Source organism: Streptomyces shenzhenensis (assembly GCF_003688995.1).
In the GTDB taxonomy this organism is placed as follows: Bacteria; Actinomycetota; Actinomycetes; order Streptomycetales; family Streptomycetaceae; genus Streptomyces; species Streptomyces shenzhenensis_A.
Map to the genome: position 1 here is coordinate 56,044 of NZ_PENI01000029.1, position 55,099 is coordinate 111,142.

Here is a 55,099-nt window from a genome sequence, read left to right on the forward strand (position 1 = left end):
GCGGGCCGCTCGGCCCGTACCTGCACCCTCGCGGCCGGCGCTCGGTCGCCGAGCGGCTGGCCGGGCTCGGGGTGACCGTGCTCGACGGCCCCGGCACCGAGGTGACGGCGGTGTCGCGGGATGCCGTCCAGCTGGGTGGCGGCCGTACGGTGCCGAGCGCGGTGACCATCTGGACCGCCGGGTTCGGCGTGCCGGACCTGGCCGCGCGCAGCGGTCTGAGCACCGACGCCGACGGCCGGCTGCGCACGGACGAGACCCTGACGAGCGTGGACGACGCGCGCGTCGTCGCGGCCGGTGACGCGGCGGCGCCGTCGGACCTGCCGTTCCGGATGGGCTGCCAGTCCGCGGTTCAACTGGGCCCGCAGGCCGCCGAGACGGTGCTCAGCCGGATCGCGGGCAAGCAGCCCGCGCCCATCAGCGTGGGGTTCGCCGGCCAGTGCATCAGCCTGGGGCGTCGCGCCGGCATCTTCCAGTTCGCGCACAAGGACGACACCGCGATCAAGTTCTACGTCGGCGGCCGACCGGGCGCGAGGCTCAAGGAGTTCGTGTGCAGGAGCACCGTCTGGCAGCTGCGGTACGAGGCACGCAAACCCGGTGTGCGCACCTGGTGGGCGAAGGACGCCGAGCGCGCGCACCGGCTGCGGGCCGAGCGCGACAAGGCGCCGGCCACCCCTGCCTGACGGTCCGGCGGCCCTGCCCCGGCCCCAGCCCTGAACCACCTACTCACGAATGAGGACCATGAGCGAGCACGCCGCCGATCCGGCGACCGAGGCCTTCCTCGCCCACCGCAGTCTGCTCTTCACCGTCGCGTACGAGATGCTCGGGTCGGCGGCCGACGCGGAGGACGTCCTCCAGGAGACCTGGCTGCGCTGGGCCGAGGCCGACCGGGAGCAGGTGCGCGACCAGCGCGCCTACCTGGTCCGGATCACCACCCGGCAGTCCCTCAACCGGCTGCGCACCGTGAAGCGCCGCAGGGAGGCGTACGTCGGCCCCTGGCTGCCCGAGCCGCTGCTCACCGCGCCGGACGTGGCCGAGGACGTCGAGCTCGCCGAGAACCTGTCGATGGCGCTGATGCTCGTCCTCGAAACGCTGTCGCCGACCGAGCGCGCCGTCTTCGTGCTGCGCGAGGCCTTCGGCGTCGGCTACGACGAGATCGCCGCCGCCGTCGACAAGAGCCCCGCGGCCGTCCACCAGATCGCCCACCGCGCCCGCAAGCACGTCGACGCCCGGCGCCCGCGCAACGTGGTCTCCCCGAGCGCCGCCCGGGCGGCTTTGGACTCCTTCCGGCGGGCGCTCGAAACCGGGGATCTCCAGGGCTTCCTCGATGTGCTCGCGCCGGATGTCGTCCTGGTCAGCGACGGCGGAGGCATCAAGAGGGCCGCGCCGCGGCCGACCGTCGGCGCCGACAAGGTGGCCCGTTTCATCGTCGGCGGCGTCGGCAGGGCCGGCGTCACGGTCACCTGCGACCCGACCGTGGTCAACGGCAACCCGGGGCTCCTCGTGCGCGTGAACGGCGAACTCGACGGCGTCATCGCGATCCGGGTCGAGGACACCCGCATCACCGGCCTCTACTACGTCCGCAACCCGGAAAAACTGACCCATATCACCTCAGAAACCCCCCTCACCCTGCGCTGAACACCGGTGGCGCAACTGGCCGCCTGGGCATCGGGCGAGCCGGATCACCTCACCCGTCAGGCCGTCGCGGTGCCCGGTCGGCCTCGGTGATCTCGTCGTCGACCCAGACGAAGGGCCGGCCGTCCGCCCAGTCGACCAGGGGCCGGGTCTTCCAGTGCAGCAGCGCGGACGGCTCGTCCTCGTCGGGCCATTCGACCACCGGCAGCGGGGGCAGTCCGAGCCAGGGCGAGACGCAGGTGTTCGCGTCGTCCATCCAGGTGGTGGCCCAGACCAGCTCGCAGCCGAGGGCCGCGAGGCGGGGGCCGAGCCGGGGATCGATGCGGGCCAGCAGCGGATGCCCGGCGGCGGACCCCGGCGGCCCGGACCCCGGCAGCGTGGTGTCCGGCTCGTACTCGGGGTACGGGCCGGACGCCCCGAACGGGAGCAGCGTCCCGTCGATGTCGAGGAAGAGCAGCATCACCCCAGGATCGGGTATGCGGCCCGGCCCCGGCGAGGGGCACCGCGCGGCTCCCCCGGCCGCGCCAGGCTCTCAGGCCAGGGCGCGGGCCAGGTAGGGGTTTGCGGTGGCGCGGGTCGGGAGGCCCAGGGAGCCGGTCGCCGCCGCCAGTGTCATGGCGTACGAGTCCACGGCCCGGCGGACGTTGGGGGCGTCCAGGCTCGCGCCGGTCACCAGGCGGTCGAGGTCCACATAGGCCGACCGTACGATCTCGATCCACCGGTAGACCCGCCAGTCCCGCAGCCAGTCGACGGTGTGCCGCTCGGGCAGCCGCTCCTCCCAGCGGCGGAACATACGGTCGCGGATCTCCGGCCGGGTCGGGGTGAGATGCATGTGCCGGACCAGGTCGTAGAGCGGGTCGCCGACGACCGCCATCTCCCAGTCGATGAGGGTGAGCGCCAGCGCGTCCTCCCGGCGGACCAGGTTCCAGGGGTTCAGGTCGCCGTGCAGCAGGGCGGGCTCCCGGTGGCTCACCGTGTGCCGGGCCAGGATCTGCCGGAGCCGGTCGGCGTCGGGCAGCCCGAGCAGCCGGGCGAGCTGCTGCGACGCCTTCGGCAACTCCCCCACCAGGAGCACGAGTTGGTCGCACAGCCAGCTGTAGAACCGGCCCTCGCCCGCGGCCGGGTCGAGCGCCTTGTAGTTCACCTGTGTCAGCGCGCCGAGCTGGTCCACGAGCCGGTCCGCCTCGTGCGGCAGCAGTCCGTGCACCGGGTGGTTGGGGGGCTGGTCGGCCCTGCGCGGCCCCTCGTAGGTGTGGATGGCGAACCGCTCGCCCTGGTAACCGGTTCCCAGGGCGAGGAACTTCGGTGCGGACACCCCGACCCGGGACAGTTCGATGGCCCGCAGGACGGCGTGCTCGCTCAGGAAGCCGCGCTCGCGCCGGCAGACGTTGGCCACCTTGCGCCGCACCACGACGGGGAAGTCGATGCCCGGCACCCGCACCACCGAATTGAGGTGGCCGGTCCCCTTGAAGACACGGCTGGCCGACGCGGCGCCCTCCGCGAACAGGGCCGGACGCACGGCCGAACGGGGGAAGTCGGGGTGCTCCGGCGCCCGCAGGTCGGGGTTCCAGTCACTGACCTTGGCGGACAGGCCGAGGCCGCCGTTCCTGGCGGCCCGCCAGCGGAAGAGGATCCGCTCGATCTCCAGCTCGCCCGGCACGTTGCGGAGCCTGAGCGGTTCGGCCGCCGCCTCCAGGGCGCGGCGCACCGCGGTCGTCGCGTCGTCCAGGCTCTTCTGGTCGGACGTGCCCTGGAGCCGGTCGGCGGCCCGCATCACGTCCGGGTAGACGGACTGCGCCCGTTCGAAGGCGATGTAGTGGCGCAGGTCCTTGCCCAGGCCGTTGACGGCGGCCGGGCGGATCAGCCGCATGGCGTCCGCCCAGGCGTCGATCACCTCGCCCCACTGATGGGCCGGGTACTGCATGCGCACGAGGTGCGTGGCGAGATCGTGCAGGGGGTCGCCGTAGGTCGCCAGCTCCCAGTCGACGCAGATGAGCGGCGGGAGCCCGCTGTACGACATGATCAGGTTGTCGCGGTGCAGATCGGCGTGGAGCAGGCTGTACGGCCGCCGGGCCATGGCGGGAACCCGCTCGGCCAACCGAATCAGGGCGTCCTCCGGAATGCCCAGCGCGGTGAGCAGCCCACCGAATTCCCGCCAATTGGGCTGCCTGATCTGGCGGTCCGCCAGGTGCGCCAGCGTCTGCAGGAAGCCCTGGCTGTCCTTGTCGTTGCGCGGCCAGACCGCCGGCAGCGGGGGCAGCACCTCGCGCCGTACCTGGGCCATCTGGGCGAGCAGGCCGACCAGCGCCTTGATGAGCAGGGCGTCGACCGGTTTGCCGTTGTCGCACACGCTGGACAGGGGAATGCCCTCGACATAGCTGTGCAGGGCGTAGCCGTCGCCCTTGGCGAGGCACTCCGGTACGTGCGGCAGGATGCCCCGCAGCGCGCCCAGGATCTCCGCCTCGTCCTGCCAGGTCCTGATCACCACGGGCAGCGCGTCGGCGCGGCGGATCCGTACGGTCACGGAGGTGCCGGCCTCGCGCCCCAGCAGCAGCGACACGTCCTCGGCCAGCGGCAGGACGTAGTTCTGGTTGTGGTGCCCGCTGCTCGCCTGTCCCAGGTCCGCGGCCCGGTCCACGAAGACGCCGATGGCGTCGGATCTGGCGCTTTCCCCGAAGTGCCGATGGGGAAGAGGAGGTGCGCCCACTGGCCGCTCCGGGTGACTCGCAAGAAAGAGAAAGGTATGCCAAACAGTAATTGCGGGTGCTATCAGGCACGACCGGAGTCAGACGTGAGTACTCACAACGGGTGGTTGGGGTGCCACGCTTCTCGTTGAGGTCGTTCGGAACGGATCGGTTCGCCGCCCCTGAGGCGACGGAGCCGTCGTCCTACGGTGCGCGAATGGTAGCGCACCGGCCCGCCCCCGCCCGGCGGCGCCACCGCTATTCGGCGAGCTTGTCCCAGACCGAGTCGAACCACGACTGCATGCCGGCCACGAACACCGAACCCGGCGCGTTCGGGTCCGCGTCCGTCACATGGTGGGTCAGGGTGGCGCCGAGACCGAGGACGTCGAGGGCCGTGATCACCTCGCCGCTGTCCAGCTCCATCCGACGTTCGATCACGTCGTACATGCCGTGCAGCACCTCGGTGCCGTTGAGCAGATAGAGCTTGAAGGCCGGAACCAGCGGTACGTGGCAGATCTGCACGTCGACGGAGCGCACCAGCTCCTCCGTCGACAGGTCCTTCATCAGGCCGCGCAGCGAGTCCGTGTGGCGTCGGCTGATGGCCGCCAGGCGCGCCCTCGGGCGCTCGTCGGCCGGGTCGTCCTTGACCCGCGGATACGGCAGCCGCAGCCCTTCGGAGGGCAGCAGCATGCGCAGGGCGATGCGCTCCGGGTGGATGAAGCCGCCGTGGATGCGCTCCACCTGGAGGCGGATGTGCGCGTCCAGCGACTCGGAGGTCAACGTGAAGACATCCAGGGTGACTTCGGGCCGCTCGAACGCCTCGCTGATGAGGGGGCCGAGCGTCACACCCCGGCTGGAGCGGGTGGCCCTGGGCGTCGGGGAGTGTATGCGCTGGGTCTTGGCCACCCGCCAGCCGCTGCCCTGGCGGGATGCGATCCAGTTCTCGCTGGCCAGTTCCCGCAGCGCCCGCTGCACCGTGTCCCGGGAGACCTCGAACTCCTCGGCGAGGTCGCGTTCCGACGGCAGGAAGGAGCTCAGCGGATAGGTGCCGTCGGTGATCCGGGTCCGCAGTTCGTCGGAGACCCGTTGGAACTTCCGGCCTCCGCCGCCGTCACCCGCATGTTGCGCAGCCACGCCTCGACCGTACCGCTTTCGGGCCACTGGCAAACCAATTACCCCATCGGACAGGCGGATTGGCCGGGCGGTTAAGCGATCAGCCAACCAGGGCAGACCATCATCAGGCAACCAGTCCAATTGGACTGATCACGGATGGCACGCCGAAACTGGATAGGGGGTGGTGGGCATGCTGCAGCCTCAGATCACCGGGGCGCTCCTCGAACTGTTCCTCGGCATGGCGGCGCAGGCGAAGCTCGGGCTCATCGGCGTGGTACTGCTGATGACGGTGGGCGTGGGCATACGGGCGCAGCGGGTGGGACTGGCCGTCGGGACCGCCCTGGTGTTCACCCTGCTGATGACTCAGGCCTGAGCGCGGAGCAGGGTCAGGACCGTCGACAGCGAGTGCACGATCACGGTGGCGCCCGCCTCGCGGAGGATCTTCTCCTTGCGGTCGTTACGCGCGTAGCCCAGGAACGGAACCCCGGCGGCGTTCGCGGCGGCGAGGTCCGAGGGGGTGTCGCCGATCATCAGGGCAGCCGAGGGGGCCGCGCCCATCGCGTTCAGCGCGCGGTTGAGGCAGTGCGGGTCCGGCTTCAGGTGCTGGAGCTCCTGGGTGCGGCCGTAGATGTGGGGGACGAAACAGGAGGTGAGGCCGCGGCCCAGCAGGTATTCACGCACCACCCGCGGGGAGTTGTTGGTGGCGATGGCGAGCCGGGAGCCGACCGCCGTCCAGGTGCGGATCACCGGGTCGGCGTACGCGGTGGGCATCGCCGTGGCCGTGGCCCGCAGCTCCTCCTGGGTGAGACGTTCCTCCAGTTCCGCGACCAGGTCGCTGCCGGGGTGTCTGCGGTCCACGGCGCGCAGCACGACGTGCGGGTCCAGGGACTCCCGTTCCGGCTCCGTGAGCAGTCCGTGCAGGCCCCGCCCCTCCAGCCACTCCACCAGGTCGACCGCCACCCGCTCCGCCGCGTGTCCGGCGAACAGCCGGCAGATCGGTCCGTCGAAGTCCCAGAGCACGACGCGGGCGCGCGCGATCAGCTCCGTGAGATGGTCCGCCTCGGCCTGGGTGGCGTCCAGGATCCCGCCCCGGTTGTCGTCTTCGGTCTCAGCTGGCACCGATTCAGTCTGCTTCGTGTCAGAAGTCACTAGGAGAGTGTCAGGTCCGAAGTGATGGTTTCCCAGAGGGCGTCGAACCACTTCTGCGATTGCTCCACGAACGCGGCGTCCCGCTGCCCGGCCCGCCGCTCGAAGGAGAAGAGGAGCGACTGGGAGCCCAGGGTGTCGTACATCTCCAGCGTTCCGCTGTCCGTGGGCTCCTCGCGGCGCGCGACCATGTAGTAGCCGATCAGCGCCTCCGCCCCGTTGAGCAGGTACAGCTTCACCGGCGGGGTGAACGGCAGAGCCCGGAACGTGACATGCACGTCGACGTCGTGCGTGGAGCGCAGGGCGTGGAGGTTGTACGTCAGGACCTGGCCCTGGGCGTTGCGCATCGCCAGCCAGCGCTGGTGGACCGGGTCCTCCTCGCCACGCCCCTCGACCGGGACCGGGAAGGCGAGGTTGATGTCCCTGGACGGCAGCAGGATGCGTACGTCGAGCCGCTCCGGGCGGACGCGGCCCTCGTGGATCTGGCGCAGGGGCTCGCTCATCGCCAGCATCAGGGTCTCGGCGGTGAGGCAGACCGCGTCGATGCGCACGCGGGGCGCCGAGAACGCCTCCGCCAGCCGGGGGCCCAGTCCGACCATGGTCGGCTGGGGCTCGTCGCGCGCGGGCGCCGGCTCGGCGATGCGCGGCGGGCTGCCCTTGCTGACGTTGCTGAGCAGACCGTCCCCCTGGAGCACGCGCAGCGCCTGGCGCACGGCGCCGCGCTCGACACCGAACTCCTCGGCCAGTTCGGCCTGGGTGGGCAGGCGGTCGCCGGCCTTCAGGTCTCCGACGCGGATACGTTCCCGCAGGGTGTCGGCGATCTCCTGGGGCGTAAGCCTTCTGCTGCCGTTCATTGCCACGTTCTCCTGGGTCACGACCAAACGCTACAACTTCGATCCATCTGGCGGGAGTTGCCTAGAAGTTGTTTATGGATGGTAGCCAAGTGGGGACAATCCAAGCAGAGTTGGTTGCCAACTTAGCCAAGTTGGCGGAAGTTTTGCTTCCTGGCAGCCTGAAGGGGGAACCACCGTGCCTGCCCTCGCCCTCATCTCCGCCGTCTTCGTCGTCGGCTTCGAACAGCTCGTGCAGTGGAAGTACGGCGCCACCGGCATCGTCGGCCTGTTGCTGCTCACCATAGGCGTCAAGGCGAAGAGCCCGACGGTCAGCTCGGCCGGCGCGGTGCTGCTCGCCGTCCTGCTGACCGGTCGCGCCCTATGACGTCAGCTGCAACTCCGAACTGATCGTCTCCCACAGCGCGTTGAACCAGAGATGGGACTGCTCCACGAAGGTCGTGTCACGCAGTCCGGCACCCTGCTCGAAGCCGAACAGCATCGACCGGGTGCCGTCGGAGTCGTACATCTCCAGCTGCTCGTGCTCGATCTCCCGCTCGCGCCGGGACAGCGTGTAGTAAGCGAACAGCGCCTCCGCGCCGTTGAGCAGATAGAGCTTCACGGGCGGGGTGAACGGCAGCGCCCGGAACGTGACGTGTACGTCGATGCCGTGCGTGGCGCGCAGCGCCAGCAGGTTGTGCTGCAGCACCTGGCCCTGCGCATTGCGCTGGGCCAGCCAGCGACGGTGCAGCAGGCCCGCGGCCGAGGCCTCCACCGGGGCCGGGAAGGCGAGGTCGATGTCACGGCTGGGCAGCAGGACACGGACGTCGACCTTGGCCGGTTTCAGCCTGCCGGCGTGGATCTGGCGCAGGGGCTCGCCGATCGCGAGCGTGAGCGAGACGGAGGTCAGGCACAGGGCGTCTATCTCGACGTGCGGGGCCGCGAAGGCGGCGGCCACCCGGGACGCGAGAGCCACCATGGTGGGCTGCGGAGGGGCCCCGGGACCGGCCGGGACACGGGCGAGACCCAGGTCGGGGGCCACCGTGGCGGGCGCGCCCTTGGAGACGTTGGTGAGCAGGCGTTCCGACTGCAGGATGCGCAGCGCCTGCCGTACGGCACCGCGCTCCACGCCGAACTCGTCGGCCAGCCTGGCCTGCGTGGGCATGCGCTGGCCGGGGCGGAGCACGCCAGACCTGATCCTGGCGCGCAACTCGTCGGCCACCTCGTGGTGTGACTTCTGTGGCCGCTGTGACCTCTCCCGCCCAGTGGCGGCGGCGTGTTCCGGGTCCACAAAGAAACCCTACAACTTCCCGCCATCTTTCGGCAGTTCATGGGAAGGTGGTTATGAGCCGCTTCCAAGCGGAGATAAGTACAGTGAAGTTGGTAGCCAACTTAGGCAACCTGGTCATACTTCCCGGTGGTTGGCCGACCGGGCTCCCTTCCGGAGGGGAGCCGGGAGCCTGGTCGGTCCGGCTCGACCGTGTAGCGAACCGCCGCCGCCGGAGCACAGCCACAACTGAACACCGACAACTCAACATCGACAACTCAACATCGCGGCTCAGCAGCCGTACAGCACAGTCACAACTGAACAAGCTCGCTACGGATGATCACGGTCGGCCGGGAGGAAGGAGCATCAGAAGAGGTCCGGGCACCACGGTCGCCCGGGCGTGTGCAGCAGGGCGTCGGCCACGTGGGCGGCGCCCTCTCGTTCTTCCCGGATCCGGCCCAGCGCGAGCAGCCGCGCGGCCGACTCGTCACCGAGCCACAGGGTGGCCAACTCAGCTATGTCCAGCGTGAGTTCCGCGTCGTCGCCGGTCGGTGCGCAGCTCGCGCCGGCCGGCGACGCCGTCAGCCGGTACCGGCCGCCCGCGATGCCCTGCCGGTCGACGACCTCCAGCACCAGCGTGCCGGTGCTGTCGTACGTACGGGCCTCCAGCGCCCGTACGACGTCCAGGACGCGCACCCACAGCCAGTCCGCCTGCGTCGTGACCCGGGCCGCGCGCGGGTCCGGCAGCAGCAGCGGGAGCAGATCGTCCGGTGCGCGCCAGCCGCTCTTGACCTTGGTGATCCAGTCGATCGAGCACAGGTAGTGCCACAGGGCGCGCTCGGCCGCCGGGGTCGAGGCGATCAGCCAGTTCACATCGGCGGTGTTCTGCGGCTGCTTGCCCTGCCAGGTGTTGTCCGCCTGGTACGAGACCAGGCCCTCCAGGTCGCCGGAGGGGGAGCGGTAGCCGACGTAGTACGGCTCGGTCCAGTCGCCGAAGCGTACGGCGCCCGTGTTGGCCTGCCACCACAGGTCGTCGCGGCTCACCGCGCCGGGCCGGCCGCGGCGTACGCGCTCGTGCAGCTCCGGGCCCGCCTTGCGGACCTCGGCCGCGTCCAGCAGGTCGATCCGGCCGCCGTCCGCCGGGCCCGACCAGCGGGGGTCGAGGCCGGCGCGGGGCACATCGACGGTCCACTCCGTGGTCCAGGTGGCGGGGCCGAAGCCGTAGCGGCCGTAGATCGGGTACTCGGCGGCGATGAGCGTGGCGACGACGTCGCCGCGGTCCTTCGCCGCCGCGAGGTCCTGGCTCATCATGCGGGTCAGCAGGCCGCGGCGGCGGTGCGTGGGCGAGACCGTCACGTTGGAGATCGCGTCCGCGGGGACGGTGGCGCCGCCGACCACGGTGATCTCCTGGGCGAAGGAGCGGAACGTCGCGACACAGCGGTCGCCGTCGAAGCCGCCGAGCAGGCGGCCGGGGACGAACTGGGCGCGGCGGGCCGCCAATTGTTCGGGGGTCGGGGTGGGAGAGCGGAGGAAGCCGGTGTTCAGGGCGCGGAGCCAGTCGGGGAACTCGGCCTCGGTGACGGGGCGAACGTCGGTCATGGGGTCACGGTAGGTGCGGTGCGCTGCGCTGTCGCGGGGTTTTACCTGCCCACCCACCCGACTCGGTTCCCCACGAACCCACCCCCGGACCCAGGGCGGTACGGCCCTCCGGGCGCGCCGGGTCCGTCACAGGAGCAGGTCGTCGACCTGGGCCTCGCCCTCCCGGTAGCGGCGGGCGATCTCCGCGCTGCAGTCGTCCGCCGTGCTCTGGAGATGGTGACGGCGGCGGGATGCCTGCCGCTCGTAGCGCACGAGGCGGCCCATCGCCGTGCTGAGCTCCTGGTCCGTGCGGGCCTCCAGGTCGGACAGCTCGACCTCGGCGAGCATGTCGGCGGCCAGCCGCCGGTACTCCTCGCCGTGCGGCGTGCCCACCGTGACATGGCGGGCCGACGAGCGGTGCCGGGCCGGCGCGTCGGTGAGGATCTCCGGGAGCCGGTCGACCACGGAGGCGGCCTCGGCCGCGGCGACCGACTCCGGCCCCCGGCGGGCCAGTTCCGCGCGCAGGATGTCGATCCGGCCCTGCAGCAGCCGCCGTACGTAACTGAGGTCCGCCTCGTCGCGCTGGGCGTCCCGGCGCAGGACGCGCAGCTCGGGCAGGCTCAGCCGGATCATGTCGTACCTCGGCTCGTCCGGTGCCGGCATCGGGCTGTCGCTGCGCTGCACGGGCGGCCGGTGCGTCTCCTGCCCGCCCGCGAGGGCGGCCGTGATCGCACCGGGCGGCTGCCCGATACTCGGTGTACTCATGTGCCTCTACCGTCCCCTCGACCGGCGTACGGGAGCATCGTGCCACCCCAAGTGGCCACTATGCGGCCGAGTGCCCCCGAACGGCCCCAGATGGGGGGTTAAGGATCAAAAATCGTCCTGCCGACAGGCCCTTTCGGCCCACCTGACGACCGGTCCCGGGCACCCGGCATCATGGTCCGCATGCGTGCAGTGGTGCAACGGGTGGACGGCGCGAGCGTCGTCGTGGACGGCGAGACGGTCGGGGCGATCGAGGGCGAGGGGCTGTGCGTCCTCGTCGGGGTCACCCATGAGGACACCAAGGAGAAGGCGGCACAGCTCGCCCGCAAGCTCTGGTCCCTGCGCATCCTGCACGACGAGCGGTCGTGCAGCGACATCGACGCCCCGCTGCTGGTCATCAGCCAGTTCACGCTGTACGGGGACGCGCGCAAGGGGCGCCGGCCCACCTGGAACGCGGCGGCCCCGGGCGATGCCGCCGAACCGCTGGTGGACGAGGTGGTCGCACAGCTGCGTGCCCTGGGCGCGACCGTGGCGACGGGCCGGTTCGGCGCTCAGATGCGGGTCTCGCTGACGAACGACGGCCCGTTCACCGTCCTGCTGGAGATGTGAACCCCGGGGCCGCGGGGCTCTCCCCCAGGGGTCACGGGGTCCGTTCAGGGCTCGACGACGGTCTCCTGGGCCGCCGCCGTGTCCCCGGCCATCAGCCGCGCGTCCACCGGCACGTTCCGCTTGACCAGGGCGAGGGCGACCGGGCCCAGTTCGTAGTGGCGCGCGGACGTCGTGATGAAGCCGACCTTGCGGCCGTCGGGGTCCTCGTCCGCGAGCCGGATCTCGGTGCCGTGCGGGGGCAGATGGACCTCGCTGCCGTCGAGGTGCAGGAAGACCAGGCGGCGCGGCGGCTTGCCCAGGTTCTGCACCCGGGCGACGGTCTCCTGGCCGCGGTAGCAGCCCTTCTGCAGATGGACCGCGGAGCCGATCCAGCCCAGCTCGTGCGGGATGGTGCGGTGGTCGGTCTCGAAGCCGAGGCGCGGGTGGTGCCGCTCGACGCGCAGCGCCTCGTGGGCGAGGATGCCGGCGGGCGGCCCGGCCTTCTCGGCGTACGACTCCAGGTCGGCGCGCGGGAGGAAGACGTCACGGCCGTACGCCGTCTCGCGGACGACGACGCCGTCCGGTACCTCCGCGATCGAGCCGGCGGGCAGGTGGACGACGGCGAAGTCGGCCGTCCGGTCGGCGACCTCGACCTGGTAGAAGAACTTCATCGATTCCAGGTACGCGATCAGCGCGTCCTGGGTGCCGGGCTCCACATGGGCCCAGACCGTGTCGCCGTCGTCCACCAGGTACAGGGCGTGTTCGACGTGGCCGTGCGCGGACAGGATCAGCGCCTCGGTGGCCTCGCCCGCGGGAAGTTCGCTGACGTGCTGGGTGAGGAGGAGGTGCAGCCAGCTCAGCCGGTCCGCACCGGAGACGGTCACCACTCCGCGGTGCGAGAGGTCGACGAATCCGGTGCCGTCGGCGAGGGCGCGCTGTTCGCGGAACAGGTCGCCGTAGTGGGCGGCGACGCCTTCGTCCGCACCCTCGGCGGGGACTGCGCCGGGCAGGGACAGCAGGGGGCTCTTCATGCGACAAGCCTACGACTCGGTAGTTGAACGCTTGAGGGAGCAGTCGCGGCACCGGCCGAAGAGCGCGAAGTGCTTCATGTCCGTGTCGAAGCCGAAGTCGGCGCGCAGCTTGGCGGTGAACTCGGCGGCGACCGACACGTCCGCCTCGATGACGTTCTGGCAGTCCCGGCACACCAGGTGTATGTGGTGGTGGCGGTCGGCGAGGTGGTAGGTGGGGGCGCCGTGACCGAGGTGGGCGTGCGAGACGAGGCCCAGCTCCTCGAGCAGTTCCAGCGTGCGGTAGACGGTGGAGATGTTGACCCCCGACGCGGTCTTCCGCACCTCGACGAGGATGTCGTCGGGGGTGGCGTGTTCCAGGGTGTCCACGGCTTCGAGCACAAGTTGCCGCTGCGGCGTCAGCCGGTAGCCACGCTGTCGTAGATCGCTCTTCCAGTCGATGCTCACCACACCCCCAGTCTAGGACGCACCGGCCGGGGTCATGCCTCGGTCGACAGGACACCGCTCGAGCGGCCGTCCTCCGGAGTGCCGGTGAGCACGACGTCCCCCGGGCCGTTGCGGCGCGGGGGACGTGGGGGCTCGGTGAGGCGTGGGCTACTTGAAGAAGGCGATTCCGTCGTCCGGGAGGTCGTCGGGGAGGGCCTTGGCCCAGCGTTCGACCTCCTCGGGGGTGACGACCTTCTTCAGGTGGGCGGACATGTAGGGGCGCAGCTCGACCTCGGGGGTCTGCTTCTCGCCGACCCACATGAGGTCGCTCTTCACATAGCCGTACAGGCGCTTGCCGCCGGTGTACGGGCGGGCGCCGGCGGTCCGCGCCACCGCGTCCGTGACCAGGTCGATCTGCGGCTTCTTGTCGGCCAGCTCGCCGTACCAGATCTCGATGACGCCGTCGTCACGGGTCATGGTGATCTCGACCTTGCGGTGGGCGTCGATCCGCCAGAAGCCGGACTCCGACTCCAGCGGGCGGACCTTGTTCCCGTCCCTGTCCAGCACCCAGGTATGGGAGTGGTACTCCAGGAAGTCCCGGCCGTCGTGGCTGAAGGTGACCTCCTGGCCGAAGTTGCACTTCTCGGAGCCGGGGAAGTCGTGCACGCCCGCGCCGGCCCAGTTGCCGAGCAGGAAGGCCAGGGGGACCAGGTCCGGGTGAAGGTCCGACGGGATCTCGATCATGAGCGGTGGTTCCTGGATCGGTTCGGGTACGGGCTCAGCGCTGACCCTGGTACAGCTTCTTCACGGCCAGCCCGGCGAAGGCGAGGACGCCGACGCAGACCAGGACCAGCAGGATTTCGAAGAAGATCTCCACGGGTGCTCCTTGAGCGAGGGTGGGCAGACAGAGCCGGGGCGGCCCCAGCTTACGTCAGCCCTTCTTGACACCACCCACGAAGGCCGCCCGGTTCAGCCCAGCAGCTGGCTCTGCAGCGCCACCGTCTGCTGGAAGGGGGCGGCCGCCGCGGTGCCCTTGCGGGACTGAGGACCGGGACGAGGCCGGACAGCTGCTCACCGACTACGGGCTGTCCTGCGCCGCCGACAGCGCCTCGACCTCGCCCTCGGCCCGCTCGAGCAGGGGCTGGGAGAGCGACGGCAGCGCGGTCCGCCTGGACGACGTAGCCGGCGCACGCACCGGCGCCGATGCCGAGCACGGCCGCGGCAGCGATCATCCCTCTCAGAACATGAAGCGCGTCTTTCATGCCGCGCGCACAGAAGACCCATGGGTAACCAGCACCGTTGCAAGGAAGTTGATTACGATTCGGGCATGGCGAAGAAGCTCGTGGTCAAGGTGACGGCGGGGGCCGATGCCCCCGAGCGCTGCTCGCAGGCGTTCACGGTCGCGGCGGTGGCGGTGGCCAGCGGGGTCGAGGTCTCCCTGTGGCTGACCGGCGAGTCCTCGTGGTTCGCGCTGCCGGGCCGGGCCGCCGAGTTCGACCTGCCGCATGCCGCGCCGCTGCCCGATCTGCTGGAGTCGATCCTGGCGGCCGGCCGGGTCACCCTGTGCACACAGTGCGCGGCCCGCCGCGAGATCACGGAGAAGGACGTCATCGAGGGCGTACGGATCGCGGGCGCGCAGGTCTTCGTGCAGGAGGCACTGGGAGACGGCACCCAGGCCCTCGTGTACTGACCCCGCGTCGACCGGACGCGGCTCTGCCGGCGGAGCGCTCAGTGGCGCTTCTTGCCGTCCAGCTCGTCCCACCACTCGTCGGACTGCGGGTCGCCCGAGGGATCGTCCCACCAACGGTCCTCGGGGCCGCGCCGGTTGGCGATCATCGCGGCGACGGGCGGGATGACCATGGCCACGATGCACATCGCGACGGCCGCGGGCACCGACCAGATGCGTACGACGCCCCAGGCCAGGACGAAGAGTGCGATGCAGACGCCCATCATGGCGAAGTACACGTGACGCCGCCGTGCGTACATGACTCCAGGGTAGGTCCGGACAGGCGGAAGGACCGCGCCCGGGCGTCCAACCCGTGGGGCGCGGCCCTCCGGCCGTTCCGTGGTGCTGCTCAGACCGCGATCGCGACCTCCGCGAGGCCGCCCTGCTGGGCGACGACGGTGCGGTCGGCGGTGCCGCCGGGCACGAGGGCACGGACGGTCCAGGTGCCCTCGGCCGCGTAGAAGCGGAACTGTCCGGTGGCGGAGGTCGGGACCTCCGCGGTGAACTCGCCGGTCGAGTCCAGGAGCCGGACGTAACCCGTCACCGGCTCGCCGTCGCGGGTCACCTGGCCCTGGATGGTGGTCTCACCGGGCTTGATCGTCGAGGCGTCCGGGCCGCCGGCCTTCGCTCCACACATGCTGCTTCTCCAGAGGTCTGAGGTCTTGCAGGGTCGGTCGGGTCGCCTACTTGCCGGTGCCCAGCTCGATCGGCACGCCCACCAGGGAGCCGTACTCGGTCCAGGAGCCGTCGTAGTTCTTGACGTTCTGGACGCCCAGCAGCTCGTGCAGCACGAACCAGGTCAGCGCGGAGCGCTCACCGATGCGGCAGTAGGCGATGGTGTCCTTGGCGAGGTCCACGTCCTCGACGGTGTACAGCTCCTTCAGGTCGTCGTCCGACTTGAAGGTGCCGTCGTCGTTGGCGTTCTTCGACCACGGGATGTTCTTGGCGGTCGGGACGTGGCCGGGGCGCTGCGACTGCTCCTGCGGCAGGTGCGCCGGGGCGAGCAGCTTGCCCGAGAACTCGTCGGGGGAACGCACGTCGACGAGGTTCTGCGAGCCGATGGCGGCCACGATGTCGTCGCGGAACGCGCGGATCGACGTGTCCTGCGGCTTGGCCCTGTAGTCGGTCGCGGCGCGCTCGGGCACCTCGGCGCCGTCGACCAGCTCGCGGGCGTCCAGCTCCCACTTCTTGCGGCCGCCGTCGAGCAGCTTGACGTTGTCGTGGCCGTACAGCTTGAAGTACCAGTACGCGTAGGACGCGAACCAGTTGTTGTTGCCGCCGTAGAGGATCACCAGCGTGTCGTTGGCGATGCCCTTCGCCGACAGGAGCTTCTCGAAGCCCTCCTGGTCGATGAAGTCACGGCGGACCGGGTCCTGAAGGTCCTTGGTCCAGTCGATGCGGATCGCGTTCTTGATGTGGTTCTTCTCGTACGCGGTCGTGTCCTCGTCGACCTCGACGATCGCGATGCTCGGGTCTTCGAGGTGCTCCTGCAACCAGTCGGCGTCGACCAGGACGTCGCTGCGGCTCATGCTCTTTCTCCTCCGGGGCAGTTGCGGCGGGGCGTGCGAGTGCGTGGGGCGCGGGCTCCCGCAGGGAGCGCGCACGGGTGCCCTGAGCTGGGCGGCTGAAGAACGCGGAAGTCGGGGCTCCCGCTCAGAAGGGGCGACAGAGCATGGCGGCGACGCGGCACAGGTCTACTGCCCGCCGCTTCGTGAGGTCCGCCTGTCGCTTCATGGCGTCGATCGTAGGGACGGACAGGCGGACATGTCACCGGCGTGTCGCATGATGAGACGCGATCGTCCGCGATGTGGGATCACTGGACCGCACGGGCCATCGCGGCCGGGCCCGCGGGCGTCCGGACCGCGTGCGGTATCTGCGGTGCGGACATGACCGTCTCGCCTGTCGGACGCCCGGGGCGTCCGACGGCTGCCGCGGCCGTCCGCCGGCTGTCCATCGGCTGTCCGTCCCTCGGTGGTCCGTCGGTACCTGATGCCGTCCGTGGCGCCGCGCGGCGGTGGTCGGCGCTGTCGGTCCTACCCGGCCAGCCGGACGTTCGAACCCTTCACCGTGATCTCGACGCCGTCCGGCGCAGCCTGCACCTTGTCCAGCTTGATGCCACCGGGCAGCTGGTCGATGGCCTGCTGGAAGTCGGTGATCTCCCGGACCCGGTCCTCGGCGAGGTTCACACCGCCGAGCTTGGGCAGGGAGTCGGCGTGCACCTGCACCGCGTCGCCCTTGACGGTGACCGTGCTGAGCACGGAGACGGGGTTGGGCAGCTTGGCGCCGAGGACCGTGGCCTCCACCGAGACCTTGATCTTGCCGTTGCCGCCGTCGGAGAGGCCGACCACGCGGGCGGTGACGCCGGGGGCGACCTGGGTGGTGTCGGACTTGGCGGTCTTCAGCAGCTCGTCGTAGGCGATGGTCGCCGTGCCGTCGGCGGTCGCCGCGGTGGCGGAGCTGAAGTCGCCGGCGAACTCGACGCCCTTCATGTGCGCGTTCAGGTCGTCGATGCGGATCGACCGGCCGTCGGTGCCGGTGGTCGACTGGTAGTCCTTGATGCCGACCTCGACATCGTCCAGCGAGCCGCCGGCCAGCTGGGTGAGGAAGGGGAAGCCGTTGATCGACACGTCCGGGGTGGCGGACAGGTTCTCCGTGGTCCTGAGCCTGTCGGCCGCCTGACCCTGGGCGAAGTGGACCGCGACGCGGTCGACGATCACGAACAGAACGCCGAGAATCACGACGACGATCAGAAATATGCGCAACGCACGCATGCGATCCCCCACCTAGGCAGCCGACAACCCAGCCACGGTAACGCCGGGCGTGACGGGTCCCCGATTTTTGTCGATCACCTGTGACGTGCGCGGTCAGCCCAGGGCCCGGCCCAGGAGCCACACCACCGGCGCCGCGGCCGACAGCGGCAGCGCAACACCCGCCGTGAAGTGCACGAAGCGGGACGGGTAGTCGTAACTGGCCACGCGGTGCCCGATCAGCGCACACCCGGCCGCCGCGGCGCCGACCAGGGCGCCCTTCGGGCCGAGCCCTGTCATCCCGCCGACCGCGATGCCGGCGCCCGCCGCCGCGAGCAGCGCGACGACCACGGAGGCCGGGGTGGGCAGCGGGAGCGCGCGGGCCAGGACTGCCACGGCCACCGCGGCGGCGCCGACCGACGTGGCGTGCGGGTCGGCGCCCAGGTAGCCGGTCGCGATGACCGCGAGCGCGGTGGCGGCGACCGTCGCCATCAGCCCGTACATCCGCTCGTCGGGGTCGGCGTGCGAGCGCAGCTGCAGCACCAGGGTGAGCAGGATCCAGACGCCCAGCGGGCCGAGGATGGCCGCGGGCGCGTGCTCGCGGCCCGCCACCAGCAGCGTCACGTCCGCGGTGAGCGCTCCGGCGAAGGCGAGCGCGATGCCCTGCCGGGCGGGCCACATGCCGTTCAGCCGGAACCAGCCCGCCGCGGTCACGGCCTGGAGCACGACCAGCGGCAGGACCAGGGCGTACGAGCCGACCGCCGCCGTGCCCGCGAGCAGCAGGCCGAGCAGCGCGGTGAGCGCCGCGGGCTGCATCCCAGGCTCGATGATCGGGGAGCGGCCCTCGAGACGGGCCCGCTGGGCGTCGGTGATGCGGGCGTTCCCGGCGAGGGTGGCGGAGCCGTATGCGGGCCCTGCCGTCGCCGGGGCGGCAGCCGGGGCCTGTGCCGGTGCTTCCGTCGCCGCGGGCGTGTGGGGCGCGGCGGGGGCGGCGTAGCCGTGCGCCGGCAGGTAGGCGGTCTCCTCGGCCGACGGCACCGGCGCGTGGACCTGCGTCTCCCAGGTCTGCCCCTGCCACTGCTGGGTGAGCTGCGGGTCGTACCCGGACTGGTCGTGGCCGGACTGCCCGTACCCGGGCTGCTGCCCATACCCGGGCTGCTGTCCATAGCCGGACTGGTCGTAGCCCTGCTGCGCGGGCCACGCCTGCGGGGTGGTCTGCTGCCCGGCCTGGTGCGGCTGCTGCTGCCGGTACGGGTCGTACCCCTCGTACGGGCCGCCGTCATACGGCTGCTGGGTCATCGCTCATCCTCCTGCGAATGGCGGGAGCACCTCGACCGTGCCGCCCTCGGCCAGCCGTACCGTCTCATGCTCGCGGGTCCCCACAGGGTCGCCGTCGACGAGGAACGAGCATCGGCGCAGCACGCGCACCAGTTCGCCGGGATGCCGCTCGCGCACCGCTTCCAGCGCCTCGGCGAGGTTCGCCGCGTCGTGGGCCTCCTCGGCGACCCCGGCCGCGGCCTTCGCGGCGGCCCAGTAGCGCACCGTGACCTTTGCCATCTCGTCCTCAAGTCCATGGGTACGTCAGTACGTCAGTACATCAATGCTCAGCACGTCAGTACTAAGTCTCGACACGTCAGGCTAGCCCGCCCGGGAGGCGGCCCAGTCCCCGATCCGGGCCAGCAGGGCGTCGTCGGCCGCGTGCTCGGCATGGCCCATGCCAGGCTCCAGCCACAGTTCCCCGTGGTCACCGGAGGCGGCGGCCAGCATCCGGGGGTGGTCGAGCGGGAAGTAGCCGTCCCGGTCGCCGTGCACGATCAGCAGCGGGGTCGGCGCGATCCGCGGGACCGCGTCCACCGGGGACAGCGGCACCGGGTCCCAGTCGCGGTGGTGGATGCGGGTGCGGAACCCGTAGCGGCCGACCAGGCGGCCCTCGGGGCGCGTGACCAGCCAGTGCACCCGGCGCATGGGCGCGGTGCCCCGGTAGTACCAGCGGGCCGGGGCGCTCACCGCGACCACGGCATCGGCGCCAGGGTGCAGCGCCGCGTGCCGCAGCACCACCGAGCCGCCCATGGAGAAGCCGACGGTGACCACGCGCGCGTGCCCGAGCCCGCGGGCCCACGCCACCGCGGCGGCCAGGTCCAGCACCTCCCGGTCGCCGACCGTGGACCGCCCGCCGGACGCCCCGTGGCCGCGGAACGAGAAGGTGACGACCGAGCCGTGCCGGGCGAGGGCCGCCGCGACCCGGCGCACATGCGGCTGGTCCACGTCCCCGGTGAAGCCGTGGGCGACGACGAACACCAGGTCACGGGAGGGTGGCGCGGAGGCGTCGTATACGACCGCACCCGGTTCGTATACGGAATCGAGGGAAATCCCGTCGGTCGTGCGCAGAAACGTCCGCATAGGTGCGCGTCTGCTCGTCTCGCAGTGCGGACGAACGGTGGATCGTGCCACATGACCTGCCGGACCGCTGCTCATGTCGGCTATTCTGCTGGACAGAGGACTCGGGCAGCGTAGCCCCCGGGTCCTTTTGTGCTTTCGGAAGCGTTGTATACGAAGCGGGAAACCGCAGGTGTACGGGGCCTTCGGGAACGCAGAGCAGTTCCGCACCGCACACGTCCTCGCAGGGACCGAGGAGGAACCAGACATATGAGTTCTCTGCTGCTCCTGACCAACGCCCTCCAGCCGTCGACGGAGGTACTCCCCGCCCTCGGACTGCTGCTGCACAACGTGCGCGTGGCCCCGGCGGAGGGACCCGCCCTCGTCGACACCCCCGGTGCCGACGTCATCCTGATCGACGGACGCCGGGACCTCCCCCAGGTCCGCAGCCTGTGCCAGCTGCTGCGCTCCACCGGGCCCGGCTGTCCGCTCGTCCTCGTCGTCACCGAGGGCGGCCTCGCCGCCGTCACCGCCGACTGGGGCATCGACGACGTCCTCCTGGACACGGCCGGCCCCGCCGAGGTGGAGGCCCGCCTCCGCCTGGCCATGGGCCGCCAGCAGATCGTCAACGACGACTCCCCGATGGAGATCCGCAACGGCGACCTGTCGGTCGACGAGGCGACCTACTCCGCCAAGCTCAAGGGCCGGGTCCTCGACCTGACCTTCAAGGAGTTCGAGCTCCTGAAGTACCTCGCGCAGCACCCGGGCCGCGTCTTCACCCGGGCCCAGCTGCTCCAGGAGGTCTGGGGCTACGACTACTTCGGGGGCACGCGGACCGTCGACGTGCACGTACGGCGGCTGCGCGCCAAGCTCGGCCCGGAGCACGAGTCGCTGATCGGCACCGTCCGGAACGTCGGTTATCGATTCGTTACTCCTGAGAAGGGCGACCGCGCCGCGGACGAGGCGAAGGCCGCGGCAGCCCGGCCAAAGCCGGACGATACGGACACAGCGGCCGTCCTCGACGGCTCCGAGGTCGGGGCCGAGGCATAGCCGCGCCCCGGGCAGGGCATTGCTTCCGCACAGAGAAGCTCCGACAGGCCCTGCCCAGCGCGGATCTCTCCGCGTAGACTCCGCGCGTGGCCAAGGTGACTCGGGATGACGTGGCGCGGCTGGCGGGCACTTCCACCGCCGTGGTCAGCTATGTCATCAACAACGGACCCCGGCCGGTGGCGCCGGCCACGCGCGAGCGTGTCCTCGCGGCGATCAAGGAACTGGGGTACCGGCCCGACCGGGTGGCCCAGGCGATGGCCTCGCGGCGCACCGACCTCATAGGACTGATCGTGCCGGACGCGCGCCAGCCCTTCTTCGGGGAGATGGCCCACGCGGTCGAGCAGGCCGCCTCCGAGCGCGGAAAGATGGTCCTCGTCGGCAATTCCGACTACGTCGGCGAGCGCGAGGTCCACTATCTGCGGGCCTTCCTCGGGATGCGGGTCTCGGGTCTGATCCTCGTCTCCCACGCGCTCAACGACCTCGCCGCCGCCGAGATCGAGGCCTGGGACGCCCGGGTGGTGCTGCTGCACGAGCGGCCGGAGGCCATCGACGACGTCGCCGTCGTCACCGACGACCTGGGCGGCGCCCAGCTCGCGGTGCGCCATCTGCTGGAACACGGGAACGAGTACGTCGCCTGCATGGGCGGCACGGCCGACACACCCGCCGTCGGCGACCCGGTCTCCGACCATGTCGAGGGCTGGCGGCGCGCCCTGGACGAGGCCGGCATCCCGACCGAGGGCCGCCTCTTCGAGGCCCCGTACAACCGCTACGACGCCTACCGGGTCGCCCTGGACATCCTCTCCGGTCCCGACCGGCCGCCCGCGATCTTCTGCTCCACCGACGACCAGGCGATCGGCGTGCTGCGGGCCGCCCGCGAGCTGCGCCTCGACGTGCCCGGCGAGCTGGCGGTGGCCGGCTTCGACGACATCAAGGAAGCGGCCCTGGCCGATCCCCCGCTGACGACGGTCGCCTCGGACCGGTCGGCCATGGCACGGGCGGCCGTGGACCTCGTCCTCGACGACGGTCTACGGGTGGCGGGCTCACGCCGGGAGCGCCTGAAGACCTTCCCGTCCCAACTGATACTGCGCCGCTCCTGCGGCTGTGTGTGAGGTTTCTCAGGCGTTCATGAGGGCTCTCTGAGCGTCGCCGCCGAGCCGCGCACGAACCACGTCCCGGCATGCCGCGCGCACGGACGGCGGCCGGCTTCGACGACACCCAGGACACGGCCCCCGCCGCGGATCGCGAGCTCGCAGACCCACCCGCCCCAACCGGTACCGCGCCGCTCCTGCGGCTGTGTGTGAGGTTTCTCAGGCGTTCATGAGGGCTCTCTGAGCGTCGCCGCCGAGCCGTGCACGAACCACGTCCCGGCATGCCGCGCGCACGGACGGCGGCCGGCTTCGACGACACCCAGGACACGGCCCCCGCCGCGGATCGCGAGCTCGCAGACCCACCCGCCCCAACCGGTACCGCGCCGCTCCTGCGGCTGTGTGTGAGGTTTCTCAGGCGTTCATGAGGGCTCTCTGAGCGTCGCCGCTGAGCTGCGAGAACCGTCTTTATATCGGGCAAACGAGGTTCTGCCGGGCTTCTCAGGCAGCGCTCAGGAAGCTCTCATGGTGGCGGGACAAGCTCTATGACATGACCGAGAGCTTCCGCCGCAGCGGCGCGTACGAGAACCCCCAGGGTGACGCCTACCAGGGCGCGTACCCCCAGCAGCAGCACGCCTCCTCCCCCGTGCACCCGGAGTGGCCGCCCCCGCCGGCCCACCGGCCCGTGGAACCGGTCTCCGTCGAGCCGGGCACCACCGTGTGGCCGGGCGGCGAGGCCGCCGCGACGACCGCTCCGCTCGCCGCCGACGCCGGACAGAGCGGCGACGGCGGGCACGGCGGCGGAACCGCTCTCCTTGCGACCGCGCCGAGCGGCGAGGGCGCCCCGCCGCACACCCCGCACGCCCCGCACCGGAAGCGCGCCCGGGGTCCGATAGGCCTGCTGGCCGCCGTGGCGATCGTCGCCGCGGCCGTCGGCGGCGGCACGGCGTACGCCTTCCAGGAGCTGACCGGCAAGGACTCCGCCCAGGCCAGTAGCGCCACCACCCATGTGGTGCCGTCCAGCAAGAAGGGTGACGTCGCCGCCATCGCCGCCGCGGTCAGCCCGAGCGTGGTCGAGGTCAACGCGACGCTCGCGGGCGGCTCGTCCACCGGCTCCGGCGTGATCATCACCTCCGGCGGCGAGATCATCACCAACAACCACGTCGTCTCCGGCGCCTCGTCGATCAAGGTGCGGACCAGCGACGGCAAGGAGTACACGGCCGACGTCGTGGGCACCGACAGCTCCAAGGACCTCGCCCTGATCAAGCTGCGCGACGCCTCCGGGCTGACGGCCGCCTCCCTCGGCGACTCCTCCGAGGTGCAGGTCGGCGACACGGTCGTGGCGATCGGCTCCCCCGAGGGCCTGACCGGCACCGTCACCAGCGGCATCGTCTCCGCCCTGAACCGGGACGTGACCGTCTCCACGGACGAGAGCCAGGGGCAGAGCCGGGGCGACGGCCGGTGGCCGTTCCAGTTCGGCGGCCAGGAGTTCAACGGCGACACGGGCTCCTCCACCACCACGTACAAGGCCATCCAGACCGACGCGTCCCTCAACCCCGGCAACTCCGGCGGTGCCCTGATCGATGCGAGCGGCAACATCATCGGCATCAACTCCGCGATGTACTCGGCCGCCAACTCCTCGTCGTCCTCGGACGCGGGCAGCGTCGGCCTCGGCTTCGCGATCCCCGTCAACACCGTCAAGTCCGACCTGGCCAAGCTGCGGGCCGGCGCCACCGGCTGAACAGGCGGGAGCGGCAGAGCGCAGCGCACACGAACGACCACGAGGAGCCCTGGAGCACAGAGCGCTCGGGAGCACGAAGAGCTAGGGAGCACGTCATGAGCAAGACGATCAAGCAGGTTTCGCACCAGGCGGCCGGCCTCGGCCCGGCCTGCACCGCCCTGGCCCTCGAGGTGGCGTACGAGCTGCACGCGCCCCGGCCGCCCGCCCGGGCCACGGAGGTCGCCACCCCCGAGCTGATGGGCCTGCGCATACCCGCCACCCGCCCGCACCGCCACAAGGTCCCCCTCAAGCGCCTCACCGCCGTACACAGCTGAGACCGGCCGGGCCCGGCACGCCGACGCAGTCCGCGTGCCCCACGCCCGGCACCGGCGGCTCGTACGCACCCGGCGGGCCGCAAACATGCGAGGCTGATGACGTCCCTGTCACGCCCCACCCCACCCCGAGGAACCCCGACGATGAGCTCCGCCGAAGGCGACCGTGACCCGCAGCGCATCCTGATCGTCGACGACGAGCCCGCCGTACGCGAAGCGCTCCAGCGCAGCCTGGCCTTCGAGGGGTACGACACCGAGGTCGCCGTCGACGGCGCGGACGCGCTGGAGAAGGCCGCCGCGTACCGGCCCGACCTGGTCGTCCTGGACATCCAGATGCCCCGCATGGACGGCCTGACGGCCGCCCGCCGCATCCGCGGCGCGGGCGACACCACACCCATCCTGATGCTGACGGCCCGCGACACCGTCGGCGACCGGGTCACCGGCCTCGACGCCGGGGCCGACGACTACCTGGTCAAGCCGTTCGAGCTGGACGAGCTGTTCGCCCGGGTCCGCGCGCTGCTGCGGCGTAGCTCCTACGCCGCGGCGGTGGTCGGCGCCTCCCCGGACGACGACGCCCTCACCTTCGGCGATCTGCGCATGGACCTCGCGACCCGCGAGGTCACGCGCGGCGCCCGGCAGGTGGAGCTGACCCGCACCGAGTTCACGCTGCTGGAGATGTTCATGGCCCATCCGCGCCAGGTGCTCACCCGTGAGCAGATCCTGAAGGCGGTCTGGGGCTTCGACTTCGAGCCGTCGTCGAACTCGCTGGACGTGTACGTCATGTACCTGCGCCGCAAGACGGAGGCGGGCGGCGAGCCGCGGCTCGTGCACACGGTCCGCGGCGTGGGGTATGTGCTGCGCCAGGGCGGCGCCGAGTGAAAGGGCTGGTCCGCCGGTTCCGGGCGCTGCCGATCCGCTCGCGGCTTTCGCTGCTGGTGGCGGCGGCGGTGGCGTTCGCGGTGGCGGCGGTCTCGGTGACCTGCTGGTTCATCGTGCAGGGGAAACTGTACGAGCAGATCGACAACGACCTGAAGAAGTCCGTGTCGGCCCGCCCCCAGAACCTCGACAACATCCAGCGCGCGCTCAACAACTGCACGCAGACCCCGCAAAGTGCCGTCAACGGCTTCGGGAACACCTACTCCCAGGTGGTCACCTCGGACGGCACCGCCTGTCTCTTCCAGAGCTCGGTCGGCCGGATCAAGGTGACCCGGACGGACGAGGACGTGATCAACAACGCGGACGGCAGCCGGGGCGTCTTCCACAACGGCTCCGACGCGGACGGCAACCGGGTGCGGGTGCTGACCGTGCCCCTCACCATCAGCAGCCCGGTCTCCGAGACCAACGCGGCCCTCATGGCCGCCGTCCCGCTGCGGGGCACCGAGACCACGCTCAAGGATCTGGCCCTGGTGCTGCTGCTGGTCTCCGGGATCGGGGTCGTCGGGGCCGGCGCCGCCGGTCTCGCGGTGGCCCGGGCCGGACTGCGCCCCGTCGACAAGCTCACCGAGGCGGTGGAGCACGTCGCCCGCACCGAGGATCTGACGATCCGCATCCCGGTGGAGGACGACAGCGAGGACGAGATCGCGCGCCTGTCCCGGTCGTTCAACTCGATGACGTCCGCGCTGGCCAGCTCCCGCGAGCTGCAGCAGCAGCTGATCGCGGACGCCGGTCATGAACTGCGCACGCCGCTCACCTCGCTGCGCACGAACGTGGAACTGCTCACCCGCAGCGAGGAGACCGGCCGGCCCCTCCCGCCGGCCGACCGCAAGGCGCTGCTGGCATCGGTGAAGGCACAGATGACGGAGCTGGCGTCGCTGATCGGCGACCTCCAGGAGCTGTCCCGTTCGGAGGGCCAGCGCGGTGAGCGGGTCCAAGTGATCGCGTTCCACGACACCGTGGAGACAGCGCTGCGCCGGGCCCGGCTGCGCGGCCCCGAGCTGACGATCACGGCTGACCTTGCGCCGTGGTACGTCCGCGCCGAACCGTCCGCGCTGGAGCGGGCGATCGTCAACATCCTCGACAACGCGGTGAAGTTCAGCCCCGACGGCGGCACGGTGGACGTGGTGCTGGGGAAGGGCGTCCTCACCGTCCGGGACCACGGTCCCGGCATCGCCGTCGAGGAACTCCCGCATGTATTCGACCGGTTCTGGCGCTCCCCGAGCGCGCGGGCCCTGCCGGGTTCGGGCCTCGGCCTGTCGATCGTGGCCCGCACGGTCCAGCAGGCGGGTGGCGAGGTGTCCCTGTCCCCGGCGGAGGGCGGCGGCACGGTGGCCACGGTCCGGCTGCCCGGCGCGCCCACGGCTCCGCCGGAACTGGTACAGGCCCCGTGACGCGGGCTCCGCTGGGCCGGGCGTTGTGCGTCGTTGTTCGTCCTGCGGGTGCGTTGTGGCTGATCGCGCAGTTCCCCGCGCCCCTGTGAGGAACGGTCGTCGGGCGGGTGCGGGTTCGTTGTAGCTGATCGCGCAGTTCCCCGCGCCCCCTTCGGGGCGCTGCCCTAGCGTCGGAGGATCCGTGTGTCGTCCGGCCGAGTGGGCGGGTGTGGTGTGGCCAGTCGGGCGTAGGTGCCGGCTCGGGTGATCAGTTCGGTGTGGGTGCCCTCCTCCACCAGCCGGCCGCGGTCCACGACCAGGATGCGGTCGGCGTCGGGGGCCAGGCCGAGGTCATGGGTGATCATGATCGTGGTCCGGCCGGCCATCAGCCGGCGCAGCGGCCGCACCACCTGCCGGGCGGCCTCCGCGTCCAGCCCGGCCGTCGGCTCGTCGAGCACCAGGACCGGGGCGCCCCGGAGCATCGCACGGGCGATGGCCAGGCGCTGCAACTGGCCGCCGGAGAGGGCGGCCGTGCCGGGGGCGATCCGGGTGTCGTAGCCGTCGGGGAGCGCGCTGACGAAGCCGTGCGCCGCCGCGCTGCGGGCCGCCCACTCGATCTCCGCGTCGCTCGCGCCGGGCCGGCCGCACGCGATGTTCTCGCGGATGGTGCCGTTGAGGACCAGCGTCTGCTGCGGCAGCAGGGCGATGTGCGTGCGCAGGAAGTCGAGGGGTACGTCGGTCAGCGGGACGCCGTCCAGGCGGATCGTGCCGGCCGAGGGGTCGTAGAAACGGGTGAGCAGCGCGGTCAGGGTCGACTTGCCGGCGCCGCTCACGCCGGTGACGACGACGAGTTGGCCGGGTCCCGCGGTGAACGTCACGTCGCGCAGGGCGGTCCGGGGCGAGTCCGGGTAGCGGAAGGAGACGCCCTCGAAGCCGATCCAGCCGCGCACCGGCCAGGCGGGGACCGGCCGGGCCGGGTCGCTGACCGCGGGCTCGGCGTCCAGGATCTCGCCGATGCGCTCGGCGCCGGCGACGGCCGCGGTGACGGTGAGACCGAGCCGGCCGAGGGTGCGGACGGGCGGGTAGAGGTAGCCGAGGAAGGCGGCGAAGGCCAGCAGTTGGCCCAGCGTCATGCGCCCGGCGGAGATCTCCCACACGCCGAGCCCGATCACCGTGAGCACGCACAGCGTCTCGACGACCTCGACGAACTGCTCGTACAGCTCGCTCAGCTGCGCGCCGCGCACACTGGCCCGCTGCCAGGCGCGGGCCTCGACGTCGAGCCGTGCCTCCTCGTCGCCGCAGCGGTTGTAGGCCTGGGTGAGGACGATGTTGCCCAGCGCCTCGGTCACCACCGAGGTGATCGCGCCGTCGGCGACCCGCTCGTCCTGGGACGCCCGCTGGACGCGGCCGGCGAAGCGGCGAGCGGCGAGCAGGAACAGCGGCGCGAGCGCGAAGGTGGCCAGGGCCAGGTCCCAGCGCAGCCAGAACGCGGCGGCGGCGTAGAAGACGGCGGAGAAGGCAGCGGAGATCACGCCGACCACGCCGGAGACGACGAGCTGCTCGATGGCCTCGACGTCACCGGTGAGCCGTTCGACCAGATCGCCCTGGCGGTGCCGCTGGAAGAAGTGCGGGGGCAGCTGCTGCACATGCCGGAAGGCGTGGGCCCGCAGCCGGCGCACGAATCGCTCGGCGGTCCAGGTGGCGAGCGAGTTGCCGAGGTAGCCGACGAGCGCGCCGAGGGCGGCGACGCCCAGCCAGGCGGCGGCCGGGCCCCAGAAGGCGGAGAGCGAACCGGCCTGCAGGGCATGGTCGGTGAGGTCGGCGAAGATCAGGATGGCGGCGGTCTCGGCGAGCGCGGAGACCACCACGCAGGCCACGATCACCACCAGCCGGCTGCGGTCGCCGCGGGTCAGCGGCCAGAAACGGCGGAAGGCCCGACGGGCTTCCCTCATGGTCAACTCCCTTGTGGGATCGGGGGATACGGTGCGCGGGAAGCGGGTGCGGACACGGCCGAGGCGGGGTCACCGGTGCGAGCGTGCTCGACCCGTGACCCCGCCTCGTGGCGTACCTCAGCCGCGGTCGCCGACCGGGCGGCGCTTGGCGGCCGGCTTCCTGGGCGCCGGCTGCTTCGGGTCCTGGGCGGGCTTGCGGGTCTTCCTGACGGGGGTGATCTTGTGGAAGCTCATGCTGCTTTTCCTCTCTTCCGGGAAATTCTCTGTGATTTATTGAGGTGAATTCTCGGTCAGCGATCGCCGCCGATCGGGCGGCGCTTCGGAGCGCGCTTCTGCGGCGCCGACCGCTTCGGGGCCGGGGCGGGCTTGTTGGCCTTCTTGACCGGGGTGACCTTGCGGAAGCTCATGGCTCCTCCTCGTTTCGACTGCCGTCCGCGCCTTTCGCTTTCGACACGGAAAACATTACGGGAGCCGAGTGCCGGAGAATGCCAATTCCGGTGAGACCTGGGTTAATTGAGCCTGAGACGAATTTTCAGATGCAATGGGGAACCATTCGGCGATTCACACAGGTTTTATGGAACGGAAAGGGCCCGGTGCGTACCGGAGTACGCACCGGGCCCGGCCCTGAAGCAGCCGCCGTGCCGCTTACCGCACGATCGTGATGCGGTCCGCCGCGGGGGGCGCGATCGGGCTGCCGGCCGACGAGTTGGCCGTCAGGTAGTCCGCCAGGGCGGTCAGGTCGTCCGCGCCCACCAGGGGGTTGGTGCCCTGGCCGAGCGTGGTGAAGCCGTCGCCGCCGCCCGCGAGGAAGCTGTTGCTGGCGACCCGGTAGGTGGCGGCCGGGTCGATCGCGGCGCCGTTCAGCCGGATCGAGTCGGTCACCACGCGGTCCGCGCCGGACTTCGTCAGGTCCAGCGTGTAGGTCAGCCCGGCCGACGGCTGGAGGATCTTCGGCGCGGCCGCGTTGGCGCCGCTCACCTGCTCCTTCAGCACCTGGATCAGCTGGGTGCCGGTGAGGTCCTGGAGGTTCACCGTGTTGGCGAACGGCTGGACGGTGAAGCCCTCGGCGTAGGTGACGACACCGTCGCCCTCGGCGCCCGAGGCCGCATACGTCAGGCCGGCCCGCACACCGCCCGGGTTCATCAGCGCCAGGGAGGTCTTCGGGTCCAGCTCCCGGCCGTAGGCGAGCTGCGCGTCCGCGATCAGGTCGCCCATCGGGGACTCGGTGCCGGTGTTGGCCACGTCACCGGAGATGTAGCCGATCGCGCGGTTGCCGATGGGCGCGGCCAGCGCGTTCCACTTGGAGATCAGCTGCGTCATGTCCGCGGCCTTGGGCACGGTGCGCGTGACCACGCGGTTCGCCGACTTCACCGCCGTACGGGCGATGTCACCGGTCACCCGGTCGTAGGTCAGCGTCGTGTCCGTGTAGAGGCGGCCGAAGGAGGCGGCCGAGGTGACCATGCGCGGCTTGCCCGCCGGGTCATTGATGGTGCAGACGTACGCGTTGTGGGTGTGGCCCGTCACCAGCGCGTCCACCGCCGGGGTGACGTTCTTGGCGATGTCCACGATCGGGCCGGAGATGCCGGCGCCGGCGCCCGAGGAGTCGCAGTCGTAGTTGTAGTTCGACGAGGCCGGGAAGCCGCCCTCGTGGACCAGGGCCACGATCGACTGGACGCCCTGGCGCTGCAGCTCCTTGGCGTACTTGTTGATCGTCTCGACCTCGTCCTTGAACTTGAGGCCCTTGACGCCCTCGGCGGAGACGATCCCCGGGGTGTTCTCCAGGGTGACGCCGATGAAGCCGATCTTGACGTCCTTCTTCTTCCAGACCCAGTACGGCTTCAGGATCGGCTTGTCCGTCTTGTCGTTCAGCACGTTGGCCGCGAGGTACGGGAAGTCCGCGCCGGTGAACTTCTTCTTCTTGTCGTAGCAGCCGTCCGTCGGGTGGCAGCCGCCGTTCTGCAGCCGCGCCAGCTCCTTGGCGCCCTCGTCGAACTCGTGGTTGCCCACGGAGGTGACGTCCAGGTCCAGGCCGTTGAGCGCCTCGATGGTCGGCTCGTCGTGGAAGAGACCGGAGATCAGCGGGGAGGCGCCGACCATGTCGCCGCCGGCCGCGGTGATGGAGTACGGGTGGCCGGCGCGGGCCTGGCGGAGGTGGGTGGCCAGGTACTCGACGCCACCCGCGTCGACCGTCTTCGTGGTGCCGTCCGACTGCAGCTCGTTGACCCGGCCGGAGGAGCCGGACGGCGGCTCCAGGTTGCCGTGCAGGTCGTTGAAGGAGAGGAGTTGGACGTCCTGGTAGCGGCCCTGCCGGCCGTGGCCGTCCTGGTCGCCCTGGTCGTTGTGCGCCTGCGCGGGCAGCGCTGCGGCCAGGGCCGCGACGGTGGCGAGACCGGCGGCGGTCGCGAGAAACGTGTGTGTGCGGCGTCTGCCGCGGTGACGCGGTTGGGTCGGCGTGGGCATGTGCCCCCCTGTGGGCTGATAGTGAGGATTGAGTCCGATGGCGCAGCCTAGATTCAACGCGCGTAGCGCGACAGGGGGTTCATGGTTACATCCTGGTTTCCCTTTGCCGACTTCTTTGCGTTTGCCCTTGTCATCACTTTGCCGGGGGCGCCCCGTACCCTCGTACGCATGACCAGCGACGACGCCGCACCACCTTTCCCCTCCCGCTCCATCGAGACCTACTCCGCGCTCTCCCCGGACCAGGCCGAGGCCGTCCTGGAGCTGCTCGCGGCGGCCGCCGGAACCGACGGGCAGCAGGCGGTGTCCGAGCAGGGCCGGTTGCAACTGCGCGGGGGCGCGCGCGAGGGCGTCTCCCATCTGCTGCTGAGCGTCGACGACGAACTCGTCGGCTATGCCCAGCTGGAGGACACCGACCCGGTGGAGGCGCCGGCCGCCGAGCTGGTCGTGCACCCCTCGCACCGGGGGCACGGGCACGGCCGGGCGCTCGGCTCGGCGCTGCTCGCCGCGTCCGGGAAGCGGCTGCGGGTGTGGGCGCACGGCGGGCACGCCGCCGCCCGGCACCTCGCCCAGGTGCTTGGGCTCACCCTGTTCCGTGAACTGCGCCAGATGCGGCGGCCGTTGACGGGTCTCCAGCTGCCCGAGCCGCGGCTGCCCGAGGGGGTCACGGTGCGCACGTTCGTGCCGGGGCAGGACGACGCGGCCTGGCTCGCCGTGAACGCGGCGGCCTTCGCGCACCATCCCGAACAGGGCTCCCTGACCCAGCGCGACCTGGACGACCGCGAGTCCGAGCCCTGGTTCGACCCGGCCGGCTTCTTCCTCGCCGAACGCGCGGGGCAGCTGGTCGGCTTCCACTGGACCAAGGCGCACGCGGAGGAGCAGCTGGGCGAGGTGTATGTGCTCGGCGTGGCACCCGGCGCCCAGGGCGGCGGCCTCGGCAAGGCCCTGACGACCGTCGGCCTGCGCCACCTGGCCGCGCAGGGCCTGCCGACGGCGATGCTGTACGTCGACGCCGACAACACGGCGGCCGTGTCGGTCTACGAGCGGCTGGGGTTCGTGACGCACGAGACCGACCTGATGTACCGCACGGAGACATGAGAACGCAGGCGTCGGGAACGCGGGCGTCCGAAACACAGAGGTGAGGCCCGGCCGTGCGGCCGGGCCTCCGTGTGTCAGCCCTCGGCGGTGCGACGGTCCTCGGCGGTGAGACGGTCCAGCCATTCGTCGAGCAGCCGCCGCTCCGGGCCGCTGAGCACCGTCTGTTCCGGCAGGGCGGCGCGCAGCGCCCGCGCGGCGCCGGCCGGGCCCGCGTCCCGCACGGCCGGCTCCCGGTCGGTGACGGTCGTGACCATGGCCTCCCGCAGCGTGGCCAGCAGGGCCGGATCGCGCCGGTCCACGGGCAGCGACAGCCAGGTGAGCACCGCGCCGCGCGCCGTGGCGTGGATGAGCTGGGCCGCCAGGTCCTCGTCGACCCGCAGCCAGCCGCCTGCGGCGAGGCGGCGGACGCGGCCCATCAGGATCTCCATGCCGGCCCGGAAGGCGGCCGACGGGGTCCGCGTGGGCTCGCCGTACATCAGCGCGTACAGCGCGGGATTGGCCAGCCCGAACTCGACCGCCAGGTCCCAGCCCGCCCGCAGATCCTCGATGGGGTCCTGCGGGTCGGGGTCGACGTGCTTGCTCGCGAGGAACGCGGCGAAGCCGTGCTCGGCCATCGCGTCGAGCAGCCCCTCCTTGTCGCCGAACAGCCGGTAGATGGCCGGCGGTTGCAGTCCCGCCGCGACCGCGACCGCGCGGGTGGTGACCGCGTCGCGGCCCTCGCGCTCCAGCAGGTCGGCGGCGGCCTCGACGACCCGACGGCGGGTCTGCTCACGGGCCGCGGACGCCGGGTCGGGCCCGGGTCCTGGGGCGGATGCGGTGACGGCGGCGGGGTTCCCGTCGCGTGAGGGCGATGGCATATATCAACGATACATGACCGCTGGTTCCATTGTTATTACCGGTGTTACCGTGATAGCGATTCCAACGGAATCGAACCGTTGGTACCAGCCCACTGGAGCACACCGTGATCATCGTGACCGGAGCCACCGGACAACTCGGCCGCCGGATCGTCGAGAACCTGCTGACCCGCGTACCCGCCGGCCGGATCGGCGTCAGCGTCCGCGACCCGCGCAAGGCACAGCAGCTCGCCGACCAGGGGGTGCGGGTGCGGCAGGGCAGCTTCACCGACCCGGCAGGCCTGGCCCACGCCTTCGAGGGCGCCACCCAGGTCCTCGTCGTCTCCGTCGACACGATGGGCGACGAGGCCGTGCGGCAGCACCGGGCCGCCGTCGACGCGGCCGTCACCGCCGGTGCCCGCCGCGTCCTCTACACCAGCCACATGGGCGCGAGCGCCTCCTCGCACTTCCAGGCCTGCCGCGACCACGCCGCCACCGAGGAGGCGCTGCGCGCCTGCGGCGTGCCGTTCACCTCCCTGCGCAACGGCTTCTACGCGGCCGGCGCGATGCAGTTCCTCGCCCCCGCCCTGGAGTCCGGGGAGATCGCGCTCCCCGCGGACGGCCCGGTCAGCTGGACCGCGCACGCCGATCTCGCCGAGGCGACCGCCGCCGTCCTGGCCGACGAGGGCCGGTTCGACGGCCCCACGCCACCGCTCACCGCGGCACAGGCCCACACCTTCGGCGACATCGCCCGTCTCGCTGCCGCCGCCACGGGCCGCGCCTTCACCAGGACCACCGCGCCCGACGAACAGTTCGTGGCACGGCTGACCGGCCACGGGGTGCCCGCCGAGGGGGCCGGCCGGCTGCTGGGCGTCTTCGCCGCCGCCCGGGCCGGTGAGTTCGCCGCCGTCGACCCGACCCTGGCCGGTCTGCTCGGCCGTCCGCCCCGCACCCTGGACGAGGTGCTGCGCACCCGGCTCGCGGCCGGCTGAGGCGTCCACCGCCGGTCCATCACCCCCGCCCCGAGCTGCGCGTTTGACTTCTGCGGCGGCCTTGCACCACCCTTTCACTACTCAATTAGTGAAAGGGTGGTTATTCGAGTGGTCGAATACCGCATCGACCGGCACAGCGGTGTCGCCACCTATGTGCAGATCGTCCAGCAGACCAAACAGGCCATCCGGCTGGGCGTACTGCGGCCCGGTGACCAGCTGCCCACGGCCCGCGAGGTCGTCGAGGCCACCGCCATCAACCCCAACACCGTCCTCAAGGCGTATCGCGAGCTGGAACGCGAGGGACTGGTCGAGGCGCGGCGCGGGCTCGGCACCTTCGTGCGGCGCACGCTGGGCTCCGCCCCGGCCGAGTCACCCCTGCGCGCCGAGCTGGAGGCATGGGCGGCCCGGGCCCGGGAGGCCGGCCTGGACCGCGACGACATCGCCGCTCTCTTCACCGCCGTACTCGAAAAACACGCCGAACACCCCGCAGAGCGGCACACCGGATCCCACGTCGAGCAGCACTTCCAGGGAGAACCGTCATGACGACCCATACCCGAGCGGCCCTGGAGGCGGTCGCGCTGGGCAAGCGCTTCGGCCGGCGAGGAGGATGGGCGCTGCGCGACTGCGCGTTCCGGCTGCCCGCCGGACGCATCTGCGCCGTCGTCGGACCCAACGGCGCGGGCAAGTCCACCCTCCTGGCCCTCGCCGCCGGACTGCTCGGCCCCACCGAGGGCAGCGTCTCCGTCCTCGGCGCGGACCCGGCCCGGGCCCGCGCCCGGGTGGGCTTCGTCGCGCAGGGCAAACCGCTGCACCCGCAGCTCACCGTCGCCGAGACGCTGCGCATGGGCGCCGACCTCAACCCCGGCCGCTGGGACCGGGCCACCGCCGAGCGGGTCGTGACCGCCGGCGGCCTCGACCCCGACGCCCGGATACGGTCGCTGTCCGGCGGGCAGCACACCCGGGTCGCCCTCGCCCTGGCCCTCGGCAAGCGGACCGAACTGCTGCTCCTGGACGAGCCGATGGCCGACCTCGACCCGCTCGCCCGGCACGACCTGATGGGCCTGCTGATGGGGCAGTCCGCACAGCACGGCACCACCATCGTGATGTCCTCGCACGTGGTCGCCGAACTGGAGGACTCCTGCGACCACCTGCTGCTGCTCGGCGGCGGCCGGATCCGGCTGGCCGGGGACATCGACGAGCTGCTGGCCGCCCACACCCGGCTCAGCGTGCCCGCCGGGTCCGCCGACCTGAGCACGCACACCGTCGTGGAGTCCCGGACCACCGGCCGCCAGCTGAGCGCCCTGATCCGCCCGGGTGCCGCACCGCTGCCCGCCGACTGGCGCACCGGCCCCCCGACGCTGGAGGACCTGATCCTCGCCCATCTGCGCAACCCCGGGGCGACCGCCCTCACCACCACGGCCCCGGCGCGGACCGAGGAGATCCGGCAGACCGAACAGACCGAGGAGACCACCGCGTGACCGCCCTCACCGCCCCGGCCGCCACCGGCACCGCCCACACCCACGGCAGCCCCCGGCTGACCCGCTGGCTGCTGCGCCTGCACCGGTCCGCGCTCCTCGTCTGGACCGTTTTCGTCCTGCTCGGCTCCGCCCTGCTGCTGTGGCTCGCCGGACCGCTCACCGACGCGGCGGCGGAGGGCTGGCGGCAGTACAACGCCTGCGGGACGACCCCGCGGTGCTCCTACGACCAGGACGCGATCCTCTTCTACAAGTCCACCTACAACTACGTCGCGGCCGCCATGGCCGGGCTGCCGTTCCTGGTGGCCGCCTGGGCGGGCGCCGCGCTCACCGGCCGCGAGCTGGAGTCCGGCACCGCGCAGCTCGCCTGGACCCAGGGCGTCAGCCCCACCCGCTGGCTGGCCCTGCGGCTGGCCGTGCCGGCCGTCGCGGTCACCGCGGGCGCGAGCCTGCTGGTCCTGCTGCACCACCGGGCATGGTCGGCCGCCCAGGGCCGCATCGACACCGGCAAGCCGTGGCACGACGTGTGGACCTTCCACGCCAACGGGCCGACCACCGTCGCCCTCGCCCTGGCCGGACTCGTCGCGGGCGCGCTCGCGGGCCTGGTGCTGCGCCGCACCCTGCCCGCGCTGCTGCTCGGCCTCGCGCTGGCCGCCGGCGTGTGGGGCACCGCCCAGCTGCTGATGCCGCACCTGTGGCCGGCCGTCACCGAGGAGACCAGCCTCCAGCAGGGCTACGGACATCTCTACTCCGGGATCCAGGTCGACCACGGCCTGATCACCGCGAGCGGCGGGCACGTCCCCAAGCTCGAGTGCTACACGACCGTGTCCGGGGGCTGCGCCAGGGAGCTCGAGAAGCTCGACGCCGTCGGCTACTACAGCACGTACCACCCCGTCTCCCACTACTGGCCGCTCCAGCTGACCACCGGCGCGCTCGTACTGGCCGTGGCCGGCCTGGGCACGGCCGCCGCGTTCTGGCTGCTACGCCACCGCACCGCGACCCCCCGGACCACAGCATGACCCGCACCGCCCCGGGGCCCAGCCCCACGAGGTGACGCCCCGACGGTCCCGTGCCTCCCAGCCGCACAGCGAGCAACGCACGGGACCGTCACCACTGCCCGGCACAGCGCCGACCACGACATGACCCACACCGCCCCACCCCACGGGGTGACACCCCGCCCAAGCCCCAGCACCCCGACGGCCCCGCGCGTCCCCCGCCACAAAGGGGAACGCACGGAACCCTCGCCACTGCACGGCACAGCGCAGGCCACGGCATGACCGACACCAGCACCACGGCGTGAGCCGCACCGCCCCGGGCCCCGCCCCGCGGGGTGACGCACTGACCACGATCCGGCACCCCGACGGCCCCGCGCGTCCCCCGCCACAAAAAAGGGAACGCACGGGACCGTCGCCGCCGTGGACGCCGGGGAGCCGCTCCGCGCTATCCCGCACGTCATGTCTCCGTAACCATTGATTCAGACGGGCTTGCGACGCTCAGTCAATGAAGACCGCCGCGCCAGAGCCTTCGCCGCCCCCCGAGGGGCCCGGCGGGAACGGGACCGTGAGGCTCCCTCCCGCACGTTCCGACGCGCCCTTCTCCCTGGTCGCGCGGAACAATGGACACATGAGCCAGAACACCCAGGCCGAGTCCCACCCGTCTCCCACCACCACCCTTGGTGGAGGCCCTGCGGGCCGCGGCGCTCATGCAAACACACAGCCCTCCGTGGGCTCCATTGCCGCGCACCGCCCGCACACCGTGGCGGCGGCGGTCTCCGATCTGGAACCCGATCTCGACGCCGATCTCGACGCATACGAGGAGTCGCAGACCGACGGGGCCCAGTTGCCACAAGGGCGCTTCCTCGACCGGGAGCGCAGCTGGCTCGCGTTCAACGAGCGGGTCCTCGAACTCGCCGAGGACCCGAACACGCCCCTCCTGGAGCGGGCGAACTTCCTGGCGATCTTCGCCAGCAACCTGGACGAGTTCTTCATGGTCCGGGTGGCCGGCCTGAAGCGCCGCATCGCGGCGGGCGTCGCCACCCGGTCCGCCTCCGGCCTCCAGCCCCGCGAGGTGCTGGAGATGATCTGGGCCCGCTCCCGCGAGCTGATGGCCCGGCACGCCGCCTGCTACCACGAGGACGTCGCCCCCGCCCTCGCGGAGGAGGGCATCCACCTGGTCCGCTGGAACGAGCTGACCGAGAAGGAGCAGGCCCGCCTCTTCACCCTGTTCCGGCACCAGATCTTCCCGGTCCTGACCCCCCTGGCGGTCGACCCGGCGCACCCCTTCCCGTACATCTCCGGCCTGTCCCTGAACCTGGCCGTGGTGGTACGGAACCCGGTCAGCGGCCACAGGCACTTCGCCCGGGTGAAGGTGCCGCCGCTGCTCTCCCGCTTCCTGGAGGCCGCCCCCGGCCGCTACGTCCCCCTCGAGGACGTCATCGCCGCCCACCTCGAAGAGCTGTTCCCGGGCATGGAGGTGCTGGAGCACCACGCCTTCCGGGTGACCCGCAACGAGGACCTGGAGGTCGAGGAGGACGACGCCGAGAACCTGCTCCAGGCCCTGGAGAAGGAACTCATGCGGCGCCGCTTCGGGCCGCCGGTGCGCCTGGAGGTCGAGGAGTCCATCGACCGCGAGGTGCTCGACCTGCTGGTGCGCGAACTGAAGATCAGCGAGGCCGAGGTCTACCCGCTGCCCGGCCCCCTGGACCTCACCGGCCTCTTCCGCATCCACAGCCTCGACCGGCCCGAGCTGAAGTACCCGAAGTTCGTCGCCGGCACCCACCGCGACCTCGCCGAGGTCGAGTCGGCCTCCGAGCCGGACATCTTCGCCGCGCTGCGCGGCCGGGACGTGCTGCTGCACCACCCGTACGACTCCTTCTCGACCTCGGTGCAGGCGTTCCTCCAGCAGGCGGCCGAGGACCCCGACGTCCTCGCCATCAAGCAGACCCTGTACCGGACCTCGGGCGACTCCCCCATAGTCGACGCGCTCATCGACGCCGCCGAGTCCGGCAAGCAGGTGCTCGTCCTGGTCGAGATCAAGGCCAGGTTCGACGAGCACGCCAACATCAAGTGGGCGCGCAAGCTGGAGGAGGCCGGCTGCCATGTCGTGTACGGCCTGGTCGGCCTGAAGACGCACTCCAAGCTGTCCCTGGTGGTGCGCCAGGAGGGCGAGACGCTCCGGCGCTACAGCCATGTCGGTACCGGCAACTACCACCCGAAGACGGCCCGGCTCTACGAGGACCTGGGCCTGCTGACGGCGGACCCGCAGGTCGGCGCCGACCTGTCCGACCTGTTCAACCGGCTCTCCGGTTACTCGCGCCGCGAGACGTACCGCCGGCTGCTGGTCGCGCCCAAGTCCCTGCGGGACGGGCTGGTCGCGCGGATCGACAAGGAGGCCCAGCACCACCGTGCGGGCCGTCCCGCCGTCATCCGCATCAAGGTCAACTCCATGGTGGACGAGGCCGTCATCGACTCCCTCTACCGGGCGTCCCAGGCGGGCGTGCCGGTGGACGTCTGGGTGCGCGGCATCTGCGCGCTCCGTCCGGGCGTCGCGGGTCTCTCGGAGAACATCCGGGTCCGCTCCGTCCTCGGCCGCTTCCTGGAACACTCCCGGGTGTTCGTCTTCGGCAACGGCGGCGAGCCCGAAGTGTGGATCGGCAGCGCCGACATGATGCACCGCAACCTCGACCGCCGGATCGAGGCACTGGTCAGGGTCACCGACCCGGCCCACCGGGCGGCCCTCAACCGACTGCTCGAAACCGGTATGTCCGACACCACCTCCTCCTGGCACCTGGGCCCCGACGGCGAGTGGACCCGGCATGCGATCGACGCGGACGGACAGCCCCTGCGCAACGTCCAGGAGATGCTCATAGACGCCCGGAGGCGCCGGCGTGGCACAGCAACACCTTGAACCGACGGACCCCGCGGCCGGAGTGGTGACCGGAGACGCCCTCGCGGTCTATCTGCGCGCCCAGGCCACGGAGTTCCTGCGCGCGCTGCGGCTGCACCGGGAGACCGGTACGTCCGCCGGTACGGAGGAGCCCGTCGACGCGGCGCGCGCCCTGCGCCGCTCGGCCCGCCGCATCAGCGGCAGCCTGCACACCTTCCGCCCGCTCCTCGACGCCGACTGGTCGGAGGAGATGCGCCCCGAACTGGCCTGGCTGTCGGGGACGCTGGGGATGGAGCACGCGTACGAGGCCCGGCTGGAGCGGCTGTTGCTCGCGCTGCACCGGCTGTCCGGTTCGTCGCCGTTCCCGGCGCAGTCGGTGACCTCCGGCGCCGGCCCCGCGGCCCCCGGTTCCGGCCCGCCCGCCCAGGAACGCGGCAACCTCACCGTGGGCGCGGCCAAGGCGGGCGCCCTGCTGGAACGCCAGCTCACCCTCGCCCGGACCCGGGCCCACTCCACCGCCCTGCAGGCCCTCGGCTCCTCCCGCTTCCACGCGGTCGCCGACAAGGTCGCCGTGCTGGCCAGCGAGGTCCCGCTCACCCCGGCCGCCGTGACCACCGACCTGCGGCCGGCCGCTGCGGCGGCCGAGGAGCGCCTCATGGACGCCATCGCCGCGCTGCCCCTGGTCACCGCCGGGCACCCGTACAACGCGGAGGCCCTGGTCCACGGGCTGTCCCCGGACCCCACCCCGCACCCGCAGGACGGCCCCTGGCACCAGGTGCGGCTGCTGCTGCGGCTGCACCGCTACGCCCGCGAGGTCCTGTGCGGCGGCGGGCTCGGCGCGCCCCCGGCCGAGCTGCGGCTGCTCGCGGCCGGCCGGGCGCTGGACCGGCACCGGGACGCCGCTGAGGCGGCCGGCGCGGCGGCACAGGCCGCCCGCACCCCGCGCATCGCGCCCGCGACGGCGTACGCGCTCGGCGTGCTCCACGCCGACCAGCGGCACGAGGTGGAGGCAGCGCGGTTCGAGTTCCAGCAGTCCTGGCAGAAGCAGCCGGTCAGCGCTCCCTGACCAGGAGGGTGACCAACCGGTGACCAGCACGAATGACACCACCGTCCAGGCGGCAGGCTGCGTCCTGTGGCGCCGCTCCCCCGTCGACGGCCAGGTGGAGATCTGCCTCGTCCACCGGCCGAAGTACGACGACTGGTCCCACCCCAAGGGCAAACTGAAACGCGGCGAGGCGGCACTGGCCGGCGCCCTGCGCGAGGTGGCCGAGGAGACCGGCTACGCCGCCGCCCCCGGTGCCGAGCTGCCCACCCTGCACTATCCGGCCAACGGCCGCCCGAAACAGGTGCGTTACTGGGCGGCCGAGGCCGCGGCGGGCGGCTTCGCGCCCAATGACGAGGTGGACCGCATCCTCTGGCTCGCCCCCGCCGCGGCCCGTGACCGCCTCACCCAGCCCCGCGACCGGGATCTCGTCGACGCCCTTGTACGCCAGTTCGAGCATCGGGGGCCGGCGAGCTGACACCGCTCGCGTGCCCCGGGTGTTTCCGTCGGCGCCGCGGGCTCCGTCATGGGCGTCTTGCCCTCAGGGGATCGCCGAGTGCCCCGCCGCGTCCGCACGGGCCTGGCTGCGCGCCCGGCGGGCCGGTCCGCGCCAGCCGCAGGTGCAGCGGGCCACGCAGAAGCGGCCCTGCTCATCGGTCGTCGTGCGGTGTTCCTGTCCGTCACGAGCCCGCTCCGGCCCGTCCTGCTGCGCCACTTCGACAACGTTACCGATCTTGCGGGCGGCCAAACGCCGTGCCCGACGGAACCCCGTGGGTTTCCCGGCCCGCCGACGCGCGTGACGGCACTCCCCACCCGTCGTTAAGCGGAACGACAGGGGGCCCGTGACGGACGTACCGGGGGTAGGCAGGCAATGGATCGGCGGCAGCACAGGACGGCGGGCGGTACGGTCGTCGCGGCGGTGATGCTGGTGGGCCCGGGCGTGTGCGCCACGGGGTGTGCCGGCAGCGACGCGGCCGCCGACGCGCGCGGCCCGGCCGATCCGGTCACCACCCTGCACCGCGCCGCCGACGCCCTGCGCACCGCGGGCAGCTCACGGGTGGGCACGTCGATGGAGATGGCGACCGGCGGCACCCGGGTCACCATCCGCGGCAAGGGGCGCTACGACTACCGCAGGCAGGTTGGGCAGCTCACGGTCGTACTGCCGCAGGACCCGACGGGGGCCGCCGAGCACCGGCCGATCACCGAGCTGCTCGCGCCGGGCGCGCTGTACATGAAGAACCGGGGTGCCGGGGTGCCCACCGACAAGTGGGTCCGGGTGGACACGGCGACGCTCTCCGACGGCAACCTGGTGACGGGCGGCGCGACCGACCCGTACGCCGCCGCGGAGCTGCTGCGCGGCACCCGGACGGCGACGTATGTGGGCCTCACCGAGGTGGGCGGCACCGCGGTGCGGCACTACCGGGGCACCGCCGACCTCGCCGCCGCGGCTCGGGCGGCCTCGGCGGGCAACCGGGCCACCCTCGCGGCGGCGGCCAAGGGGTTCGCCAAGGCCGAGGTCCCGTTCGACGTATACCTCGACGAGCAGGGCCGCATCCGCAAGCTCCGGCAGCGGTTCAGCTTCGTCAACGGCCAGCAGAAGACCCCGGTCGCGGTCGCGTCGACGACGCTGCTGTACGACTTCGGTGCCGACGTGGAGGTGAAGCTGCCGCGCCCGCGGGACATCTACGCGGGCCGGATCGCGGAGGACCAGCCCGCGAACTAGCCCGTCCGTGCCATGCGCGGTGTGTAGACCACTGCCTACCCTAGGAAGCCGGTGGTGGCAGAAACGAGGTGATGCGCGTGGCTCCGGGCGGCGGTACGGCGGTTCAGGACCACGTGGCCCTCGCCGAGATCGAACTGTGCGGCGAGCTGATCATCGCGGCCTCGGCCTCCGAAGAGGACCGGCTCAGCCTGGAAAGCATCGACAAGGTGCTAAAAGTCACAGAAGACCCCGACCCACCCACACCCTGAACCCCGCGACCCGCCGGGCAGGAAACACCGCCGGAGAAAACCCCACCCCACAGCGCGCGAAGCCCTCCCCCGCAGGCTGAAACCCCCGCCGGCGGAAGCACCTCACCCCCACGACGTGAGCCCTCCGGTAATCCCCGAAGTTCCGCCGGGCAGGGCGCGTCGTGCCCCGTCCCGGGTCGGGGTTCAGGTGCGCAGCAGGCGGCCGATCGCCTTCGTCGCCTCTTCCACCTTCGCGTCGATCTCGCTGCCGCCCTTGACGGCCGCGTCGGCGACACAGTGCCGCAGATGCTCCTCCAGCAGTTGCAGCGCGAAGGACTGCAGGGCCTTCGTGGAGGCCGACACCTGCGTGAGTATGTCGATGCAGTAGACGTCCTCGTCGACCATGCGCTGCAGCCCGCGGATCTGCCCCTCGATCCGGCGCAGCCGCTTGAGGTGCTCGTCCTTCTGCTTGTGGTACCCGTGCGTCACGTTCTCGCCGGTGCCCCCGAGCGGCCTCTCGGAGGGCGCCGTCGCGCCGGCCTCGGTGGTCGTCATCGCGTCCTCCAGACACATACCCCTGGCGGGTATATCGTAACGAACTTTGCTGGGTATAGGGCCCTTGGTACGCCCCCGTGCTGATCACTTTGCCCTATGGGTGACACTGGGGGACGGCCCCTTAGCCATGACCGGATGATGCGCTTAGCATCAGGCTGACCGAAACCGATGCATACCAAGGACCCCAAGTGCGCTTTCGTCTGACCCCCAGGGAGACGAGCTTCTACGACATGTTCGCCGCATCCGCGGACAACATCGTCACCGGCTCGAAACTCCTGATGGAACTGCTCGGGGCGGACGCACCCGCCCGGGCCGAGATCGCAGAGCGTATGAGGGCCGCGGAACACGCAGGTGACGACGCCACGCATGCGATCTTCCACCAGCTGAACTCCTCGTTCATCACGCCCTTCGACCGCGAGGACATCTATTCCCTCGCGTCGTCCCTCGACGACATCATGGACTTCATGGAGGAGGCCGTCGACCTGGTCGTCCTCTACAACATCGAGGAACTCCCGAAGGGCGTCGAGCAGCAGATCGAGGTGCTGGCCCGGGCGGCGGAGCTGACGGCCGAGGCGATGCCGAGCCTGCGCACCATGGACAACCTCACCGAGTACTGGATCGAGGTGAACCGCCTGGAGAACCAGGCGGACCAAATCCACAGAAAGCTGCTCGCGCACCTCTTCAACGGCAAGTACGACGCGATCGAGGTGCTGAAGCTCAAGCAGATCGTGGATGTGCTGGAAGAGGCCGCGGACGCGTTCGAGCACGTGGCGAACACGGTGGAGACCATCGCCGTCAAGGAGTCCTGAGGCGTCGATGGACACCTTCGCCCTGGTCGTGACCGTCGCGGTCGCGCTCTTTTTCACGTATACGAACGGATTCCACGACTCCGCGAACGCGATCGCCACCTCGGTGTCGACGCGGGCGCTGACCCCACGGGCCGCGCTGGCGATGGCGGCCGTGATGAACCTCGCAGGCGCCTTCCTGGGCAGCGGTGTCGCCAAGACCGTCAGCGAGGGCCTGATCCAGACCCCCCAGGGCTCGCACGGGATGGGCATCCTCTTCTCCGCGCTGCTGGGGGCCATCGCCTGGAACCTGCTCACCTGGTACTTCGGCCTGCCGTCCTCCTCCTCGCACGCCCTGTTCGGCGGCCTGGTGGGCGCGGCGCTTGCGGGCGGCACCACCGTGTTCTGGAACGGTGTCGTCGACAAGATCATCATTCCGATGTTCGTGTCGCCGGTGGTCGGCCTGATCGTCGGCTATCTGGTGATGACGGCCATCATGTGGATCTTCCGGCGGGCCAACCCGCACAAGGCCAAGCGGGGCTTCCGTATCGCCCAGACCGTGTCCGCGGCCGGCATGGCGCTCGGGCACGGCCTCCAGGACGCCCAGAAGACCATGGGTGTCGTGGTGATGGCCCTGGTGATCTCCGGCCATGAGACCTACGGCGACCCGATCCCGGTCTGGGTCAAGATCGTGTGCGCCGTGATGCTGTCGCTCGGCACCTACGCGGGCGGCTGGCGCATCATGCGCACCCTCGGCCGCAAGATCATCGAGCTGGACCCGCCGCAGGGCTTCGCGGCCGAGACCACCGGCGCGTCGATCATGTTCACCACGGCGTTCCTGTTCAAGGCGCCGATCTCCACGACCCACGTCATCACCTCGGCCATCATGGGCGTCGGCGCGACCAAGCGCGTGAACGCGGTCCGCTGGGGCGTCGCGAAGAACATCGTCCTCGGCTGGTTCATCACGATGCCGGCGGCCGCACTGGTCGCGGCTGCGGTGTTCGGCATCGTGGACCTGGCGTTCCTGTAGGCCACCGGGCACGGGGGAGCACGGGGGAAGGGCAGCACACGTGGGATCGCTCGGCACGGACCAGTCAGCCGAGAGCACCGGCCGGAAGAACCGGCCGCCCGGGAGCAGTGACCCGGAAACGACGAGCGGGCCCGCCCCCGGGAGCCAGGGGCGGGCCCTTCTCATCCTCGCGGTGGCACCGCCATGCAGCACCGCGAGGGGTTCTTGGCAGCGTCGGCCTGAGCAGGTCCGGTGAAGTCCGCTGCGGTTCGGCAGCGCCCTGAAGGGGCGCGGGGAACTGCGAGGCCGGCCACGATGGTGCCGCGGACCACCGACGGCACCTCGCGGCATTTCCAGCGGAGCGCTCAGCCGAAGCGGCCGGAGATGTAGTCCTCCGTCGCCTGCACCGACGGGTTGGAGAAGATGCGCTCGGTGTCGTCGATCTCGATCAGCTTGCCGGGCTGCCCGACCGCCGCGAGGTTGAAGAACGCCGTGCGGTCGGAGACCCGCGCCGCCTGCTGCATGTTGTGCGTCACGATGACGATCGTGAAGCGGTCCTTCAGCTCGCCGATCAGATCCTCGATCGCGAGGGTCGAGATGGGGTCGAGGGCCGAGCAGGGCTCGTCCATGAGCAGCACCTTCGGCTCCACCGCGATGGCGCGGGCGATGCACAGACGCTGCTGCTGACCACCGGAGAGACCCGAACCGGGCTTGTTCAGGCGGTCCTTCACCTCGTTCCAGAGGTTCGCGCCGCGGAGCGACTTCTCGACTATGTCCTCCAGCGCGCTCTTCTTGTACGAGCCGTTCAGCCGCAGGCCCGCCGCGACGTTCTCGAACACCGACATCGTCGGGAACGGGTTCGGGCGCTGGAAGACCATGCCGACCTCGCGCCGCACGGCCACCGGGTCGACCCCGGCGCCGTACAGGTTCTCGTCGTCGAGCATGACCTTGCCCTCGACCCGGCCGCCCGACGTCACCTCGTGCATCCGGTTGAGGGTGCGCAGGAAGGTGGACTTGCCGCAGCCGGACGGGCCGATGAAGGCCGTGACGGTACGGGGCTCGATGGTCATCGAGATGTCCTCGATGGCCCGGAAGGATCCGTAGTAGGCGCTGAGGCCGCTGACGTCAATTCGCTTGGCCATGGAAATCACTGCTTCTTTCGAGGGGGGTATCGGTTCGCTGTATGGCCCCACCCGGCGGAGCCAGAGATTGTCGCCTCAGCGACCGGACTTCGGAGCCTTCCAGCGGGCGATGCCGCGGGCCACGAGGTTGAGGATCATCACGAAGGCGATCAGGGTGAGCGAAGCCGCCCAGGCCCGGTCGTACGCCGTGTTCTCGCCGGCGCTCTGCGAGTACTGCTGGTAGATGTACAGCGGCAGCGACTGCTGCGCACCCTCGAACGGGTTGTTGTTGATGAACCGGTTGCCGAACACCAGCAGCAGCACGGGCGCGGTCTCACCGGCGATACGGGCGATCGCCAGCATGACGCCGGTCGTGATGCCGCCGATCGAGGTCGGCAGGACCACCTTCAGGATGGTGCGCCACTTCGGGACGCCGAGCGCGAGGGACGCCTCACGCAGCTCGTTCGGAACGAGCTTGAGCATCTCCTCCGTGGAGCGCACGACCACCGGCATCATCAGGATGGCCAGGGCCAGCGAACCGGCGAAGCCGAACGGCTCCATCTCGAAGATCAGCATGAGGCTGAGGATGAACAGACCCGCGACGATCGACGGGACACCGGTCATCACGTCCACGAAGAAGGTGACGGCGCGGGCGAGCCTGCCGCGGCCGCCGTACTCGACGAGGTAGACCGCGGTGAGGATGCCGATCGGTGCGGCGATGATCGTGGCGAGGCCGACCTGCTCCAGGCTGCCGATGATGGCGTGGTAGACGCCACCGCCCGGCTGGGCGTCGGCGACGATGCCCATCGAGTGGGTCAGGAAGTAGATGTCGAGGACCTTCACGCCGCGCGAGACGGTCGTCCACACCAGAGAGAGCAGCGGTATGAGGGCGACCAGAAAGGCGACCCAGACCAGGCCGGTCGCGATGCGGTCCTTGGCCTGGCGGCGGCCCTCGACGCGGGCGGCGATGCCGTAGGTGGCGATGAGGAAGATCAGCCCGGACAGCAGGCCCCACTGGATCTTGCTGTCGAAGCCGGCGACCAGGGAGATGCCGATGGCCACGGCCACCGAGCCGGCGGCGATCGCCCACGGCGACCACTTCGGCATGCTGGCGCCGCGCAGGGCGCTGGGGCGCTTGTCGACGATGGCGGCGTTGCTCATGCGTTGGCCCCCGAGTACTCCGCACGGCGCGCGATGATCATGCGGGCCGCGCCGTTGACCAGCAGGGTGATGACGAACAGGACCAGACCGGAGGCGATCAGCGCGTCACGGCCGAACTCGTTCGCCTCGCCGAACTTGCTGGCGATGTTCTGGGCGAAGGTGCCGCCGCCCGTGTTGAGCAGGCTGGCGTGGATGAGGAAGTCCGGGGAGAGCACGGTCGCGACGGCCATCGTCTCGCCGAGCGCGCGGCCGAGGCCGAGCATCGAGGCGGAGATCACACCGGAGCGGCCGAAGGGCAGCACGGCCATGCGGATGACCTCCCAGCGCGTGGCGCCGAGGGCCAGGGCCGCCTCCTCGTGCATCTGCGGGACCTGACGGAAGACCTCGCGGCTCACGTTGGTGATGACCGGCAGGATCATGATCGCGAGCAGGATGCCGACGGTGAGCATCGAGCGCGGGGCAGTCTCCTCCCAGGAGAAGATGCCGGTCCAGCCGAGGTAGTCGTTCAGCCAGCCGAAGAGGCCGTTCAGGTGCGGCACGAGCACCAGTGCGCCCCACAGGCCGTAGACGATGGACGGCACGGCGGCGAGCAGGTCGATCACATAGGCGATCGGGCCGCGCAGCCGGCGCGGGGCGTAGTGGGTGAGGAACAGCGCGATCGCGACCGCGATCGGGACCGCGAGGACCATGGCGATGATCGAGGAGATCACCGTGCCGTAGGCCAGGACGGCGATGCCGAAGGACGGCGGCTGGACGCCCGTGTTCCACTCGAGGGTGGTCAGGAAGTTGCCGTGGTCCTTGCTGATGGCGAGGGTCGCCCGGTAGGTGAGGAAGACCGCGATCGCGGCCATGATCACCAGCAGCAGGATGCCCGAGCCACGGGAGAGACCGAGGAAGATCCGGTCTCCGGCTCGGGTGGCGCCGCGGGCCGCGGGCTTCCGCTCGGCCTCGGTCGGCTGGGGGGTGGGGGGAGGCGCGTCTGTTGTGTTATGTGTCGTTATGTCCATCGGGTTCTCCGGTCTGCGGAGCCGTATGCGCGATACGGCTCTGCGAAGCCGTACACGTCGCACGGCTCATGGCGGCGGTGCACCGGACGGGTGCGGCCCGGCCCCGGGATCAGACCCGGGACCGGGCCGCACTCTCAGTTCAGCTCAGGCCCGAGATGGTGGTGCGGACCTTGGAGATGATGTCGGCGGGGATGGGGGCGTAGCCGAGGCCGGCGAGCTTGCCCTGGCCGTCTTCGGAGGCGATGTAGTTCAGGAACGCCTTGGTGGCGGGCAGGGTGTCCGCCTTGTTGCCCTTGTCGCAGACGACCTCGTAGGTGACGAGGGTGACCGGGTAGGCGCCCTCGGCCTTGGTCGCGTAGTTCAGCTCGAGCGCCAGGTCCTGGCCCGTGCCCACGACCTTGGCGTCGGCGATCGCCTTCGAGGCGGCGTCGCTGCTCGGGGCGACCGGCGCGCTGGCACCCGTGTCGATGCTGACGGCCTTCATGCCGTCGGCGACGTAGGACAGCTCGAAGTAGCCGATGGCGCCGTTGGTCTGCTTGACACCGGCGGCCACACCCGAGGACTGGGCGGCAGCCTGGCCACCCTTGGCCTGCCAGGCCTTGCCACCCTCGTACTTCCAGTTCTCCGGCGTGGCGGCCTTCAGGTACTTGGTGAAGTTGTCCGTGGTGCCGGACTCGTCCGAGCGGTGGTACGCCTGGATCTTGAGGTCAGGAAGCTTCGCGTCGGGGTTCAGCTTCTTGATGGCCGCGTCGTTCCAGTTGGTGATCTTGCCGTCGAAGATCTTGGCAAGCGTCGGGGCGTCCAGGACCAGGGTGTCCACGCCCTCCAGGTTGTAGCCGACCGCGATCGGGCCGCCGACCATCGGGAGGTCGATGCCCTGGCCGCCGGTGCAGACCTTCTTGGAGGCCGTGATCTCCTCGGGCTTCAGCGCCGAGTCGGAACCGGCGAAGGCGAGCTGGCCCTGGTTGAAGGAGGTGATACCGGCACCGGAACCGCCGGCCTTGTAGTTGATCTGCACCTGGCAGGCCTTGGAGAACTCGGCCACCCACGCGTCGATCGCGTTCTTCTGCGCGGAGGAGCCGTCCGACAGCAGCTGACCCTTGGCGTCGTCACACGCGATGGAGCTGGCGCTGGCCGACGAGGAAGAGGAGGAGGAGTCGCTTGCCTTGTCACTGCCGGTGTCGTCCGAGCCGCACGCCGTCAGGGCCAGGGCGCCGGAGACGGCCACAGCACCGAGGGAAAGGGCGCGCAGCCGGTTCTTGCGCTGAAGCTTCACTTTCGGGAGTTCCTTCCAAGGAGCCGCCACCGTCGGCGGCGCGCGTAGTCGTCGTGGTGCGTCTGCGCCGTCCTGCCGCACAGGGCACCGTGTACGGCCGAAATTAGGCAGAACAGGTGAAGCCGCCGATGGCCATTGGTGAACGCAGGGTGAACCCCTGCCGTCGGCCCGGTAAGGTCACGGAATGCTTACGGGGAGGGCACATCGAGGTCCCAACCCCTGCGTCAGCAAAGGCGGTCCACCCGGCGGCCCGGCGGTGTGAGTAACGTGCAGACGGCACATATATTCGACGGCCGTGGAACCCTTCGCACCGGCGCTCCGTCTCGTTCCACGCAAGCCGACGAAGGGCACGGGCATGGAACGGCGTACGTTCATCTCACATGGCGCGGCGGCACTGGCGACGGCCGCCGTGGCGACAGGCTGCTCGGGCGGTCCGAGTCCGTCCGCCGGTTCCTCGACGCGCGCGGCCGGCGCGCCCCTCGGCTCCACATCCTCCCGTACGCCGCTGAAGACCGCCAGCGCGACGGCCGTCGCCGACTGGCGCGCCCTCGCCCGCGAGCTCGACGGGCCGCTGATCCGCCCCGGGGACGCGGCCTGGAACACGGCCCGCCTCCTCTACAACACCCGCTTCGACGGCCTGAAGCCCGCGGCGGTGGCCTACGTCGCCCACCCGGACGACATCCGGACCACCCTGGCGTACGCCGGGGCGCACGGCCTGCGCGTCGCGATACGCAACGGCGGCCACTCCTACGCGGGCTGGTCGTCCGGGAACGGCCGTCTCGTCGTCGACGTCTCGCAGCTGAACCGGATCCGGGTGAGCGGCGGGCAGGCGGTCGTCGGCGCCGGCGCCAAACTGATCGACGTCTACCGCGCGCTGACCGCCAAGGGCGTGACCATACCGGCGGGTTCCTGCCCCACGGTCGGCGTCTCCGGCCTCGTCCTCGGCGGCGGCCACGGAGTCGTCTCCCGCGCCTACGGCCTGACCTGCGACAGCCTGACCGGGGCCACCCTGATCACGGCCGACGGCAAGCAGATCACCGCCGACGCCCGGACCCACAAGGACCTGTTCTGGGCCCTGCGCGGCGCCGGCAACGGCAACTTCGGCGTCGTCACCGAACTGCGCTTCGCCACCCACCCGGCGCCACAGGCCGTCACCGGATACCTGACCTGGCCGTGGGCCAGGGCGGCCGCCCTGATCCGGGCCTGGCAGGACTGGGGCCCCGACCAGCCCGACGAGATCTGGTCGGCCCTGCACCTCGACCGCACGCCCGGCCGCGCCCCCACCGTGTCCCTCTCCGTCTTCTCCCTTGGCACCTACGGCGAACTCCAGAACGCCGTGGACCGCCTGGCCGCCACGGTGGGCGCGAGCGCGTCGAGCGTGTCCCTGCGCCGCCGGGGCTACGCGGAGGCGATGGAGATCTACGCGGGCTGTTCGTCCTTCTCCGCGCAGGCCCAGTGCCATCTGCCCGGCTCCACCCCAGGCCGCTCCCCGCAGGGCGCGCTGGGCCGCGAGACGTACGCCGCCCGCTCGGACTTCTTCGACCGGTCGCTCGCGCCGGCCGGCGTGCGGACGCTCCTGAACCAGATGCAGACCGCCCGCGGCGGCTCGTGCAGCATCGCCCTGACGGCACTCGGCGGCGCGGTCAACCGCGTCTCCCCCACGGCGACGGCCTTCGTGCACCGCCGCTCCCGGATGCTGGCCCAGTACATCGCGTCCTGGAAGGCGGGCACTTCGGGGACCGCGGCACAGTCCTGGCTGACCGAGGCGCACGGCGCGATGAAGCCGTACGCCTCCGGCGCGGCCTACCAGAACTACACGGACCCGACCCTGACGAACTGGCGCACGGCGTACTACGGCGATGCCGCGTCCCGCCTGGCCCAGGTGAAGAAGCAGTACGACCCGGGCCGTTTCTTCACCTACCCGCAGTCGCTGTGAACCCCGCTGCGGCCGTACGACCTTCGTTTGCCCACCCACTGCCGAGTTGCGACAGACCACAGACATACGGCAGGCCGCCTCCGCATGCGCGCCGTCCCGCCGAGTCGAAGAAGGCCGCGTCCGTGGTCGGGACCGGCCACCGGCAGGCCGAAACAGACCACCTCCGGGCACGGGGCCGACCGCCGCGGGTGAGAGCGGACCACCGCCAGGCGAGAGCCGACCAACGCCGGTTGAGACAGACCGCCGCCAGGCACGGGGCCGACCGCCGCGGGTGAGAGCGGACCACCGCCAGGCGAGAGCCGACCAACGCCGGTTGAGACAGACCGCCGCCAGGCACGGGGCCGACCGCCGCGGGTGAGAGCGGACCACCGCCAGGCGAGAGCCGACCAACGCCGGTTGAGACAGACCGCCGCCAGGCACGGGGCCGACCGCCGCGGGTGAGAGCGGACCACCGCCAGGCGAGAGCCGACCGACGCCGGTTAAGGCGGACCGCCGCCAGGTGGGAGCGGACCGCCGCCGGTTGAGGCGGACCGCCGCCGAACCCGCGTCAGGCCGCCAGGTCTCGCTCCTCGGATGGCGCCGGCTGCCGGGCGCCCGGGACCACCGCATCGCCCCGGCCGCCCGCCGGTGTGCGCCGCCGGATCAGCCACCCGGCCCGCGGCGACCGGACCACCGCCCGCATCACCGGCGTGAGCAGGGCCATGGCCAGCGGGGACAGCAGCAGCACGACGGCCGTGCCGAGCGCGAACCCGCCGACGACGTCCGTCGGGTAGTGCACGCCCATGTAGACCCGGCAGAACCCCTCCGACAGAGCCAGCCCGAGCCCGGCGATCCCGAACCTCCGGTTGGCCACGAACAGCCCGACCGCGAGCGCCATGGTGATCGTCGCGTGGTCGCTCACGAAGGAGTAGTCCGTCTTGCCGGAGACGAGCACCTCCAGCCCCTGATGGTCGAGGAAGGGGCGGGGGCGCGCCACGAACCCCCGGATCGGCACGTTCACCAGCGCGGCGACGGCGGCCGCGAGCGGCGCCCACATCAGCGCGGCGACCGACGCGGCGGCCTCCTCGTCGCTGTCGGACCGGCGCCGCACGGACCACCAGCACCACACCACCAGCAGCACCATGGCGAGCAGCAGCCCGTACTCGCCCACGAACTCCATGACCCGGTCGAACCACCGGGGCGCGTCCTTGGCGAGTCCGTTGATGTCGTAGAGCAGGTCGACGTCGGGGTTCGATCCGGATTCGGCGAGTACAGCCATGGTGCTACGGCCCCTTCGTCGTTGTCCCGGACGCACCTCACGTGCGTCGCCGCTGCCCACCCCCGTGGTGTGTAGATGTGCGCACTCACCGTCCGCCCGACTACGTCAACAGGAACGCACGTCCCCCGTTGATACGTTCCACGCTCCACCGAATGATCACTCAGACGTTACCGAAGAGAGACTCATCGCCGCAGCTCAGGGGGTGGGTTCACGGTCGGTCACACCGCTGTGGGGAGCGCTTTCGCGCCATCCGCGGTGACCCGGGTGGCCCCGAAGTAGTCCGGTGTGTCAACCGGGTCGAACCGGATCACGGCCCCTGTTCTCGGCGCGTCGATCATGTAGCCGCCGCCCACGTAGATCCCCACGTGCCGGATGGCGCGGGAATCGGTGAGATCGTCCGAGAAGAACACCAGGTCGCCGGGGAGCAGTTCGTCCCGCGCCGGGTGCGGTCCTGCGTTGTACTGGTCGTTGGCGACCCGCGGCAGCGTGATCCCCACGTTCTCGTACGCGGCCTTGGTCAGCCCCGAGCAGTCGAACCGACCGCCCTGGTCCGCGGTGCCGTTGCCGCCCCACAGATAGGGCGTGCCGAGCTTCTCCTGGGCGAAGGCGATGGCACCGGCCGCCTGCCGGGTGGGGTCGACCCGGGACACCGGCGCGGCGAAGCTCTTCTCCAGGGTGCGGATCGTCTTGACGTAGTTCTGGGTCTCCCGAATGGCCGGAACCCCACCCGCCGTTATCACGCGGTACGCACCGGCGTTGTAGGCGGCGAGCATGTTGTCGGTGGTGTCCCCGGGCACGTCCTTGACGTACTTCGCGAGTTCACAGTCGTACGACGCGGCCGACGGGATCGCGTCATCCGGATCCCAGATGTCGCGCTTGCCGTCGCCGTTGCCGTCGATGCCGTGGCTGGCCCAGGTGCTCGGGATGAACTGCGCGATACCACGCGCGTCGGCCACGCTGACCACGTTCGGGTCCCAGCCGCTCTCCTGGTAGAGCTGTGCGGCGAGCAGCGCCGGGTTGATGGCGGAGCACAGGTTGCCCCACTGCTGCACGAGCGGTTTGTACGCGGCGGGCACGGCACCCTTGGCCAGCCCGACGCTGCCGGCGCCGACGCCGTTGGTCAGGTTCCCGGCGGCCATGTACACCCCGACGACCAGCAGCATGACGAAGCTCAGCCCGAGCCCGGCCGCGGCCCCACCGATCACCCATACTTTCCGCACGGGTCAACACTCCCCCATACAGCGGCCGTTCAAGACCATTTCCGCCAACCGTACCGCCATGTCGCAGCAAACCAGACATGCGGTCCCGGCCCCTCTCCCCCACGGCATCCCCCTGAACCACCGCTTTCAACACCCCCAGTTGGCCGCCCCGACCGGCGTGCTCCCCCGCGTCACCTCATCCGCCGCCCACCGCGTCCCGGTACAGCTCCGCCGCCTCCGTCCCGAGGACCACGCTGTACGAGACGTCCGCCGTGGAACCGCCCTCCTCGTACCCGCCGAGGACGCCGACGACCTCGTGGTCCCCATTGACCCAGGGGCTGCCACTGGTGCCGCCCGTGAAGTCGGGGCACCCGATCCGCTGTTGGGTGGGGCTGTGCGCGGACGGCTTGTCGGAGCAACTGATCGGCGCCTCACCGGAGTCGGGATATCCGGTGACGGTCACCGCGGTCGCCCCGGTCGCCGTCCCCGGCGCGAACCGGTTCGCCCCGACCACGTCCTCGATCCGCTTCCCGCCCTCGTCCGCCACCAGCGCGAAGGCCACATCGCTGTCCTCGTCCTGCCCCTCGGTCCACCCGTCCGGCAGGAACCGCTCGCCGACCTGCCACAGCCCGTACGGCGCCTTCCCGTCCCGGTACCCGGGCGCGAACACCAGATCGGACGCGTCCCCGTCCACGCAGTGCGCCGCCGTCACGAGGAGATTCCCCTGCGGGCTGTGCACGACGGAGGCGGTGCAGTAGTGCCCCGCGGCCGGCACGGATCCACGGTCGGCGTCGAACAGCGCCCCGACCCGCACGCTCTGCCGGGTCTCGGCCGCCACCGCCGTCACCCCGAGCGGCCCCGGCCCGTCATCGGCGGCGGCCACGGAGGCCGACGTGACCGCCAGCAGCACCATGGCGCCGAACAACGCCATGCGCGAGGTGCCGGAGGTACCCGAGATACGGGAGGTGCGCTTCATCGGGCCCCACTGTGTCCCACGAAAATGAGAAACCGCCCCCCACTTAACTGAGATTTTCCTGTGAACCACGAACCACGACACCACCGCGCCGCTCAGAACGTCGTGGCCCCGGACCGGCCACGAGAACGCGGGTCAAGCAGTCCAGCCCGGCCTCGGCGGTGTCGTGAGCGACGTCCCCCGTGCGGCCGAGCTGCCCGAGGGCCGAGGAGACCTTGATGATCCGCCCGGCGTGCCCCGTGCGGCGATCCGGCTCAGCGCGTACGCCGAGGTCAGTCGGACATCGAGCATCGCCCCCAGTTCCGCGGGCGGCATCTCCCCGCCGCCCCGCCGGTCCCCGTGGCCCACGGTGTCGACCGGGACTTCGATGTCCCCGAGGCCGGTCACCGGCACGTGGGCCGCCGCACGGTCCGGCCCCGACGTCGAGCCCCGACGTCCCACAGCCGCGCGGCCACGGCCTCCGCGGTGGCAGGGTCCCGCCCGCTCACGATCACCCGGGCGCCCGCGCCGGCGCGCGGAACTCCTCGATGCCTGCTACACCTGACTCCCGGAGCACGGTCTGCTGGGCCCGCCGGCCACCGCGACCGGCACCAGCCCCCGCTGCCGAACTGCCGGCGCCGGCCCGACGCGACCAGGTGACCCTGTCAGCACCGCCATCCGCAGCCACGCCCGCCCCGGCCTGACCCCCGCCGCCGGCCGCTCCCCCGGGACGGTCACTTCCTCAACAACCCGGCGCCCG

General features: G+C 71.3%; 56 protein-coding genes and 1 pseudogene (2 of these 57 running past the window's edge). 25 read left to right on the forward strand and 32 right to left on the reverse strand.

Annotated elements, in window-relative coordinates; all coding sequences use genetic code 11:
* A protein-coding gene (locus CTZ28_RS34040) for an NAD(P)/FAD-dependent oxidoreductase (protein ID WP_121893588.1) crosses the window boundary here: on the forward strand, positions 1-680 show its 3' portion. 511 nt of this gene lie to the left of the window's left edge; the window shows 680 of its 1,191 coding nt (coding positions 512-1,191); its start codon lies beyond the left edge, outside the window; its stop codon occupies positions 678-680.
* Positions 681-738: 58 nt separating this feature from the next.
* On the forward strand, positions 739-1,635 hold the full coding sequence (locus CTZ28_RS34045; protein WP_121893589.1) for an RNA polymerase sigma-70 factor: 897 nt from the start codon (positions 739-741) through the stop codon (positions 1,633-1,635).
* A 73-nt stretch (positions 1,636-1,708) separates the two neighbouring features.
* On the opposite strand, the pseudogene CTZ28_RS34050 reads toward CTZ28_RS34045, so the two are convergent.
* The 3 genes and pseudogenes from CTZ28_RS34050 to CTZ28_RS34060 form a co-directional block, all read right to left on the reverse strand.
* Positions 1,709-2,092: pseudogene (locus CTZ28_RS34050) on the reverse strand (HAD domain-containing protein); the annotation flags it as partial.
* Positions 2,093-2,164: 72 nt separating this feature from the next.
* Positions 2,165-4,339: an aminoglycoside phosphotransferase family protein gene (locus CTZ28_RS34055; protein ID WP_121893590.1), complete on the reverse strand. Its 2,175-nt coding sequence runs from the start codon at positions 4,337-4,339 to the stop codon at positions 2,165-2,167.
* Positions 4,340-4,574: 235 nt separating this feature from the next.
* Positions 4,575-5,450, reverse strand: coding sequence for a winged helix-turn-helix domain-containing protein (locus tag CTZ28_RS34060; protein WP_121893591.1), 876 nt, complete (start codon positions 5,448-5,450; stop codon positions 4,575-4,577).
* A gap of 169 nt (positions 5,451-5,619) precedes the next feature.
* Here CTZ28_RS34060 and CTZ28_RS34065 point away from each other — a divergent pair, with 169 nt between their 5' ends.
* Positions 5,620-5,802 (forward strand): hypothetical protein, encoded by a 183-nt coding sequence (locus CTZ28_RS34065; RefSeq protein ID WP_121893654.1) that lies wholly within the window; start codon positions 5,620-5,622, stop codon positions 5,800-5,802.
* On the opposite strand, the gene CTZ28_RS34070 is transcribed toward CTZ28_RS34065, so the two are convergent.
* Together CTZ28_RS34070 and CTZ28_RS34075 are read right to left on the reverse strand one after the other, a co-directional pair.
* Positions 5,793-6,629, reverse strand: coding sequence for an HAD family hydrolase (locus tag CTZ28_RS34070; RefSeq protein ID WP_121893592.1), 837 nt, complete (start codon positions 6,627-6,629; stop codon positions 5,793-5,795). The two genes, CTZ28_RS34065 and CTZ28_RS34070, sit on opposite strands and share 10 nt — an antisense overlap.
* Positions 6,578-7,429 (reverse strand): GntR family transcriptional regulator, encoded by an 852-nt coding sequence (locus CTZ28_RS34075; RefSeq protein ID WP_121893593.1) that lies wholly within the window; start codon positions 7,427-7,429, stop codon positions 6,578-6,580. Before CTZ28_RS34075 ends, CTZ28_RS34070 begins: the two co-directional genes overlap by 52 nt.
* Before the next feature lie 175 nt (positions 7,430-7,604).
* Between CTZ28_RS34075 and CTZ28_RS34080 the strand changes: the two genes are divergently transcribed.
* Complete coding sequence (locus CTZ28_RS34080; protein WP_121893594.1) at positions 7,605-7,793, forward strand: hypothetical protein; 189 nt, start codon at positions 7,605-7,607, stop codon at positions 7,791-7,793.
* On the opposite strand, the gene CTZ28_RS34085 is transcribed toward CTZ28_RS34080, so the two are convergent.
* The 3 genes from CTZ28_RS34085 to CTZ28_RS34095 all read right to left on the reverse strand — a co-directional run bounded on the left by CTZ28_RS34085 (position 7,788) and on the right by CTZ28_RS34095 (position 11,015).
* The gene (locus CTZ28_RS34085) at positions 7,788-8,696 is read right to left on the reverse strand and encodes a winged helix-turn-helix domain-containing protein (RefSeq protein ID WP_121893595.1); all 909 of its coding nucleotides are present in this window, start codon (positions 8,694-8,696) and stop codon (positions 7,788-7,790) included. The genes CTZ28_RS34080 and CTZ28_RS34085 overlap by 6 nt on opposite strands.
* A gap of 342 nt (positions 8,697-9,038) precedes the next feature.
* Entirely contained in the window at positions 9,039-10,271 is a 1,233-nt protein-coding gene (locus tag CTZ28_RS34090; protein WP_121893596.1) for a GNAT family N-acetyltransferase, read from the reverse strand.
* A gap of 126 nt (positions 10,272-10,397) precedes the next feature.
* Complete coding sequence (locus tag CTZ28_RS34095; RefSeq protein ID WP_121893597.1) at positions 10,398-11,015, reverse strand: RsiG family protein; 618 nt, start codon at positions 11,013-11,015, stop codon at positions 10,398-10,400.
* A gap of 180 nt (positions 11,016-11,195) precedes the next feature.
* Here CTZ28_RS34095 and dtd point away from each other — a divergent pair, with 180 nt between their 5' ends.
* Complete coding sequence (gene dtd, locus CTZ28_RS34100; protein ID WP_121893655.1) at positions 11,196-11,621, forward strand: D-aminoacyl-tRNA deacylase; 426 nt, start codon at positions 11,196-11,198, stop codon at positions 11,619-11,621.
* Positions 11,622-11,665: 44 nt separating this feature from the next.
* Here the strand turns inward: dtd and ygfZ are convergent, their stop codons facing one another.
* From ygfZ to CTZ28_RS34115, 3 genes are all read right to left on the reverse strand, one after another.
* Positions 11,666-12,631: a CAF17-like 4Fe-4S cluster assembly/insertion protein YgfZ gene (gene ygfZ / locus CTZ28_RS34105; protein ID WP_121893598.1), complete on the reverse strand. Its 966-nt coding sequence runs from the start codon at positions 12,629-12,631 to the stop codon at positions 11,666-11,668.
* 9 nt (positions 12,632-12,640) lie between these two features.
* Positions 12,641-13,078 (reverse strand): Fur family transcriptional regulator, encoded by a 438-nt coding sequence (locus CTZ28_RS34110; RefSeq protein ID WP_121893599.1) that lies wholly within the window; start codon positions 13,076-13,078, stop codon positions 12,641-12,643.
* 144 nt (positions 13,079-13,222) lie between these two features.
* Positions 13,223-13,798, reverse strand: a complete 576-nt coding sequence (locus tag CTZ28_RS34115; protein WP_121893600.1) for a heme-binding beta-barrel domain-containing protein — start codon at positions 13,796-13,798, stop codon at positions 13,223-13,225.
* A gap of 583 nt (positions 13,799-14,381) precedes the next feature.
* On the opposite strand from CTZ28_RS34115, the gene CTZ28_RS34125 reads away from it, so the two are divergent.
* Complete coding sequence (locus CTZ28_RS34125) at positions 14,382-14,744, forward strand: DsrE family protein (protein WP_121893602.1); 363 nt, start codon at positions 14,382-14,384, stop codon at positions 14,742-14,744.
* Between the two features lie 38 nt (positions 14,745-14,782).
* Here CTZ28_RS34125 and CTZ28_RS34130 read toward each other — a convergent pair whose 3' ends face one another.
* The 8 genes from CTZ28_RS34130 to CTZ28_RS34165 all read right to left on the reverse strand — a co-directional run bounded on the left by CTZ28_RS34130 (position 14,783) and on the right by CTZ28_RS34165 (position 20,002).
* Positions 14,783-15,040 (reverse strand): DUF3099 domain-containing protein, encoded by a 258-nt coding sequence (locus tag CTZ28_RS34130; protein WP_121893603.1) that lies wholly within the window; start codon positions 15,038-15,040, stop codon positions 14,783-14,785.
* An 89-nt stretch (positions 15,041-15,129) separates the two neighbouring features.
* Positions 15,130-15,417 carry a DUF1416 domain-containing protein gene (locus tag CTZ28_RS34135; protein ID WP_004986406.1) on the reverse strand — a complete coding sequence of 96 codons (288 nt, stop codon included), beginning with the start codon at positions 15,415-15,417 and terminating at the stop codon, positions 15,130-15,132.
* 46 nt (positions 15,418-15,463) lie between these two features.
* The gene (locus tag CTZ28_RS34140) at positions 15,464-16,309 is read right to left on the reverse strand and encodes a sulfurtransferase (RefSeq protein ID WP_121893604.1); all 846 of its coding nucleotides are present in this window, start codon (positions 16,307-16,309) and stop codon (positions 15,464-15,466) included.
* Positions 16,310-16,433: 124 nt separating this feature from the next.
* Entirely contained in the window at positions 16,434-16,514 is an 81-nt protein-coding gene (locus CTZ28_RS49740) for an Ms5788A family Cys-rich leader peptide (protein WP_350751515.1), read from the reverse strand.
* A gap of 299 nt (positions 16,515-16,813) precedes the next feature.
* Positions 16,814-17,551 carry an LmeA family phospholipid-binding protein gene (locus CTZ28_RS34150; RefSeq protein ID WP_121893605.1) on the reverse strand — a complete coding sequence of 246 codons (738 nt, stop codon included), beginning with the start codon at positions 17,549-17,551 and terminating at the stop codon, positions 16,814-16,816.
* Between the two features lie 93 nt (positions 17,552-17,644).
* On the reverse strand, positions 17,645-18,826 hold the full coding sequence (locus tag CTZ28_RS34155) for a hypothetical protein (RefSeq protein WP_121893606.1): 1,182 nt from the start codon (positions 18,824-18,826) through the stop codon (positions 17,645-17,647).
* A gap of 3 nt (positions 18,827-18,829) precedes the next feature.
* Entirely contained in the window at positions 18,830-19,084 is a 255-nt protein-coding gene (locus tag CTZ28_RS34160; RefSeq protein WP_121893607.1) for a MoaD/ThiS family protein, read from the reverse strand.
* A gap of 81 nt (positions 19,085-19,165) precedes the next feature.
* The gene (locus tag CTZ28_RS34165) at positions 19,166-20,002 is read right to left on the reverse strand and encodes an alpha/beta hydrolase (protein WP_121893608.1); all 837 of its coding nucleotides are present in this window, start codon (positions 20,000-20,002) and stop codon (positions 19,166-19,168) included.
* A gap of 171 nt (positions 20,003-20,173) precedes the next feature.
* On the opposite strand from CTZ28_RS34165, the gene CTZ28_RS34170 reads away from it, so the two are divergent.
* From CTZ28_RS34170 to CTZ28_RS34195, 6 genes are all read left to right on the forward strand, one after another.
* Positions 20,174-20,953: a winged helix-turn-helix transcriptional regulator gene (locus CTZ28_RS34170; protein ID WP_121893609.1), complete on the forward strand. Its 780-nt coding sequence runs from the start codon at positions 20,174-20,176 to the stop codon at positions 20,951-20,953.
* Positions 20,954-21,039: 86 nt separating this feature from the next.
* Entirely contained in the window at positions 21,040-22,062 is a 1,023-nt protein-coding gene (locus CTZ28_RS34175) for a LacI family DNA-binding transcriptional regulator (RefSeq protein WP_121893610.1), read from the forward strand.
* A 526-nt stretch (positions 22,063-22,588) separates the two neighbouring features.
* Entirely contained in the window at positions 22,589-23,779 is a 1,191-nt protein-coding gene (locus tag CTZ28_RS34180; RefSeq protein ID WP_121893611.1) for a S1C family serine protease, read from the forward strand.
* A 95-nt stretch (positions 23,780-23,874) separates the two neighbouring features.
* Positions 23,875-24,093, forward strand: coding sequence for a hypothetical protein (locus CTZ28_RS34185; RefSeq protein ID WP_121893612.1), 219 nt, complete (start codon positions 23,875-23,877; stop codon positions 24,091-24,093).
* Positions 24,094-24,234: 141 nt separating this feature from the next.
* Positions 24,235-24,969, forward strand: coding sequence for a response regulator transcription factor (locus tag CTZ28_RS34190; RefSeq protein WP_121893613.1), 735 nt, complete (start codon positions 24,235-24,237; stop codon positions 24,967-24,969).
* Entirely contained in the window at positions 24,966-26,417 is a 1,452-nt protein-coding gene (locus CTZ28_RS34195; RefSeq protein WP_121893614.1) for a sensor histidine kinase, read from the forward strand. Before CTZ28_RS34190 ends, CTZ28_RS34195 begins: the two co-directional genes overlap by 4 nt.
* 164 nt (positions 26,418-26,581) lie before the next feature.
* Here CTZ28_RS34195 and CTZ28_RS34200 read toward each other — a convergent pair whose 3' ends face one another.
* Positions 26,582-28,348, reverse strand: a complete 1,767-nt coding sequence (locus tag CTZ28_RS34200) for an ABC transporter ATP-binding protein (RefSeq protein WP_121893615.1) — start codon at positions 28,346-28,348, stop codon at positions 26,582-26,584.
* A 645-nt stretch (positions 28,349-28,993) separates the two neighbouring features.
* Positions 28,994-30,808, reverse strand: coding sequence for a bifunctional metallophosphatase/5'-nucleotidase (locus CTZ28_RS34205; protein ID WP_121893616.1), 1,815 nt, complete (start codon positions 30,806-30,808; stop codon positions 28,994-28,996).
* A gap of 168 nt (positions 30,809-30,976) precedes the next feature.
* On the opposite strand from CTZ28_RS34205, the gene mshD reads away from it, so the two are divergent.
* Positions 30,977-31,903: a mycothiol synthase gene (mshD, locus tag CTZ28_RS34210; protein ID WP_121893617.1), complete on the forward strand. Its 927-nt coding sequence runs from the start codon at positions 30,977-30,979 to the stop codon at positions 31,901-31,903.
* Between the two features lie 74 nt (positions 31,904-31,977).
* On the opposite strand, the gene CTZ28_RS34215 is transcribed toward mshD, so the two are convergent.
* A complete protein-coding gene (locus tag CTZ28_RS34215) occupies positions 31,978-32,760 on the reverse strand; it encodes a TetR/AcrR family transcriptional regulator (protein WP_121893618.1) in 783 nt (260 codons plus the stop codon).
* Between the two features lie 104 nt (positions 32,761-32,864).
* Here CTZ28_RS34215 and CTZ28_RS34220 point away from each other — a divergent pair, with 104 nt between their 5' ends.
* The 7 genes from CTZ28_RS34220 to CTZ28_RS34250 all read left to right on the forward strand — a co-directional run bounded on the left by CTZ28_RS34220 (position 32,865) and on the right by CTZ28_RS34250 (position 40,608).
* Positions 32,865-33,728, forward strand: a complete 864-nt coding sequence (locus CTZ28_RS34220; protein ID WP_121893619.1) for an NmrA family NAD(P)-binding protein — start codon at positions 32,865-32,867, stop codon at positions 33,726-33,728.
* Between the two features lie 108 nt (positions 33,729-33,836).
* On the forward strand, positions 33,837-34,271 hold the full coding sequence (locus CTZ28_RS34225) for a GntR family transcriptional regulator (RefSeq protein WP_121893620.1): 435 nt from the start codon (positions 33,837-33,839) through the stop codon (positions 34,269-34,271).
* On the forward strand, positions 34,268-35,206 hold the full coding sequence (locus CTZ28_RS34230; protein WP_121893621.1) for an ABC transporter ATP-binding protein: 939 nt from the start codon (positions 34,268-34,270) through the stop codon (positions 35,204-35,206). Before CTZ28_RS34225 ends, CTZ28_RS34230 begins: the two co-directional genes overlap by 4 nt.
* Complete coding sequence (locus CTZ28_RS34235) at positions 35,203-36,222, forward strand: ABC transporter permease (RefSeq protein ID WP_121893622.1); 1,020 nt, start codon at positions 35,203-35,205, stop codon at positions 36,220-36,222. The genes CTZ28_RS34230 and CTZ28_RS34235 overlap by 4 nt, the downstream gene beginning before the upstream one ends.
* Positions 36,223-36,703: 481 nt before the next feature.
* Positions 36,704-39,109, forward strand: a complete 2,406-nt coding sequence (locus CTZ28_RS34240) for an RNA degradosome polyphosphate kinase (protein WP_121893623.1) — start codon at positions 36,704-36,706, stop codon at positions 39,107-39,109.
* Entirely contained in the window at positions 39,090-40,154 is a 1,065-nt protein-coding gene (locus tag CTZ28_RS34245) for a CHAD domain-containing protein (protein WP_121893624.1), read from the forward strand. Before CTZ28_RS34240 ends, CTZ28_RS34245 begins: the two co-directional genes overlap by 20 nt.
* A 19-nt stretch (positions 40,155-40,173) precedes the next feature.
* Positions 40,174-40,608: an NUDIX hydrolase gene (locus CTZ28_RS34250; RefSeq protein ID WP_121893625.1), complete on the forward strand. Its 435-nt coding sequence runs from the start codon at positions 40,174-40,176 to the stop codon at positions 40,606-40,608.
* Between the two features lie 63 nt (positions 40,609-40,671).
* On the opposite strand, the gene CTZ28_RS47350 is transcribed toward CTZ28_RS34250, so the two are convergent.
* Positions 40,672-40,845: a hypothetical protein gene (locus CTZ28_RS47350; RefSeq protein ID WP_183154723.1), complete on the reverse strand. Its 174-nt coding sequence runs from the start codon at positions 40,843-40,845 to the stop codon at positions 40,672-40,674.
* A 156-nt stretch (positions 40,846-41,001) separates the two neighbouring features.
* Between CTZ28_RS47350 and CTZ28_RS34260 the strand changes: the two genes are divergently transcribed.
* Positions 41,002-41,853, forward strand: a complete 852-nt coding sequence (locus CTZ28_RS34260) for an SCO4651 family lipoprotein (RefSeq protein WP_121893627.1) — start codon at positions 41,002-41,004, stop codon at positions 41,851-41,853.
* Between the two features lie 71 nt (positions 41,854-41,924).
* Positions 41,925-42,101 carry a hypothetical protein gene (locus CTZ28_RS47355; RefSeq protein ID WP_183154724.1) on the forward strand — a complete coding sequence of 59 codons (177 nt, stop codon included), beginning with the start codon at positions 41,925-41,927 and terminating at the stop codon, positions 42,099-42,101.
* Positions 42,102-42,284: 183 nt separating this feature from the next.
* Here CTZ28_RS47355 and CTZ28_RS34265 read toward each other — a convergent pair whose 3' ends face one another.
* Positions 42,285-42,635, reverse strand: coding sequence for a metal-sensitive transcriptional regulator (locus CTZ28_RS34265; protein WP_121893628.1), 351 nt, complete (start codon positions 42,633-42,635; stop codon positions 42,285-42,287).
* Positions 42,636-42,823: 188 nt separating this feature from the next.
* Here CTZ28_RS34265 and CTZ28_RS34270 point away from each other — a divergent pair, with 188 nt between their 5' ends.
* On the forward strand, positions 42,824-43,444 hold the full coding sequence (locus CTZ28_RS34270; protein ID WP_121893629.1) for a DUF47 domain-containing protein: 621 nt from the start codon (positions 42,824-42,826) through the stop codon (positions 43,442-43,444).
* Positions 43,445-43,451: 7 nt separating this feature from the next.
* A complete protein-coding gene (locus CTZ28_RS34275; protein WP_121893630.1) occupies positions 43,452-44,450 on the forward strand; it encodes an inorganic phosphate transporter in 999 nt (332 codons plus the stop codon).
* Positions 44,451-44,794: 344 nt separating this feature from the next.
* Here CTZ28_RS34275 and pstB read toward each other — a convergent pair whose 3' ends face one another.
* From pstB to pstS, 4 genes are all read right to left on the reverse strand, one after another.
* Positions 44,795-45,571 (reverse strand): phosphate ABC transporter ATP-binding protein PstB, encoded by a 777-nt coding sequence (gene pstB / locus CTZ28_RS34280; RefSeq protein WP_121893631.1) that lies wholly within the window; start codon positions 45,569-45,571, stop codon positions 44,795-44,797.
* A gap of 75 nt (positions 45,572-45,646) precedes the next feature.
* Positions 45,647-46,711: a phosphate ABC transporter permease PstA gene (gene pstA, locus CTZ28_RS34285; protein WP_121893632.1), complete on the reverse strand. Its 1,065-nt coding sequence runs from the start codon at positions 46,709-46,711 to the stop codon at positions 45,647-45,649.
* A complete protein-coding gene (gene pstC, locus CTZ28_RS34290; protein WP_121893633.1) occupies positions 46,708-47,718 on the reverse strand; it encodes a phosphate ABC transporter permease subunit PstC in 1,011 nt (336 codons plus the stop codon). Before pstC ends, pstA begins: the two co-directional genes overlap by 4 nt.
* Before the next feature lie 139 nt (positions 47,719-47,857).
* On the reverse strand, positions 47,858-48,994 hold the full coding sequence (pstS, locus tag CTZ28_RS34295) for a phosphate ABC transporter substrate-binding protein PstS (protein ID WP_121893634.1): 1,137 nt from the start codon (positions 48,992-48,994) through the stop codon (positions 47,858-47,860).
* A gap of 355 nt (positions 48,995-49,349) precedes the next feature.
* On the opposite strand from pstS, the gene CTZ28_RS34300 reads away from it, so the two are divergent.
* Positions 49,350-50,930, forward strand: coding sequence for an FAD-binding oxidoreductase (locus CTZ28_RS34300; protein WP_121893635.1), 1,581 nt, complete (start codon positions 49,350-49,352; stop codon positions 50,928-50,930).
* A 547-nt stretch (positions 50,931-51,477) separates the two neighbouring features.
* Here the strand turns inward: CTZ28_RS34300 and CTZ28_RS34305 are convergent.
* From CTZ28_RS34305 to CTZ28_RS34320, 4 genes are all read right to left on the reverse strand, one after another.
* Positions 51,478-52,188 (reverse strand): phosphatase PAP2 family protein, encoded by a 711-nt coding sequence (locus CTZ28_RS34305; protein ID WP_121893636.1) that lies wholly within the window; start codon positions 52,186-52,188, stop codon positions 51,478-51,480.
* Between the two features lie 218 nt (positions 52,189-52,406).
* A complete protein-coding gene (locus CTZ28_RS34310; protein ID WP_121893637.1) occupies positions 52,407-53,408 on the reverse strand; it encodes a C40 family peptidase in 1,002 nt (333 codons plus the stop codon).
* Positions 53,409-53,583: 175 nt separating this feature from the next.
* The gene (locus CTZ28_RS34315) at positions 53,584-54,363 is read right to left on the reverse strand and encodes a trypsin-like serine peptidase (RefSeq protein WP_121893638.1); all 780 of its coding nucleotides are present in this window, start codon (positions 54,361-54,363) and stop codon (positions 53,584-53,586) included.
* Positions 54,364-55,073: 710 nt separating this feature from the next.
* Positions 55,074-55,099, reverse strand: the 3' end of a protein-coding gene (locus CTZ28_RS34320) for an oxidoreductase (RefSeq protein WP_121893639.1). 895 nt of this gene lie beyond the right edge of the window; the window shows 26 of its 921 coding nt (coding positions 896-921); its start codon lies off the right edge, out of view; it ends in the stop codon at positions 55,074-55,076.

What these genes read in the sequence shown, in the direction of transcription:
- CTZ28_RS34190 (WP_121893613.1), top strand. Translation starts at nt 24,235, where the DNA reads ATGAGCTCCGCCGAAGGCGACCGTGACCCGCAGCGCATCCTGATCGTC.
- CTZ28_RS34095 (WP_121893597.1), bottom strand. Translation starts at nt 11,015, where the DNA reads ATGAGTACACCGAGTATCGGGCAGCCGCCCGGTGCGATCACGGCCGCC.
- CTZ28_RS47355 (WP_183154724.1), top strand. Translation starts at nt 41,925, where the DNA reads ATGCGCGTGGCTCCGGGCGGCGGTACGGCGGTTCAGGACCACGTGGCC.
- CTZ28_RS34215 (WP_121893618.1), bottom strand. Translation starts at nt 32,760, where the DNA reads ATGCCATCGCCCTCACGCGACGGGAACCCCGCCGCCGTCACCGCATCC.
- CTZ28_RS34180 (WP_121893611.1), top strand. Translation starts at nt 22,589, where the DNA reads ATGACCGAGAGCTTCCGCCGCAGCGGCGCGTACGAGAACCCCCAGGGT.
- pstB (WP_121893631.1), bottom strand. Translation starts at nt 45,571, where the DNA reads ATGGCCAAGCGAATTGACGTCAGCGGCCTCAGCGCCTACTACGGATCC.
- CTZ28_RS34205 (WP_121893616.1), bottom strand. Translation starts at nt 30,808, where the DNA reads ATGCCCACGCCGACCCAACCGCGTCACCGCGGCAGACGCCGCACACAC.
- CTZ28_RS34300 (WP_121893635.1), top strand. Translation starts at nt 49,350, where the DNA reads ATGGAACGGCGTACGTTCATCTCACATGGCGCGGCGGCACTGGCGACG.
- CTZ28_RS34090 (WP_121893596.1), bottom strand. Translation starts at nt 10,271, where the DNA reads ATGACCGACGTTCGCCCCGTCACCGAGGCCGAGTTCCCCGACTGGCTC.
- dtd (WP_121893655.1), top strand. Translation starts at nt 11,196, where the DNA reads ATGCGTGCAGTGGTGCAACGGGTGGACGGCGCGAGCGTCGTCGTGGAC.
- CTZ28_RS34130 (WP_121893603.1), bottom strand. Translation starts at nt 15,040, where the DNA reads ATGTACGCACGGCGGCGTCACGTGTACTTCGCCATGATGGGCGTCTGC.
- pstC (WP_121893633.1), bottom strand. Translation starts at nt 47,718, where the DNA reads ATGGACATAACGACACATAACACAACAGACGCGCCTCCCCCCACCCCC.
- CTZ28_RS34230 (WP_121893621.1), top strand. Translation starts at nt 34,268, where the DNA reads ATGACGACCCATACCCGAGCGGCCCTGGAGGCGGTCGCGCTGGGCAAG.
- CTZ28_RS34165 (WP_121893608.1), bottom strand. Translation starts at nt 20,002, where the DNA reads ATGAGCAGCGGTCCGGCAGGTCATGTGGCACGATCCACCGTTCGTCCG.
- ygfZ (WP_121893598.1), bottom strand. Translation starts at nt 12,631, where the DNA reads ATGAAGAGCCCCCTGCTGTCCCTGCCCGGCGCAGTCCCCGCCGAGGGT.
- CTZ28_RS34265 (WP_121893628.1), bottom strand. Translation starts at nt 42,635, where the DNA reads ATGACGACCACCGAGGCCGGCGCGACGGCGCCCTCCGAGAGGCCGCTC.
- CTZ28_RS34260 (WP_121893627.1), top strand. Translation starts at nt 41,002, where the DNA reads ATGGATCGGCGGCAGCACAGGACGGCGGGCGGTACGGTCGTCGCGGCG.
- mshD (WP_121893617.1), top strand. Translation starts at nt 30,977, where the DNA reads ATGACCAGCGACGACGCCGCACCACCTTTCCCCTCCCGCTCCATCGAG.
- CTZ28_RS34185 (WP_121893612.1), top strand. Translation starts at nt 23,875, where the DNA reads ATGAGCAAGACGATCAAGCAGGTTTCGCACCAGGCGGCCGGCCTCGGC.
- CTZ28_RS34045 (WP_121893589.1), top strand. Translation starts at nt 739, where the DNA reads ATGAGCGAGCACGCCGCCGATCCGGCGACCGAGGCCTTCCTCGCCCAC.
- CTZ28_RS34170 (WP_121893609.1), top strand. Translation starts at nt 20,174, where the DNA reads ATGAGTTCTCTGCTGCTCCTGACCAACGCCCTCCAGCCGTCGACGGAG.
- CTZ28_RS34150 (WP_121893605.1), bottom strand. Translation starts at nt 17,551, where the DNA reads ATGCGTGCGTTGCGCATATTTCTGATCGTCGTCGTGATTCTCGGCGTT.
- CTZ28_RS34140 (WP_121893604.1), bottom strand. Translation starts at nt 16,309, where the DNA reads ATGAGCCGCAGCGACGTCCTGGTCGACGCCGACTGGTTGCAGGAGCAC.
- CTZ28_RS34305 (WP_121893636.1), bottom strand. Translation starts at nt 52,188, where the DNA reads ATGGCTGTACTCGCCGAATCCGGATCGAACCCCGACGTCGACCTGCTC.
- CTZ28_RS34135 (WP_004986406.1), bottom strand. Translation starts at nt 15,417, where the DNA reads ATGTGTGGAGCGAAGGCCGGCGGCCCGGACGCCTCGACGATCAAGCCC.
- CTZ28_RS34125 (WP_121893602.1), top strand. Translation starts at nt 14,382, where the DNA reads ATGGCGAAGAAGCTCGTGGTCAAGGTGACGGCGGGGGCCGATGCCCCC.
- CTZ28_RS34240 (WP_121893623.1), top strand. Translation starts at nt 36,704, where the DNA reads ATGAAGACCGCCGCGCCAGAGCCTTCGCCGCCCCCCGAGGGGCCCGGC.
- CTZ28_RS49740 (WP_350751515.1), bottom strand. Translation starts at nt 16,514, where the DNA reads ATGAAGCGACAGGCGGACCTCACGAAGCGGCGGGCAGTAGACCTGTGC.
- pstA (WP_121893632.1), bottom strand. Translation starts at nt 46,711, where the DNA reads ATGAGCAACGCCGCCATCGTCGACAAGCGCCCCAGCGCCCTGCGCGGC.
- CTZ28_RS34115 (WP_121893600.1), bottom strand. Translation starts at nt 13,798, where the DNA reads ATGATCGAGATCCCGTCGGACCTTCACCCGGACCTGGTCCCCCTGGCC.
- CTZ28_RS34065 (WP_121893654.1), top strand. Translation starts at nt 5,620, where the DNA reads ATGCTGCAGCCTCAGATCACCGGGGCGCTCCTCGAACTGTTCCTCGGC.
- CTZ28_RS34275 (WP_121893630.1), top strand. Translation starts at nt 43,452, where the DNA reads ATGGACACCTTCGCCCTGGTCGTGACCGTCGCGGTCGCGCTCTTTTTC.
- CTZ28_RS34315 (WP_121893638.1), bottom strand. Translation starts at nt 54,363, where the DNA reads ATGAAGCGCACCTCCCGTATCTCGGGTACCTCCGGCACCTCGCGCATG.
- CTZ28_RS34155 (WP_121893606.1), bottom strand. Translation starts at nt 18,826, where the DNA reads ATGACCCAGCAGCCGTATGACGGCGGCCCGTACGAGGGGTACGACCCG.
- CTZ28_RS34075 (WP_121893593.1), bottom strand. Translation starts at nt 7,429, where the DNA reads ATGAACGGCAGCAGAAGGCTTACGCCCCAGGAGATCGCCGACACCCTG.
- CTZ28_RS34200 (WP_121893615.1), bottom strand. Translation starts at nt 28,348, where the DNA reads ATGAGGGAAGCCCGTCGGGCCTTCCGCCGTTTCTGGCCGCTGACCCGC.
- CTZ28_RS34160 (WP_121893607.1), bottom strand. Translation starts at nt 19,084, where the DNA reads ATGGCAAAGGTCACGGTGCGCTACTGGGCCGCCGCGAAGGCCGCGGCC.